Here is a 56,380-nt window from a genome sequence, read left to right on the forward strand (position 1 = left end):
CGCGATCCATCCGCCGCGCGATGACTCCCTTTGGAACTGGCGAGTTTTTTGTCATCTGCGCCCGCAGCAGTGGCAATTCCGGCACCAGTTCGGTCAACACGGTCTGAAACCGCATTTGTGCCGCAGCAAAGGCCAATTCGCGTGCGCCTTCAGGACCATCCGCCCCGACGATCAGATCAATCGGTCCATGTTGCAGATGCAACCGGCCATCGGGCAGGATATGCGACTGCGCGCTCATTCGCGGACCTTGGACCATCGGTAATTGCCATGATCCATCGGATCAACCTGATCCAGTTTGTGCTGCAACATTCGGGCATTTTCGGTGTCGATTTCATCGACCTTCCGGATTGCATCGGCATAGCCACCCAACGCAGTGTAATCTTCGACCCGCATGGTGAATTCGATCGGCGCAACCAGCGCCGGGGTCGGAACATATCCGAACGACCCCGAAGGCAGATTTTCCACATCCACCATCACCGTGATCCCGCCGCCGGGCCAGACAAAGGCTTCGGCCCCACCGCAGGATACATAGGTCAGAGAATCCTTGACCGAACGCGTCAACCGCACCGGATTTTCGGTCACCCCTGCGCGCAGACTCCCCCCCGCCCCGGCCATGAACAGCACCGAACAGACCGAAGGTTCGCAGTTTTCCGCGATCAGGTCAGCCGAGGCTTTCAATCTGTCAGGGATCGGTTGCGGTTGCGGCGTCAGGTCATCATCAAGTTCGAAATAACCGAATTGTTCGCCGGTGGTGGACACCATGAAAATCCGCAGACCGGGCTTGGCAATTTTGCGGTTGAACGGGCCCAGAATGGTCAACGGGTCTTCGATATCGGTGCCGCCCCAACCGGTACCGGGTGCGGCAACCTGAAAATAGCGGCCCGGGGTGGACCGGCGACCCAGTATCTTGATCCCGGTGGGCGGCACGTTCAGCTGTTTGCCCGCTTCGTGTTCGGACAGAACGCCGGTGATATGATCATCCACCACCACCACATCGTCGACATGGTCGATCCACTGTTTTGCAAACATGCCGATCGCGGCAGATCCACATCCGACCCGCATCAGCTTTTCCTTAACCCCGTTGATGATCGGGGCCTTTCCGGCCTGTACCACGACGGTGACTTTGTGGTCGGCTTCGCCGATTTCCATCTCGACCGGTTCACAATTGCACAGTCGCAACAGCGCATCACAGGTCACCCGGCCTTCGGCCTTGCTGCCCCCGGTCAGATGCTCAACCCCGCCTAACGACAACATCTTGGAGCCGTATTCCGAAGTCATCACATGGCCAATCGGTTCGCCCTGCACCCGCACGATATCGCATTCATGGCCAATATGCCGGTCGGTGTCGATTTTCACCTTGGCCCCACAATAAGAAAATATCCCTTCGGTCACCACGGTGACCATGTCGACGCCCGCAACGTCTTGCGCGACAATGAACGGGGCGGGTTTGTAATCGGGATAGGTCGTCCCGGCCCCAACCGCGGTAACAAAGGGGCGGTTGCCCTGAATCACATTGCCATCCCATTCACCGGGATCACCGTTCTTCATGAACGGCACCAGCTGGTGTTCGGTGTTTTCGATGATCGTCAGCGGGTCCAGCCGCACCAGTTCCCCGGCGTGATTGGCATAGCGATCACAAGCCCCTGATTTGCCATCGGCGATGTAGCACATAACCGGACAGGCATCGCAGCGAATTTTTCCTGATTGTGCTTTACCGTCAACCATTGGCTGCTTCCCGCAATTTGGCCCGCACACGCGCCGGCGTGGCGGGGAGATGGGTGATCCTGACATCTGCCGCATCTCGGATCGCATTCAACACCGCCGGGGCGGTCGGGATCAGCACGTGTTCACCCAGTCCCTTGGCCCCATAGGGACCGTGGGCGTCCGGTTCTTCGATGATCAGGGTTTCAATCGGCGGGACGTCCCCGATGGTCGGGATCAGGTAATCATGCAGGTTTTCGGTCCGTCCGGGAATGTACTCCTCCATCAAGGCCATCCCCAGACCCTGCGCGATACCCCCCTGAACTTGGCCTTCGACCAACAGTGGATTGATCGCGTGGCCCACATCATGGGCGGCGACGAATTTCACCGGGCGCACGGTGCCCAGCGCCAGATCAACCTCGACAACTGCCAGATGGGCCGCATAGCCAAACTGGGCATAAGGCACGCCCTGACCATTGGCATCCAAGGGTTTGGTCGGCGGGTCATAGCTTTCTTCGGCGCGGATCACATAGCCGTCACGATCAGCACTCAACCCGCTCAGATCAGGTGTATGGGTTTGCTGCCCGTCGCTGATGCGGATCACACCCTCTGCGATGAAAATCGCGGAATCGGGCGCGGCATTCACCAGCTTCAGCACTTGCCGCCGCAAGGTTTCGCCCGACAACCGGGCCGCATTCCCCGAAACAAAGGTCTGTCGCGAGGCAGATGTCTTTCCCGCATCCGGCGTCACATCGGTATCGCCGCCAATCCGCTGAACCGCCGAAACCGGCACGCCCAGCGCTTGGGCGAATATCTGGGTGATCACGGTATTCGCCCCCTGACCGATATCGGTCGCCCCCTGATGCAGAACCACCGTCCCATCTGGGCGTATCCCTGACTTGATCGTGGACGGGTTCGGCAACGACGTGTTGCCGCAACCATACCAGCCCGCCGCGATGCCGACACCGCGTTTGATCCCGGCATTGGCCTGATTGAAATCTTCGGCCGCCCGCCGCTCGGTCTGCCATGCCGGGCGCAGTGCGGTCAGGCATGGCTTGATGCCGACACCGGTTTCAAACACCTGTCCGCACACGGTGGGCATGCCGTTTTCCAGCGCATTGAGAATCCTGAATTCCAACCGGTCGATCCCCAGCTTGTCGGCCAATTCGTCAAACAGGCTTTCCTGGGCGACCGCAGCCTGTGGCACGCCAAATCCCCGAAATGCGCCAGACGGGGGGCAATGGGTGTGAATGCCTGAAGCTTCGGCCCGGTAATCGGCCAATTGGTACGGACCCGAAGCATGCACGGGCACCCGGTTCGCCACGGTTGGCCCCCAACTGGCATAGGCCCCGGTATTGAACAGCCCGTGAAATTGGGCCCCACGCAGCCGGCCATCGGCCATCGCCCCGATTGTCATGGTGATTTCAGCCGGATGCCGCTTTGTCGTCGACTGCATCGATTCACTGCGCGAATAGGCGATCCGCACCGGTTTGCCGGTCTTCAATGCCGCCAAAGCCAGATAGGGCTGCACCGACAGATCGATCTTTGATCCAAACCCGCCACCCACGCCGGTCGGCACCACGCGGATATCTTTGCGATCCATGCCCAGAATTTCTTCCAGTCCTTCCAGATCCATCACCGGTGCCTGGGTACAGGCATAGATTTCAAGCCGCCCGTTGCGGACAATGGCAAATCCCGCTTCGGGTTCGATATAGGCGTGTTCGACGAAGGAGGTGGTGAACTGCCCTTGTACCGTCGCATCGGCCTGTGCCAGCGCCGTTTCGGGGCTGCCACAGGTCACAAAACCGGTACACATGACATTGCCAGCGCGGTCCTGATGCAGCAAAGCTGCCTGCCCCGACATCGCATCGGCCACATTCATAACAGCGGGACGTTCCTGCCAATTGACCGGAAACTTGGTGACGTCAAAATCATCGATCGCATCGCGGTTGCCGACGATCGCGGCAACGGCTTCGCCACGGAACCGGCATTCCTGTTCGGCGAAAACAGGTTGATCGACAAAATCCGGAATGACGCCAAAACAGTTCTTGCCGCGAATATCGGCCGCAGTCAGCACCGCGTCGATCCCCGGCATGCCTGCCAGCCAGACGTCAAGATCGTCAAATTCGAATCCCGCGCGATGAAACGGCGACCGTATAACCCGTAGAACCAAGGCATCGGCGGGCGCGACATCATCGCCAAAGGCTTCGACCCCGGTGACCTTATCTCGGCCATCCAGCCGCGCAATCGCAGCCCCGGTCCACCCGTCGGATACAGGCAGCGCAGGCGGTGCCCCGGCGGCCATCACCGCCTCGATGATCTTTCGATAGCCGGTACAGCGACACAGCACACCGCCCAGCGCCTCGGACACTTCTGCCTCGCTCGGCGTATCATTCCCACGCAACAGCGCGACCGCCGCCACCATCATTCCCGGCGTGCAAATGCCGCATTGCGCCGCGCCGTGCGCTTCGAAGCTATGCGCAAGGCGCGCCGCGACCGGATCGTCTGCGATTAACCCGGTCAGGGTTTCCACCTGACGTCCCGCAACCTGTTGCACCGGCATCAGGCAGGCACAAACCGGATCGCCATCCACCAAGATAGTACAGGCTCCGCAATCCCCGGCATCGCAGCCGACTTTCACATCCCGCGCAGCCAACCGTTCGCGCAGCGCCGAAGACAACCGTTCTCCGGGTCCGGGCTGAATTTCAACATCGTGGCCGTTCAACCGGAACCCGCAAGGGGCGTTGACAGTCTGTTCAGTCATGGGGAATTGCCGCCTTGCACACTGCGCGTTTGATTTGTTCTGCCACCGCCTCAGCGCGATAGACCGCATCGGCCCGCACATCCGAAATCGGGGACAATGTTTTCAGATGCGCCGGCAGAACCACGACCTGATCCGGGCGCTGGCCAATCAAGTCCGTTTCAAGCTGCGCCAACCGCCGGGCGACCGGGGAACAGGCCCCGACTGCAATCCGGGCCAGATTGATACAACCGTGCTCATCCAGCCCGATCAACGTCGCCGTCATCGTGATCGAAATCACCAGATAACTGCGCCCACCAAGCTTTTCAAACCTGCCCACGCTATCGGGGGGAGGCGCCGGGATATGCACAGCAACAAGGATTTCGTCTGAGCCAAGCGTGGTCTGGCGCACACCGGTCAGAAAATCACTTAGCGGCACCATCCGGGTCGCCCCGGCGCACGCGATTTCCACCTCTGCCTCCAACGTCAGCAGTGGCGGTACACCATCGGCAGCCGGTGAGGCATTGCAGATATTGCCGCCGATGGTTCCGGCATTGCGAATTTGCAGACTGCCAACCTCCCGGCCAGCAGCCTGCAAACCGGCGAAACCGGGCGGTAAATCGGCAGTAACGATATCCGTCCAACAGGTTGCCGCCCCTATACGCCACGACCCATCCGCCTGCCGGTCGATCCCTGTCATGCCGTCAATCCGGGAAACATCCAACAGACTGCGCCGCATAGGGGTGGTGCCCTGTGCGGGAAAAATGTCGGTACCGCCTGCCACGACGGTCGGAAAATGCGTCTGCATCAGGACCAAAGCTTCTTCGATTTTACTGGGTGCGAAATAGACGCAAGACACCGGGAACCTCCGTGGGAAATTCATTTGTACGCTAATGGTATGGGCGAACAAAGAGTCTTGTCAACGGTTTCCTAAATCTTGATCGCGCAGCGAAGAAAATCCTCCTGTGACCGAGTAATTAGCGGGCAGCCACGCCAACGGGACAAGGACGGACAAGCAAACATTCCGGCACAGGACATCCCTCCGAACCTGCCAAAGGTCCGGTTTGCCCACTGCGGCGCCACGCACGAATTGCGCCAAAATCACAGTTTGGAGGAAATCACCCCGGTCGCGAACCCGCCCATGCGCAGTTCGCCATAAAGACGCTGATATTCGATCTTGGGGCAGCGGTTCATGATCACATCGACCCCGCGCGCCCGCGCCGTTTCCGCCGCTTGCGCATGTTCGACGCCGATTTGCATCCAGATCGTCTTGAGCTTGGGAAAGCACTCCAATGCCTCGTCGACGATGGGGGGGACGTGTTCAGATCGACGGAAGATGTCGATCATGTCAACCAGTCCTTCGATATCGCGCAAGGACGCCTGCACCGTGCTGCCGAAAAGCATCTTGCCGGAATGGCCGGGATTGACCGGCACCACGTCATAGCCCTTCAGCGACAGATAACGCGCCACGTAATAGGATGGCCGCACCGGGTTCATTGACACCCCTACGACGGCAACGCGCTTGCTGCCGCTCAGGACCCGTTTCAGGAAATCATCGGAATACTGTTCGCTCATACCCAAGCGATACCGCGAGTCACGTTTCAGGGGAAGTCCGTTCCGTTTAAAAAAGAAAAAGCGCCCAAGTAACCTTGGGCGCCAGTTACGGAACGAGGGACAGTGAATGAGGCCGCGAAGGTTCCGATTTCGCGTCTCTGTCAAATAAATAGGGTCAAAATGGAAAGATGTAAGAGCAAGTAAAGCAGCTGTGAAGTCAAAGTGGCTTTTTTACTGGCCGCAGCAACATTCCGTTAGGCTCTCTTGAATTTTAGAAATTTTGCAGATCCGTGCTACCGTAGGGCGTAAATCCGATACGGAGTATCTTATGCAACAGATATTGAAAATGGCTGTGAAAGGCCCCGCAGGTCGGTCCGGAGATCCCGACCCAATCCCGCTCAATGCCAGACAGATCGCCGCCTATGTCGGTTTGGTCGCCTTTTCCTTGCCTGTCATTCTCTACACGGCGTCCTGGCTGGACCCTTATTGCCGCCCCAGTTCGATCAGTCATTCTTATTACATCCCGTTCTGGGGCAGCTATTTTGTTGGGGCGCTTGGCTTTATTGCCGTTTTTTTATTCTGCTATCCGGGTCATACGAAATGGGATAACCGGCTGGCCTCGCTTGGTGCAGTGGGGGCGCTGTTGACGGTGATCTTTCCCACCGGCGGGGATGGCTGCGCCGAAAGCTATTTCACCGGGCGCAGCTTGATCCGCAATTTCGAAGATACAAGCCTGACACCACCCCGACGCGGTCAGGACATTCTTTATCACTATGATCTGACCACTCTTTTCGGCTATGCTATCACGTCACAGACATTGCATTTCACCGGCGCGGCGCTGGTTTTTTCTGTGCTTGCCTATTTCGCGCTTTGGGCCTTTCGCCGCGACAATGGTGAAGGTGTGCGGATGACGGCCAAGGGCGACGTAGAATTGAGCTCACGCAAAATCCGACGCAACACGGTTTATCTGATCTGCGGACTAACCATCCTGGCCTGCATGGCGGCAATCGCGTTTTGGCCTGAGAAAACCAATGACGGCACCGCCGCGCTGTTTCCACCGATTTTCACGCTGGAAAGCATCGCGCTGTTCGCGTTCGGGATTTCTTGGGTGGTGAAAGGCCGGTTGCTGAAAACCTTGCGCGAAACCGGCTGATCCCGTCTACGTCTTCAGGGCCGGGCGGCGTAAAGCGCCACGGCAGCAGCATTGGATACGTTCAAAGACCCGAAGTTGCGGGCGAAATCGATCCGTACCAGCTTGTCGCAGGTTTCCTTGGTTTTCTGCCGCAGCCCCGGCCCTTCGGCCCCAAGCACCAGGGCGATGGGTTGATCGCGATGACCTTCGACGGCGTCTTCGATTACCGTCTCGGCTTCACCGTCCAATCCCAGGATCAGATATCCCATCGATCGCAGTTCTTCCATCGCCTCGGCTAGGTTCTTGACCCGCAGATAGGGCTGACGTTCCAACGCACCGCTGGCGGTTTTGGCCAATGCGCCGGTTTCCGGCGCGCTGTGATGGCGCGGGCCGATCACCGCCGAGGCCCCAAAAACTTCGGCGGATCGCAAAATCGCGCCGACATTATGCGGATCTGTCACCCGGTCCAGAAGAACCAACCGCGGCACCAGACCGGGTTGACCGGCGCAGACCTGATTTAACCGCCCCCAATCCAATGGCTTGACCTCAAGCGCCGCGCCCTGATGAACGGATTGCGGGTCGATTGGTGGCAAAAATTTCCGCGGATCAACGATTTCGGGTTCGATCCCCGCCACTTCAATGGCCTCGGCCAATTTATCATGGGCGTTTTTGGTCACCATCAGCCGCAATTTTTCCCGGGCCGGGTTCATCAACGCATCGCGCACCGCATGCAGACCGAACAACCACACCGTTTCCGAAGCGGAGGCCCGTTTTGCCTGTTCTTTTGCGACTACCCATTTTGGCTTCTTCATGACCCGATCCTTTCCCCGGAAACGTGCCCGCGTTAATGCGCCGTGACATCGCCGCCTGCAAGGGATTTTCTGGTTGACGCCCGTTTCAGACCACAGTAATCAGCCACTCACCAGACGGCAGCGCCGTCGGAAGTGGGCGACAGGCCGCAAGGTGTGGCAGGGGACTGTAACTCCCTCGCGGAGACGCACGCCTGGTTCGATTCCAGGGTCGCCCACCACTTCATCAAAAAACCAAGTAAAAACAATGCATAGGTGTCCCGCGCCGTGTAAAATGGGCGGAAATAGAATCAATAGCTTACAAGCAGAGTGCCCCGCAAATTCATTCAGAGGACGACGAGAATCTGCCCAGTTCCCACCATATTCAAATCTCGACAACTTATCCAAGACGCCCGCAAACAGAACAGAGCAACGTTTATCGTAAACAGCCCAACACACAGGTTGTTGTGCGCCGCTAGAAAGCGAGGTGCTCCCGCGCAAGGGGAAACAGCTACGCGCTTATAGTTAACTCAACCTTTACATGCTGTGCGTAACGTGGTCTCGCCAATGACAGAGGTGCGCCATGGAAATCTCTTTGGAAACCACTCCATTTCTTGAACGTGAAGTCGCGGTTGCCTTGTGCATATCAATCGGTGAGGTGCGAGAATATTGCAAATCCGGGCTTTGTGGACACTCAGTACAGCTTTTGACCGGGTTCGGCACGGTTTTGGATCTTCCCAACTTTTTTGATGTTGTTCAGCTTGGTATCATCCATAGCTTGCGGCGTATAAATCGGGTTCTGCCTGGATTAGCCGCTGTGGGAGATGAGGTCGCAGATACTCTTGCCCTCTTCTTATTGGATACCGATGATCCAGATCCCCTTGGCCCAAGGTGTTGCCGACGATTTATTCAGTCCATGTCAGACGACGCTGAGAGTGGTTTTCTCGAAAACTATTTTTCGCTACAGGAACATGAACGAAGATTGGTGGCCCGTAGCGTTGTCAGAACCTGCTTGTGCATTAGACAGCGCATATTTTTAGTTTCGTCATCAAAGCTTGTGAAGCTCGACGAGAGGGTAAATGCGTTGATCCGCTCAGGCCAGAATGATCCTCGCGCTAGGTTTCGAGCGTTTGCCAGGCATTCACCAACTGCGGTTGTTGTGCACGAGGCTGTCGCGCAATCGATGCATTAGCACCTAGCTTTACCGTAGAACGGTGAACCAATGCGCGTCGCATGGATGCGCCGTATTAAGCTCAAATTGCATCCACTTTAATGGTATAGTGTGATCTCGGGTAACAGCGGTTTAACTGCACCGAGATAGAAAAAGCACGTCCAGGCTACACCAGATTGGACGTGAACAGAAGCCAAGTAAGCCATTTGAAGTGGCGCTTCGAATATCCAGCGGGGTGAAAAATGCTTCAGTTACTTGCCATACTTGGCATCACCCTCGTGGGCGCGATGGTTTTTGACCTCTCGTCCGATGAAGAAGGCAACGATTCGAGCGAAGATGATCCTTCCGAGGAAGATTTTGGCGATGTGCAGATCGATCCAGAGATACTCCCCATTGATGATATCTTGTTAGGAACAGAAGGGGATGATGATCTCACAACAGCCCCTGACGACGCGCAGTCGATATTCACCGCCTCAGAGTCTCTTGAGGACCATGTGAATGATGACGCGGAAACGGTATCGGCCCTTGAGGGGGATGACGAGATCGAAATCGGAAATGGTGATCAAGCTTTTGGCGGGCCGGGATCAGACATTTTTGTCGCCAATTACAGTTTCGAAAACGGTCTGGGCGCGGCGGTTGTCGAGGATTTCGAACCGGAAACAGAAACCATCGCGCTTCGCATTGGTGGCGCTCCATCCAATGCCCTACCCGACCATGAAACATTCAATCTGGAAGACGACATTGAGGTAGAAGAGAGTCAGGAAGCTGGCACCACCATCTTCGTTGAGGGGGAGGCTGCATGCGAGTTGCCCGATGTAACAGGACTGACCGTTGTATGGGCGCAAAATGAAGTCTCACCCGATCACATCATGGATTCCAATCAGACGTTTTTCAACTTGGATGGAACGCCGTTTGATGGTGTGCGCAACGATATCGATGTCGTTGTCTATCGTTTCTACAACTATTCGTCATAGTTGAAGCATGCTCTTAATGACAGCTTTCGAAATTATAAATAATTCTCATTATTTCAGCTACTTAAGTTCAGAATTATTTAATTAAACAATGGCAATCTAAGACCTGTCAACAAGGCAGGTTCCCATGGTTGTTCTGTATGCGAATTCGGTATCTTCTACGCCCTATACCCAAGATGTTTTTGGAGGCAATATTCTCGGCACTCGGGATACGCTTGGCGAAGGCAGCAGCTTTGAAACCGTCGCGGAACGGTTGAACATTACCAGTTTTCGCTATCCGGGCGGCTCGATTTCCGAGCACTATTTCGACATCACTGACCCGAACGCGACGTCCGCGACGCATACCAATGGGGAGGATACTGTAAACCTGCTGCCCCTCGGCGACTTCTTTGGGTACTTGGAGGAAAACCGCTATGCGGCGTCGATCGTTATCCCAACGCGATCCTACATATCTGAAGCAAATGATGCCCAGGGAAACCGGTTTGCCGCTGTGGACGAGGATGCGTTGCGTGGCTTTGTCAATGATGTACTTGACGGCGTGTATGGCCTGGTATCGATAGACGCGTTCGAAATTGGGAATGAATATTGGAACAGTGGCGGAATGACCTCGCTTGAATATGGCCGGGTCGCCGCTGAAATGTGCGCGATTATACATGATGCACTCATCAATCACCCTGGCTACGAAGCTCTCTTTGCAACGCCCAGAGTGTTGGTGCAGATGGGGGCCGATTATGGCTTCGCCGATCTTGGGACGCACTACGCTGATGTCGGAGATGGCGCAGCCCAACTGGCAGCCTTCAACGCCGACTATGGCTTCAGCTTCGGAGAGGAATACATCTACGGCTCTGGAAAGGTGAAGTGGTCACTTCTTGCCAACGAAATCATCATCAGGGAGTTCGAGAACAGCGCATCGTTAGACAATGTCGATGGCGTTGTCGCCCATGTCTACTCGCGTGGTGCTGAATTACCAAATAGCAGATATTTTTCTGTGAGAACCATCGATAGTTCCTGGGGAAACTACATTGATGATCTGTTTGTTCATATCACGGAGTGGAACCAGTCAGCGTCCACCAGAGCTTTGGATCATGAAGACGATTTCGGGCTTATTCAAGCGCATGAGATGCTGAATATTCTGGAAGTTTTTTCCGACTATGAGGTCGGCTGTGCTCGTGTCTGGCCGCTACAGCAGAACACTGCAAATGACTTGAGTGGAGATGTTGGTCAAACCGAACTGACGGTGCCGGGTCAAATGTTTGCGCTCATGTCGGAACATTTGATCGGTACACGCCCGATTCAGCTAAACTCTGACACACGTCAGCTAGAGGATGAGATCTCTGTGGATGGCGCAGACATCCACGCGTTCTATGCTGTGGACCGTTTGGTGTTGTTTGTCGCTTCCACGAGTGAGAGCGGTGCAGATTTGACGCTGAATCTTAGGCGGCTGATTACTGATGAGGTGGAAGTAAGTGTGGCCATCCTTGGAGTGCAGGATGGGCAAAATCCAACAGACACTTCATCGGCCGCTGAATTGGTTAATGTTGCGTCCGACAACGCCTACCGAAATCAGTATCTCTCGTTGAACCTCGATTCCTATGAAATCGCATTGGTCGAGATTCGCGATCCCACCTACACCGCTGCATTTAACAACTTGGTGGCAGACAATAATATCGATGCTGATCGTACACTGGAAGGTACTCACAGAAACGATAGCTTATATGGGGGAGATGGCCACGACACTCTGTTTGGAGGTGATGGTGATGATTTCATATTTGGCGGAGAAACAAATGCCGACGTTGCCGACGTTGCCTATGGTGGTGGCGGCAATGATAGGATCGACGGCGGGCGTGGGAATGACGAATTGCGGGGTGATGGCGGAGCCGATACCATCATCGGCGGTTTCGGCTCTGATACCCTAATCGGAGGTGCGGGAGACGACATACTTACTGGTCAAGCTTGGTCTGACCTCATCATAGGCGATGGCGGAAGTGACTTCCTGAACGGTGGTTTCGGTTACGACCGGTTGCATGGTGGTGAAGGCGGGGACTATTTCTTCCATTTGGGCGTGCGCGAGCATGGATCGGACTGGATCCAGGATTATGATGCCGCCGAAGGCGATGTGTTAATATTTGGGGGCAACGCCACCCGCGACCAGTTCCAAGTCAATTTTACCGAAACCGCGAATGCCGGTCTCTCAGGAGTGCGAGAGGCGTTCGTAATCTATAGACCAACTGGTCAAATCCTTTGGGCCTTGGTCGATGGTGGCGCACTGGACGAGATTAGTATTCTAATCGATGGAGAAGCCAACAATCTTCTTGTGTAGTCACAACCTTATCACAAGATTTCGATTCTTCTGCCCGATACTTGAGCTAACGTGTTGGGCGATCGTAGACAAACTCCATTAACCTTTTGTTAACACTTGGCCGAACATACTCCGAGTGTTCATTTACTTATTTTGTTCAGTCACGGCAGATTCACAATGAATAATATTATATTATTTATTTATTTAGTCGTTTTGCTGGCAGTTCCGGCATTGGTTGGCCTTTGGCACATCTGGCAATTATACATCTGGCCGTTTGTTGTCCCGCGCGAAGATCTTCAGATGCTTGCTCACCAAGTCCTTTTCAAATATGGCGCGAATGCGTTTGAGCAAACTCAAGAGCTGCAACGCCAGGCATGGATCAAGGGCAATATCAAGGAACAAGGTGTTTGGCGGCGAGTTGGGCGTCTCTTGTAGCCAATTTTGGTTTTTCAATCATTCGCGCAACTTGAAGCGATTGGTCGCTCTACGGTCCCTCCTGCAAGACGTCGTAAACGGCCCAGAGCTGCCTTTCACCTGCCGATCGGGATGCTGCGGTGCGGCCCGTCAAACCCGCCATTCGCTGCAGCAGCAAAACTTGAAGCAGCGAAGTCGATGCAAGATCGCTAGTGGGAAAGTCCGTCTTCCGCTTAGCCCCTCATGGGTGACCTGAGCTAGAAACTGGATTGACCACATGGGCAAGTATTTTACAAAAAAGATAAGAGCACACTGGACTCGGCGAGCTTGATGGCGGATTTTCGCGACATGTCTATCCAAAGGCCGTTCAAAGTTAGCACACACCTAAAGGACGTAATCGGGCGCGATCTGGTTACGAATGAATTCGTCGCTATTTTTGAACTCGTAAAGAACTCAGTGGACGCAGGTGCTACCCTGATCCAACTTGAGATAGATCCTGAGTCAGACGCAATTCGGATTGTTGACGATGGCAAAGGGATGGACGTTGATGACATAGCTGAGAAGTGGTTGTTTGTAGCTTATTCAGCGAAAGCTGACGGCAGCGAAGATGACGGCACCGGAGACTACCGAGATAAGATCAAGTCCGTCGGTGGCTACGCAGGCAGCAAAGGTATTGGTAGATTTTCCTGCGATACGTTGGGCTCATCACTGGAACTGTTTTCCAGATCGAAAAAGACCTCTTCTACCGCTGTCGGCCTTTCAGTTGATTGGGAAAAATTCGAACTTGATAGCAAGGACGAGTTCAAAAATGTTCTTGTAGACATAGACGAACACACTGATTTCCCCAGTTTGGGCGCAGCAACAGCGCCAAATGGCACCGGAACAGTCCTGGAGATCAGTGGACTGCGCCATCACTGGGACGAAGCCAACCTAAAGAAGTTGCGGGCCTATCTTGCCAAGCTTATCGATCCATTTGGGACCACAGATTCAATCAATGTTGTTACCTATCTCATAGGTTCAGATGAACACGACGAATTGAACGGCCCTATTGGCAACAACATTGCAGATGTCCTTCGCGGCAAGACATCACGAATTAAAGTCACCATAGAAAAAGGAAATGTTGTTACTGAGCTCGTTGATCGTGGTCGCAGAATCTACAAAATCTCAGAACCCAATCCTTATTCGGAATTGGACAGATGTGATGTTTCTGGGGAGGTTTTCTACCTGAATCGAAGCGCGAAAGCTACATTTGGACATCGCATGAAGGTCACTTCCGTCGAATTTGGAAGTATTTTTCTTTTCTTGAATGGATTTCGAATTTTCCCAATCGGTGAAGAACGAGACGACACTTTCGGCCTCAACCGAAGAAAGCAGCAGGGCACATCAAGATACCTAGGCACTAGAGATGTCTTAGGCAGGGTCGATGTTGGTGCCCCTCCGAAGATGTTTCGAGAAGCGTCGAGCCGCGATGCAGGCTTAATCGAAGATGCCAATAGCAGAGCCCTTTTCGACGCCATTCTCGAAAAAATGATCAAGCGCCTTGAGCGCTATGTTGTTGGGGTGAATTGGAAAGACAAGGCTGATCAGGGGCGAGATACTCCTGAAGGGCTTGAAGGCGATCCAGCGAAGGCCAGAATTCTTCAAATCGTCGGAGGTCTTGCCCGCACCAAAGAGTTGGAGATACTAGATTTTGATCAGGACATTCTCGATCTAGCCGATGCCAAGGAAGCCGCCACGGAGAAGGCACTGTCAGACCTCATTTCCATCGCGGAAAGAGATGGCGACACAAATCTTTTGAAGCGTATTGAGCAGACCCGCGCAAGAATTGCTGAGCTCGAAAAAGCGGAAGCAGAAGCTCGCAAAGAGGCAAATCGGGTTGCTGAGGAACGAGCACAATCAGACGCGCGGATTGTTCAGCTTGAAAAGCAATCCCGTTATCTCGCGGCTAGCCAAAACTTGGATGCCGAACGTATTCAATTACTTCTGCACCAAGTTAACATTTATTCTGGTCATGTAGCTTCAAGCACCACTCGAGGACTAAGCGGTGCTCAAGATGCGATGAAAATGCTTGCTGACGCAGATGAGATGGAACCTGACGATTTTGAAGATTTGGCTGGTGCCCTGAGAAAAATTCTGCGCACTCTAATGGATGACTTTTCCTATATCCGTCTGGAAAACAATCGTCTTCAGACCATTTCGCGCTTTGCCCCGAATATCAAAGTCGATCTTGAAACAAGCCATATTCAAGGTGACATTATTGAGTATCTCAACGAGTATTTTGCGGTAATGCTGGCGGACACCGGAAGAGCACCCAGAGTTCACTTTGAGTCCAAAGTTGATGCGTTGGAGTGCGAGTTTTCACCATTTGACCTTGCGGTCGTCGTCGACAATTTGGTCGATAATGCCAGAAAGGCGAAGGCCCAAGACATCTGGTTCATAGCTCAGCCGTCGCAAAGCAAAGGCAAGCTTGAGCTTCGGGTAAGTGATGATGGCCAGGGTTTCGATCTTGATAGAATTGATCGAGATCGGGTTTTTGAAAAACACTATACTGGTACACACAACGGGACCGGCCTTGGCCTATTTCATGTAGCGCAAGTTCTTGAAGAGATGGGTGGGGGAATTCGGTTCGATCCGAAATCTGACACCGTTCGAGCTGATTTCATTATTACAATTCCGGAGAAAGCCAAGTGAAGCTCCAGTTCGGGTTATTGTGGATCGAGGATAACTTTTCGCCACAAGAAGAAGAAGAGATACGTCGAGGCGCAGCTGATGCCGGTTTCGAGCTTGAAATTACCGTTTCAGTGGATGGCGCTGACATAGTGGAGTTAGCCAAGCGCCAGCGAAGCTATCACGCTTTTGACTTGGTACTTCTCGATCTCGGGCTTGCCGGAGGTGTCCGAGGTGATGAACTGGCCCCGGAGATACGTCGATTGTTTCGCTCGACACCAATTCTATTCTACAGCAGCGGCGATACTGAGGCGGGCCTGCGGGACCGGATGGCGAAAGACCGGATCGAAGGTGTCTTTTGTGCTAACCGGGACAACTTTACCGCTCGAGCAAGTGAGTTGATTCAGGACTACGCTCATACGCTCAACAGATTGTCGGGAATGCGTGGGTTGGCGATGGAGGTTGTTGCTGAAGTTGATGTGATTTGCAGGAAGGTTATCTTGGAGCTAGCTGTCGGGGACGCGGAGGGGATTGCGACTAGCTTCCTTGATAAAGCGGTTTGCGACCAGTCAGCGGCAAACCTTGCAAAATTCCCAGCGCAGACCAACCTATCCGAACGAATTGATCATCCAGCTACCGACAGTATGAAATCCTTCAACCTATTTAGGGAGTTGCTCCGGAAACACATTGCGAGCATGCCCGACGGAGAGGCAAAAGACGAGCTCAGAGCACTTCGGGCGGCAACAAAAAACTACCGCGATAGCGTCTTAGAAGTCCGCAACGTCTTGGGCCACGCTCTTGAAACACGTAATGACAAAGGTTGGCTAATTCTAGATCGAAACGGGAAGCCTTTCATGACCGTCGACGACTTCCCAGGCCATCGGAGCACCTTCCTTAGTCAATTGAGAGCTGTCCGGCAGATTTCTGATATCTTGATCACGAAGGACTGATGCGATGGTTTCACCAATAGCTCTTGCCAGAAGCGGCGGGACCGCATTCCCAACCTGAGTGTACCGTGGACAATCGTACTTCCTTCGGTGCCCCCCAGTTGTATACGGGCCGCAGAACTTAAACCAATCCGGAAAAGACTGTATCCGGGCGTGCTCACGAACGGTCATTGTTCTAGGCTCACTGTAGTGGACAAGATCATCTGGTAGCGTCGTGATGGTCGGAGCAGGTTGAGTAGGGTCTAACGGGGTAATCGAGCGCTTTTTGATCCTAAAACGTTCCCGATCTTCTGGGGAAATGCATTGTCCAAGAGGACAGTTTTCTAAAATGTCTTTAAATCGTTCCACTAGGCGATCAGAGTGTCTTGCCAGCCTCATATCCGACGGCTTGCCAGGCCAACCATCTCTCATCAAGCGCAGATATGCGGACTTTGTTTTTGGGGCTTTGTAGTCCAAAGCCTTAAACCCACGCGATCCAAAGTCTGGGTCATCGATTAGAACACCAGTTCGGGTCTCCAAATCAGACAACGCTTCGAAAGTAGATGTCGGTTTCAGACTAAGGCCGAGCTTCTGTAAGAAGTGTTTTCTGCCTACTTTAAGCCGCTCTACAGGGTTTACCCCCGGCAAGGACCCTTTTTCGATACCTATAAGCAGGTATCTTGGCCTTCGCTGTGGCACCCCATAGTCTGAGGCTAGAACGATTGTTTCAAAAGCATCGTAGCCAAGCTCATCCAACTTTGCCTTGGCAAAGTTTGGATAGTTACCGTGCGCTTCGTGAGGCATTGAGGCAAAACCTTGGACGTTCTCTAATAGAACAGCTCGTGGTCGCACCAAATCGACGAAAGCAAAATAGGCGTTGATCATCTGACTTCGAGGATCTGAAGGGTCTCGCCGTCCATTCATGCTGAAGCCTTGGCAAGGCGGACCGCCTGCTACGAGGTCAACTCTCCCACGAAGCTGCTTCAATTCAGCGTTCTTGCCACCTACAACATCGAGAATGTCATGCGCGCTCTGATCGAGCCATTTGGGCCATCTCTGCTGGTAGTCTTTCCCGACGACTAGGTTGCGATGATAGGTAGCATAAGCGTGGGGGTGAGCCTCGATTGCAAACAAGTGCTTAAAGCCTGCTTGCCCCAGGCCCAACGACAGCCCGCCGCATCCTGCAAAAAGATCGATGCAAGTATAGTTCATTGCAGCCTTATACAAGCTGTTTGCACTTGATGTCCAGGTTCTAGCACTTGATGTGTTCCTGAATTCTTGTCTGACAACCAAGATGTTACCTTAACGAGCATGCTCCGTGGTGCGCAGGCAATTTTGACCACGAAATGACAATGGCTTTTAAGCGACGGCCTTGCAAGCAGCGGATATCAGTTCTTACAAAACCGGTTGCACACTGACACCGCCAGTTCGTCACAAATCAACTTGAAAAGTCCGCTTAATATAGTTCCACTTTGATTTCGCACTCGCAGCGAATTCACACTTCCCGCCCATCCCCGCCCCCCCTGGGTCACTTAACGCCGCGCCGCGCCATCCGGTCGCGGATCTCATCTGCCAGCGCGGCTCCGGCCATGCCGACCGCCAGAATGGCGATGATCCACACCCAGGGCGGTGCTTCGTTATGCACCGTGACGGATTGAACCGCCTCGGCGCGCACTCCGGTTTCACCAGCGCTCTGCTCAATCGAGCGCGCCTGTGGCCGGACGATCTTCTGATCGGTGACGGCGGTCTGCCCGATCGCCTGCACATTGGTCCGGCCCCCCTGCCCGTTCGCCGCGACGTTCGGGCCGCCGCCGGTCAGCAGTTTGACCGCGGTGGACGGGCTGCAACCCGCGACCGACAGGACCAGCGAAAGCGCGATCCAGCGGATCACCTCACGCCTCGTTCACGCTGAGAACCGCGCCGGACGCGTCCAGCACCGGCAAGGGGCGCTGATAGGCGGCGGGCCATGTCGCGGGCCAGCGCCGCGCCAGAACGCGGCTGGCCGCCATCCAGCTATCGCGGATCATGTCACCCTGGTTGCCGCCCCGGATCCGGTAGCGACTGCCGTCCGCGCTGCGCCCGATGGCAAAGCCGACATGCCCACCCTTGCCCCGGCTGAACACGAAGACCGCGCCGTAAACGTCCCGGCATGCGATCCCGAACCCGGTGAAGTTTCGCGCCCAATACGGGTTTGCATCCAGCCGGTCGGGCCAAGCTTCATCCGGTAGCGCCTTTTTCAGAGCCGTGGCGGCGGCATCGCCGCACCATGGAAACTGTGCCGGATCGCCCAAAGTGGCCCCGTCAGAGCGCAGCCAGGCGCGCACGGCGGCATTGTCGCGGACCTCGTGCAGACCGATGAATTTGGAAATCTCGACCAGCCACGGCGGTTCCGGCGCGGTGTCTGGGCCGAACCGGGTCGGCATCGCCTCGACCACGGCACCCTGCAACGCGGCCAGCGTGATCGGCCCAACATAGGGCCGTTGACGGAACCCGATCCGGCGCTTGAACGCAACGATCGCGGCGTCGGTTTTCGGCCCCTTGATCCCATCGATCGGGCCGGGATTGAAGCCAAGCGTTTTTAGCGCGCGCTGCAGCCAGCGCACGTCGAATGTCTGTGACATGTCAGATCCTCAGTTGATGAAAAGCGGCAGGACCAGCAGCAGGATCAGCCCGATCGACAAGCCAATCCGCAAGGTGCGCCACATGTCCGATGCCGGATCGGTTTTTTCCCGGCGGATGTGATGGCGCATCAGTCTTCCGCCGTCGTGATGGTTTTGCCTTCGATCATCCGTTCGATGATGGTGACAGCTATCAGCCCGACGATGAATGCCGCCGCGCAGAGCGTCCCCAGGGCGGTTTCCATGCCATCCGGCAGATCGCCGATCCATGGCCGGGCCAGCATCGGGCCAAGAACGCCGACGCCGAAGGCCGTGGCCCCGCCGATAAAGCTGACCCGCAGACCTTCGCGCCATGTGGTTCGGATCGTAGCCGATCGAACCATGCCGCCCAGGACGCCGAAAAAGGTCAGTAGCGCCCCGCGCTGGTTGAAGATTTGAGCGAACAAGTTCGGGTCATCCATCGGCCCTACCCCCTCATAAAAAAACCGGCCACAGGGCCGGTGCATCTGGTGACTGGTAATGCAGCACAACGGCTCAGAGCCTGTTACAGCCGGAAATGAGATTTCGCGTAGTTGTCGAACAAATCCCGCAAATAGGTCTTATCCCACAAGTCTGCATTCCAGATTGCCAGCGACCCCACGTACCCCTTGAAAAAATTACCCCCTGTACCAGAGCTGCCCAAGGTGGCATCACCGTTCGGCGGCGTCAGGCGAGACCCGGCAATGTCGTCCTGTGCAGAGATGGCCCCCGAAATGATCGATGCAAGCGCCGCGATGGTGTCAGCCGTGACGTGGACGATTGTCGCGCTAACGGCGATGTTTGGGATATTCACAGACACGTCATTATTGTACGCGCGCATTGTATAGTTCGCATGGTAGACGTTCGGGCCGCTGTCACTGGTATCTGTCAAGATGATCTTGGACGTCCCATCATTGGACGTTTCAAAGAAGACCATCGACGCCGACCAGCGCGGGGCACCAGTGAACAGACCGACGCTTTGCATAGTGTTGGCAATACCGTCGAAATACAGCCCCGCACGTGTACCAAACGCCCCGTCGATATATGTTGGCCTGGCCGTAGTTGCTGCTGTCCAGTCGAGACCGTTTTTAACGCCAACGAGATTTGCACACCGATTAGTGTCCTCCAGCGTCATCCGGCTGGTGTCGGTGGCGTCGAAGAATTCGCGCAGTTCCGGTTGGGCAAGCATTTGCGCTTCGGCGGCGCTGCTGCTGTATTCGGTCAATGTCGGGAGATCCACACCAGCAGGCAGATCGACGTTGAATTCAAACTTAGCTCCGGTCATTTTTTAGGTTCCTTATACGTGAGTGTATTCTTGGGCGATTGCGTGATTGAAGAGATTGTTGGATGTGTACGACCCCACCTTCGGGTCTTCGTCATGGATGCAGCTTCGGGTTCCACGCAGGCGACCGGAGTAACCAGAGTCCCCGTTGTGGATCGCGTTGGACAGGCGGTTTCCCGCAACGATGTTGGCAGAGCATTGGATGGTTAGCTGCCTGTCGCCGGTTTGCGTGACCGACCCGATGGTGGTCGATGCAGCATCGACCAAATTGAAGCCAAGATTGCCGGGGTCCGCGATGGTCGTGGTGTCGTCCGAAACGATGGCCCCGACCGGGCAGGTGTAATCCAGCACGAATGTGTCGTTATCCACGGTGACATCGGTCCACTGTGTGGGCTGCCAGTCTTCCCCCTTGAATACGATCTGGTAGAGCGCCTGAGCTGTCTTTTCCCCGGCGTCACGATGACCGTTCACGTCGTAGTGGCTTTGGTATCCGCCCTCAAGAAAGGTGTGCTGGTATTGCGGCCCGATGATGAACATGTCGGTCCGGCGCTTCATCGCGGCAAGCTGCAACAGAGGCGTGGTGAACCCGTCCGGGTTGCTTTCCATATAGCGCGCGATACTGGACGTCTGGAACATTGCCAGCACCAGCTTGTCGGTTTGATCCAAAGCCGCCAACATATCGACGTTGCTGTCGTCCAACCATTGCTCCACGTCGTCATCCCAATTCAAATCGAGGGTAATCGAATCGGCTTCCCCTTGGTTTAGAATTTTTGCCAGAACGCGTGTTCCACCGGGAAGCTGTGCGGCGTAACCAAGCTGGGTGATGATCCGCTCGTATGCGCCCTCTGTTCCACCCTTCCACAGTTCTTCGATCTGCTTGCCGCCGATGGCGTGACCCAGCATCAGCAATTTCATGGCGGGGCGATAACGAAGCAGGTCTTGGGCGCAAGACGAAGCTTGGGTCTGGTAGTCTTCCTCGGCCAGAGGCACAATTTCTGGGCCAATGTCTTCGTCATAGCGCCCAATAGGGCCATTCACGAATTTGAAAGCACGTTCTTCATCGAACGGTACGGTATCGACTGCCGGATTCGCGCCGCCGTCCATGTTTGATTGCCCCTCGTGAACGAACCCCTCGAACGCGGCCTTGGTCCCATAGGCCACCTCATAGTCGCTCGGGTCTGCGATCGAGCATTCATAGCGCAGGGCCACACCACGTCGCCGGGTGGACATGAACTGCACTCGACCATGACCGACATAGCGACCATGCGCGTTGTCACCGGTCTCGGTCAGGCGCGTTTCGACATTGCCTTCCAGCGCATAAATATCCCCGGCGCGCTCGTATACCAGAGGTCCGGCTGTCTTGGCCTCAAATTCGTGATCCTTGTTGATATAGAACCACGACTTGCCGGTCGGGCCAAAAGACAACAGAGACCCCAAGCTATTGTCCCCCAGAGGACGGACTTTGCCGCCGGGGAAGTACATATCGCCGTATTTTGAGACGCCAAAAAACAGCTTTCCGGCCCGGTTCGTAATGGAATGGATCAGGCCCAGGCTGTTCGCCACGCTCACCCGCATCCTGTACGGCCCGATATATAGCGACCCATCCGGCTCAACTGCGAAGGGGACGCGACGGGTTCCCTTCGCCCCGAACGTCACCATCGCATTGAGGCTATTCGCCCCGAGGGCGTACGCCTTGGCGACAAGATCAAGAATACTGTCGCTAACCTTACCATCTGTGGAGGCATCAATTGCGGCCTGCAAATCAGCGACATCCTCGATAGCATGGCCGTGCCCCGCCGCGCTCTTGCCAGCAAGTTCGGAATTGGCCTGCCCGACCACGGCATTGACCTTGCCTTCGATCTCGGCAACGTCCAGCTCTTTTGGATCCGACCCGGTCAGGGTCAGATTGATTTCATCAATCGGCATTTGATGCTCCGCTTTATGTGATGGTCAGTGTGAAAGGACCGGCGGACCCGCTGTCGCTGCCGGTTTGAGTGACTGGCACCAGCCAGAAATCATATGACCCGGATGCCATCGGCCCCGCCGTCACATCGATCGCCGCGCCGGGCGCGAATTCCTGCAGCCCCAGAACCATGGCGGCGGCGCTCAGATCGCTGCCCACCGCGCCGCGATAGACCCGGACGCCACGGAACACGGCGCTGGCAGGCGCGGTCGCGGTGAAATTCGCCTCGCCCGCGCCAGCCGTCGCCACGACCGAGGCCAGCGTGAAGGCGTAATAGATGCCCGTCACGTCGCGCCAGTCGCTGCGCCCCGCTTCGGCCACGGTGCGCACCCGCGCCGCATGCGGCTGGGAGATGTCCGAGACAGGCAGATGGAAAAACACATCACCCACCCCGTCGATCACTTCGGCATCGACCGACCCGCCGCTTTGATAAGCATCGGTTCCGGCCTTCCATTCCCATTCATAGGCCAGCACCCCGGCGCTGCCGGACGGGTCGAAGGCAAAGCGGAACCGCGGGATGATCGCACCGCCGGTATCAAGATCGACACCCGGCCCACTGGTGACAGACAGCACCCCCGGCAACTGCACCCCGTCGCGGGTGCCGTCATAGGGCGGATCAACGATCGGTTCCTCATCCGTTGCCGGATCCCAGGCGAACACCTCCTGCGACGTCTCAATCAGAACCACAGGACAGCGCAGCGCGTATCCGTCGGACCCCACCGGGTCAGCGGCGGGATGTGCCTCGGCAACTTCGTAAGTCCCGTTCATATGCGTCCCGTAAGGGTCAGGCAGGCCCAGCGGCACGATCGACCCTGTCATTGCCTCGATATTGCGCGGCGGCGCGACCAGCGTGGCGGATTTCTGCAGCCGGTTCTGCTTGCCCAGGATGTTGCGCACCCGCTGCGCCTGAGTGCCGCTGCGACATAATCCGAGGTCAATCGTCTTGATCTTCGGATTGCCACCGTCCGCCGCCGCTGCGCCCGGAATATCCCACGGCCTCAACTCGCCCGCCTCGCCCCCACGGGTCAGCGGTGAATAGGTCACGCGCAACTGCGTCCACAGGTCGTCGCTTTTGCGCAGGCTCTTGAAGCTCAGCCCGTCAAGGCTTTGTTCGATCGCGGGCAGCGGTGTACGCCATGCGCCGGGAATGACCCCCAACCTGCCCCCGACAAAGCTTAACCGGGCTGCACCTGTCATCGCCATCGGCGTCAGCAGATCCTCGATTTCACTGCCGTCGAAGACCACAACGCCGCTAATCGTGTAGCGCGGTTCGGACCCGCCCGATTGCAGCGGCATGACGTCATCCGAACTATCCGCCCAGCCTTCGAACTGATCCCGCATCACGAAGGTCAGGTCATAGGGCCGAAACGGGTTCATCCGCGCCGCGTCGAGAGTGCAAAGCGACAGGTTCTCGCGCCATTCCCATGTGGCCGGATCGTCTGGATCCTGCGCCGGGTCGCGCATGTCCCAGACCTTGGTAAACTTGCCTTCCAGATCCAGTTGCGGCGTGGAGGCAGGCCAGCGTTCGGACCGCTGCCCGGCACGGCCCGCCTTCAGCCGGGCAAAGACCAGCGTCGTGCCCTTCCCCGCATCGCTGGCCTTCCACAGCAAATCGTCGCCGCCTTCGATCCAGCCCGCTTCGGTCAGGAAAACTTGCGGCGGCTGGGTCTGATCACCGCGACCGATCCAGATCGTGACGTGATCCAGGAACGGATCGTTGGTGGCGACAGCCCCCGCGCCGGTCATGTCGTAAGGATCACCCGACAGCTCAACCAATCGGTTGTCGAGATAGACCGAAAATTCGCCGTGACTTTCGCGGCTGCTGACCAGCCAGCAGGCATAAGCATACTCGCCTACAACCGGCCAAGGCAGCACCGTGCCCGGCGCGCGCCACAGGCCATAAGGGAACCGCACTTCGGGCAACGACGTCGGAAAGCGCAGATCGCGCTTGGTGTCTTCCTGACTGCGCCCGGCCAGCCTGTTGGCGACATGATTGATTGCCATGCTGGCAGCAAGACGGATAACCGCCGCGCCGACCGCGCCATAGGTGGCGGTCAGCGCCGCCCCCATCGTCACACCGTTCTGGATCAGCGCCCAAACCGTGGTCAGCCCCATTCCGGCATCCCCCAACAGATCGCGTCAGCGCGCATGACGATCAATTCCCCATCCCCATGCACCGCGAATTCCCCATCCCCAAGGCACAGGCCAAGCGCCCAGGTCCAGCAATCGCCGGGCACACTCAACAAGCCAAGAACACCCGGCAGCGATGCGGAGATCACCAGCCCGGCATCTTCCATGTGACGCCCGATGCAGGCCCGCGCACCGCCATTGCGCCGCACGTAAAGCGCCGCGCTCAAAGCGCTGTCATAGCTTGGAACGGCGCGCATCGGATTGACCGACCACAACTGACAGAAAGCCGCGCAGGCGGCATGGCAGCAATCCGAGCGACCCCAGACAAAGCCCCCGGACATGCAAGACAGGGCCGCATCCAGCGCGGCCTGCCGTGACACCGATCTGACCCCTGTCATGGGGCGGGCCATTGCGGCGGGTTTGTCCGCCATTTCGCGGCATGCGCCACCCGGCGAAACAGCGTGTCGCCGGGATACGCTGCCTGCTGCGCCTCATCAGAATGCACGATCCGGGCGGATGACCGCGCCGAAGGGCCGGATTTCACCTGCAGCGACAACCGCGCCGCCGTGCGATCTGGCGACAGTTCGAAGTTGTTTTCGTCAATCGCGCCCGCGAACGCTTCGAACGGATCGCCGATCAGCACGTTGCCGCCCGCCTTGGTCGTGCAGCCGACCCAGATTTGCACCAGCCGCCCGCGCGCCTGTTGTTCAGCCACATCGCCCAGCACCTCGGCAATCGGGCCGACCAGCTGCAACACTGCCTCGCCCGGAACCAGGCCGATATCCTCGCCCGGCACGGACACCTTGCCGATCTTTCCAAGCCCTTTGTACAGATCGCCGCCCCATGTCAGGTTGCCGCGACCCGAATGCACCCGCAGCGGCGTGACCGGCCAATCCACATGCAACAGGGCAATGGGATGAAACATCGGCTTCGATAGCTCAGCCAGCAGGACAGGATCGACAACGCGCTTCAAGTCCATGGAACATCGACCTCAGTGAACCCGTCGGGGTATTCGTCTTCAAATATTTCGGTCAGTTGGAAATCATAGCTGTATCCACCCGAAAGCGGCTGCGAGGCGCTTGGGAATTCCTCGATATAGAACGCGATGCTTTCTTCGCGCCCGATCACCACCGACCCGGACGGCAGCGCCGCATCCAGATAGATCCGCGCCGCGCCGGTCGCATCCGACTGGTAGCGGCCAATGCAGCGCGCCGTATGACCATCAACGCTGACGGCCTCGGATGGCAGCGCCACCAGAGTGTTCGGCGCGAACCCTGTGCAATCGAGATAATCGAACCCGTTAATCCCGGCTGTTCCGATGATTTCATCACCGGCCACCAGGTTGACCGTGATTGCGCCATCCTTCAGCAAAGCATCGACTGGTCCGGCAACAAAATTGACCTGTTGTTGACCGCGCACCCCCAGGCGATGCCCCAGCCGCCACCAATGGCGTGGCTTCGGTTTCATCCGCACGAACGGCTCCTTACCGTCAAGGATCGCTTTCAGAGCTTCGATATAACCGCCGCTTTCCCCACGAAATGCCACACCGGAAACCATCGCTGACACCTGCCTGCGGGTTGGCTCTGACTGGCTGAACACCGGCGTTCCTTTCAGATCGCGGACCATCTGCACCGGACGGCTGATCGTATGCGCATGGCCGATCAGCCCGACCGGCGGCCATGAATAGACGTTTGGCATTACATTCCCCAGCCGGACTTTGTCTTGGACATGCGGTCCAGCGCCAGCTCAGCGCCGCGCTGTGAGATCGGCGCGGACGCCTCTGCAACTACGTTGCCAGCCACGTCACGCATAACGGCTACGAAACTGTTCACACTCTTGTCGAACCCAATCGACATGGCGAACCGCTGTGCATTGGAAGCGCCGCCTACGACCCCGCCGGTCATCCGTTTGGAAATGTCGCTTGGAACGATCCGGCTGTCATTTAGCATGTCCAGAACTCCCCCCATTCGAGACAGCGGCATGATCTGTTTGGACCCCGCCTTGCTAATCAAGCCCGTAATGCTTTGAGACTTCGACAGCAGACCACCCCCGGGAAACAGACTGTCAAACAGGTTGCTGGCCCCAATCTGCGCCCACTTTGCGAACATATCGGCCAACGCCTGTTTTAAAGATTTTGCGCCGGTCACCAGCTCGACAAATGCCGACTTTCCCGCACTGCGCATTCCCTTCAATCCATCGGCCACCTTAGACGCACTGTCCTTGACTTTTTTCAGGGCACCAGATCCGCTACTTCCGGTATTTTGCAGACTGTTTCCAAGATCATCAGAGGCGGTTTTAGTATCCCCCAACGCACTCTCTGCCTCCGCCGCCGCTTCGGTGACCTGCTGGCGCAGAGCCTCGATCGAAGAAAGGGGCGAAGCTGCCAAATCCCGAAGGCTTTCCGCAATTCCGCGATAGGTATTGGCCAGACCTCTTTCGCTAGCGGCACTCCCCCGCAAACCCGTTGAAGGCGGGTCGAAATAGCGCTGATTGAACGCCTCGGAAAATGCCTCACCAGCCGCCGCGCCCGCATCTGCCGCCTCGCCCGCAAACTTGTTCGGCAGGCCCTCAAAACTGACCTCATCCAGAAGCCCGACCTTGGCCTGTCCACCTGCCCAATCAGGTAGTTTTGCCAAGATCGTGTTGATTTTCTCAAGAAATGAGTTGATCCGCGTAACCACCCCGTTCAGCAGGCTTTCCACACCGCCAACAACCGAGTTCGCCGCCTGGATCACCAGATCCCCAATCGCAGCCGGAAGCTTTGACCAGGCAGTCTTGATCCCCTTATAGGCCCCGACAAAGGCCCCAATGGCACGGTTGCCAAAGGTCACGGTGCCATCAATTGCCCCATCCAACGCCTCAAGGATCGCCGCCTTAATATCACCCCAGCGGGCGGCGACGGCATACGCCATCGACTGCGCCCCGAGCTTCATACGGTCCCATACCTCTGCCGCGACCGGTTTCAGCGCCGTAAGCGCTTCGCCAAACCCGCCAGTTGTCTCAATCAGGTCAGCAAAAAAACCGATCCCTTTGCCGACCCCCTGAAAGAGGGTCTGAAAGATGCTCACAACCGATCCAGCAAGGCCAAGAAAACCTGCAACAGCGCCCTCGCCTTCCGACAAGCTTTGCACCCAACCGACAAATTCGCTCGCTGCAGCGCCCGCAATACGGATCAGATCAAATGCAACAGAGGTAACCGAAGAAATTTGCTGACCAATCGCTGCCAGCCCTAGGTTCAAAGCCCCGCCGCCCCGCAGCAGCTCCGCAAACCCCTGAGAAACTTCTTTCAGGAACGGTGCCAAGCTGACGGCCAGCCGATTTCCGAGCGCCGAGGTGGTCAACCCGATCTTGGAAATGGCATCATTGGCTTCCTCCACCTTCGCAGCATCGGTTTCCGAAAGGGCAAAACCAAAGGCCTCCATCTCGGCCTTGGCCTGACGTAGTGCGGCCCCATCGAGACGGCTAAAAATCACCCCCGCACGTGCGCCAAACAGGTCTGAGGCCACAGCCGCGCGCTGCGCTGCTGGTACGTATTTTTCCATTGCCTCCTGGATCGCGATCAAACGCTCATCCAGCGGCAATTGCTGAAGACCTTCGGCGTTGAGTTTCAGCATCGCCAGCGCCTTGACGGCAGGCCCCGATCCTTGGGCGGCCTGAGATAGCCGCTTGGTCAGGGCGATTGTCCCCTGTTCCACCTGCCCCATAGAGACGCCCGTCAAATCTGCAGCACGTTCCAGCACCTGCATCGAGCTGACAGAGGTTCCAAGCGAGCGCGCCAGCTTGGCTTGCGCGTCGATATTGGCCATAGCACCCCGCACGGCGTTAACCGACAGGGCAGCCCCCATCGCAACCGCCAGCGGGCCAATCATACCGCGCACGGCACCGACAAAGCCGCGAACGCTGCCCTTGGCGTCCCCCAATCCGCGCTTGAACGGGCCGTTATCCAACCCAAGCACAGCCTTCAACCGGCCCGCAAAGCTCATGTATCTTTCCTTTGTGCTAGATATTCAGGCCAACTGACCACCGCCATGCCCGTGCTGGCCGAGGTCAGAACGCTACCCAAGGCCTCAGGCGGTTGAGTAAGATCCTCACCCCGCAAGGCCGCGCAATAGCGATCAAGGTCTTTGCGTTCGACGTGAAACCCGACCCACGCGGCCTCAGCCGTGTCTGCGATCCGCTCTGCCCGGCGCTTTTGTGCGCCGCGCATGACGATCAGATAACGCCGCGGGGTCAGCGTCCAGAAAGTTTCCTCTGCAAACCCCGCTTCGCAATAAAGGGAATACAGGGATGCGATGGATTGCACCGCATCCCCGGTCAGTTTCCCGAACCGCCCTCATCTTCCCCCAGATCCGATGCGGTTGGAGACGCTGCCATCATGGCTTGCAACACCGCATCGGGATGGTCCGAAAGCAACCGCCCGGCATCTGCCAGATCCACCTCAGGGTGACTTTGTTTCAGCCCGCAATAGAACAGTTGACGCATGCGCGTGGCGCTGATCGTCTCACCCTGTTCCAGCCGCTCCACAAAATCCAGAGCACTTTCCTCGCCAGAAACCTCTTCAAAGTCGCATAGCGTGTTAAAGTTCATGACCACGGTCCAGGTCATATCGCCATCAGGGATACGAACCTCCCCTTTCAGGTTCCCGCCGCTCATGTGACCAACGGATCCACTTTGGCCATGACCGCAAGGCTCACCTCAGCCATCATCTTGTCTTTGGACTTGATGCCGGTGGGCCGGTAGCTGTTCACATAGGCGACAAATTGTTTCGCCACCGCCGCCCCGACGACGTTGATTTCAAGGATTATATGTTCCTTGGTCTCGGCCAGATCGGCAAGAAGGGTTTCAGTGTCGCCACCAGGTACATGGTGAACATTGATCTTCCAACTCGATGCCTTGTTCATGCCCGGCATGACCTCTTCGGTATCACCGGGGCTTTCCAGATGAGTGACGTCAATGTCATCCGGGGTCTGATCGGGAAAGTCGAACTCTTCCACCCCGACCAGCTTTGTCCAAGCCGGGGTCTCGCCCCGACCGATACGGATAAACGAACCGTGACCGCGCACGGCACCGCTACTTACAGGCATAGCATGCCCTCCTGATTAGGCCGCGATCGCAGCCGGTTGATTTATGAAAGTGTCAGGCCCACCCGGGCGGTGAAGGTGATCACCAGCGTTCCAACACGGGTTTCCCCCGCGCCATCCACGGCGGTCGAGATTTCGGTAGTTTCCAACTCGCCGTTCGCCCCCATCTGGGCGATCAGCAGATCTTCAATGACGTTGCCTATCTCATCCAGCTCATCCTCAATATCCGCGCCGCCCTTTTTCTTGACGACGACGATCAGATCAATCTGGGCCTCCTGACTGTCCAGACCGTCGCCATGGCGGCGCTCTCGCGGTGTTCCCACCGCGACGACAGGCAAGTCCTTGTCCGAAATTGACTTTGGAAAATGCGCCTTGCAGGTATAGCCCTGTAGTTCAGGAAGCCCGGAAACCAGCGTCAGGGCCTGTTTGCGAATATCGGTGCGATAATGGGGCATTAAAATTCCCCCTCTTCCCGAAGAAGTTCGCAATAGAGGAACCCATCGTCAGCAGGCGATGCACTCGGCACGATATTGCCCACCCGATACCGCGCGCCCGGCAGGACCGAAGGCTCCACCAGATCATCGGTATTCAATCCATCGGCCTGATCCCGCCGCACCTTGAGCGAGGATGCCAGCATCAAGGTGGCCTCTCCTTCTGAGGTGGCGACCTCTATCGGTTCCCTGCGAAAAATCCCCAGAAGAACGTATTCCTCGCCTGCCTGAGGAATGATTGTGACCGGGGCACCCAATGCTTTGTTAAGCACCCCAGCCATACCCTTAAACACCCGCGCCATCAGATTAGACGCGGATCACGCCATCCAGAAGCACACGCGCCGTGGCCGCGTTTTCTGCTGCCGGTTCCGGCGCGGTGCCGACCAGTACGTTGTCGGTGCCATCGGTGGAAAAGGCTTCAGCCGTAGCATCCCAGTAAACCGGATCGCCAAGCCCCCAGGTCTCAGCGGCAACCTTGGGCATGTCACTGAACATTCCCCGGCGCACCAGCACGGTATTGGTGCCGGAAGCGGCATCATTGGAGACCACGCCGAACAAGGAGCCAACCAGCAGCGGCTGACCGGCAACAACATTAGCGGGGGCGGCGATTGTCAGGTTGGTTCCCGCATTCACATAGTTTTTCATCGCGTTTTCCTTTCAGGTTTCGCGGATCAGAAAAGAAAACCGGCGCGACAGCCTCACCTGTCGCGCCGGTCTAATTTGCACAGCGGCGTTTACGCGCCGTGGCGATAAGCACCTTTGGGTTCATCCAGCGCACCGCCGAAGATATGGCGGGCATCCATGACCACCGCATCGGGGTTCAGCCCTTCTTTGGTGGTTACGGTCGGGGCCTCGTAGCCTTGCAGATAGGCATGCACCATCGGCGGCAAGTCCGAGCTGAACAGATACCAGCGGGTATCAGACCCACCCGCCGCCGCGCCCAGGCGCGCTTCGGTAACCGGCGTCAGGGTCCGGCGGAAGGGGTTGGCGTCATCCAGCTTGGTGGGCACCGCTTCGGCTACGAACTGCAGCGCCGAGGTTTCCAACTCCGGCGGCACGTAAAGCAGATCCGGCTCGATCTCCAGGAAGTCGTCCTTGTCCTTGGATCCGAACGGGCGCTGTTCCCACATCGCCTTGCGCCCCTTGCCGACATTGGCAACCGTGATGCCACCGGCACCCCCGAGGTTGCCATGATCGGCATGGAAGAACGCAGTACCGTTGATCGTCGCGTTGGAGCGGATCAGTTCCCACATGATTTTGCTTTCCAGCGTCGAAGCTTTGCGGGCAAATTCGCGGGGCAGTTGCTCAAACACGCCAAGATCGTCGTTCACCACCGCTTCAAAAGTCAGGGTGATGGTGCGGCCATAGCGCTGAACCTTCAACGAGGTGGCAGCATCATTCAAAACTGCGCTTTCATATTCGCCGGTTTCGGCAACCTTTTTGAATTCCAGATCACCGCCAAAGGACACCGAATGCAGGGCGCGAAAATCCGAGGCACTGCGTTGGCGCGACAGTTTGCGCCATGTCTGCGGGCGGGTCTTATAGGCGGCCCGCAAGGTGCGGTTCATCACTTCTGTGGTGATATAGGCAAAGTCGCTGACCCCATGGGCACCGCCCGTCATGGCGGTGGACCGCATGCCCCGATGGATGGCGTCCAGTTCGTTGAAACCAGCCTGCCGACCAGCCAGATGCATTGCCATGTTTTTCAGGCGCAAACCGCGATAATCTTCGGCAGGACCTTCCAGATTGAACATGTTCGGATTGGCCTGGTGCATCAGCGCACCGATCATGCCTTCTACTTGCGTCTGACCAGCGTCACGATTGATTTCCACGCGGCTGGTGCGAGGCTGATTTGCAGCTACTGCATTCATCACCACGGCGCGCGCCTCTTCCATGCTCTTGCCCTCATCAATCAAACCATCGACCAGACCAGGGGCGAGCATGCTGGCGAAGGGGGCGGACATTTCACGGATCGCGCGGCCACGGGCACGATCCGCCTCGACCTCCTGCATGACGGTTTGGGGCTGCACTCCGTTTGCCTGCATTGCCAGGGCCGGTTGCGTGGTCTCGGGCTGAGTGGCCGGGGCAGTCGAAGCCACCGGCGCATTCTGCACGGTAGCATCCGGGGCCGCATTCGACATAGACGGGATCGTGACACCTGCCGGGGGCGGCGCGGTGGTCGTTGCATTGGGTTTGCTCATCTTGGGTTCTCCATTGACTTGGGGAACATGATCCCCGGTTACGGCACCATCGGTGCCATCTGTGTTCGAAGCCGCCTTTTGGGCGGCCTCAAATTTCATCTTCGCGGCTTGGGCGATCCCGGCGGCGCGCATCATCGCCGCGTAGGCCCGGCTTTGCATTTCAGCGGGCATCAGTTCGACACCGCTATTCCCATCCCCGGCGATCCTGTCGGCGAACCCCTCTTCCAACGCTTGGGTGGCCGAAAAGGTGATGCCCTTTTGCATGATCGCGCGCGCCTCTTCCTTTGATTTGCCGCTACGCGCGGCGTAGACAGAGGCGTAGGTATCCGCCATGGCGGTCAGATCATCGGTCGCGGCCTGCAATTCTGCCGGATTGCCCCAGACACCCGTAGACGGATCGTGGATCAGCATCACCGACCCGGCGGACATCTCGATTTCATCCGCGCTCATGATCATCAGGGACGCTGCCGAATGCGCCGCCCCCTGCACCTTGACCATGACTTTGCCGGGATGGTTTTCAAAAGCGGCGCGGATCGCCTCCCCTTCAAAGGGGCTGCCACCATCGCAATTGACGCGAACCGTCACATCGCCCTGAAACTGCGCCAGCGCCTCGATCACCATCAACGAGCTAAACAACCCGGTATCTTCGGGCCAGATCCAACCGTCCTGCACCACGGTGCCAAACAGCAGGATCTCTCCATTACTGATCAGGTTTTGTCCCTTCATCCCCATCTCCTTTTGGCTGGGTGGTTTTGGTACGAGCAAGCACGCGCGCCGCGCGCTCAGCGTCGCGCACCTCGTCTTCCTCGATTTCGCGGTCGATAACGTCGGGATCCTGCCCCATGCCTCGGATTGAACGCTGGCGGCTGGTCAAACCCCTTTCGATTTTTTGGACCTCGGGCTTTATTTCCTTTGCCGGGTCGATCATCGGGCGCTTTGGGGCTGTCCAGTTGATAGAGATCCCGCGCATAGCCGCGCGCGTAAGCCGATAGGCATCAAGCGCCCATTTGGCGATCCCCTCGCAGAATTGGCCGATCATCATATGGGTCTGCCAGGCGGCAACATTGGCATCCATTTCGATCCGCCCGACCTTGGAGCTGGCAAAATTGACCCGGCTGAGATCCCCCGCCAGACTTTCGTAAGTGATCCCCAAGCCCATCGAGATGGCCAGCAGCCCCAGACGCATAACAACGTCATATTCGCCAACACTGGGCGGATCGGACCATTCCATTTTCTGGCCGTCTTCCAGATAGGTGATGCCCCCTGGCGACATGGAACCCAACCCGGCTTTCTTCTGCGCCTCAGTCAAAGGCGTCCCCTGAGTTGAGGTCACCACACCGACCAAAAGAGACGAGATTTTCTGTTTAAGGATCTGCGCTTCCTGATAGTCGCGCAGCTCGCCCAAGGTGACCATCACCGGGGCCAGCCAAGGAACACCACGCGTTTGCCCTGGACGATCCAGGCGGCGAATATGCAGCACCCGTTCCGCTGGCCAGCGATGGCTTTTCAGACTGATCTTGCGCGAAGCAGACCCGGGATGTTGCTCATAGATATGGAAGGCAACAACATTGCCCTCGGCGTCATATTCCAGCCCGTCGATCACCTCATTCCCGGTCGGGCCGGTCATGACGGTCGGGTCAAGCTGGTCGATCTCAACAATCTCTGTTTGGAACGGCAGATCGAGACCCGCCGCCGCCGGTCGATCGTGGCGAAGAACCAGAACTTCGCCGCTTTCGAACACGGAATTCTGAACAAGCGCCTGCTGCGAAAACAGATCATGTTCGCCGTATTTGTCCAGCCGCTTGGATTTCAAATGCCCTAGAATGACCTTCTCGGCAGCAGCCTTGGCCCGCTTGTTTCCCGCGACAATCGACGGCTTGATGCCCGTGGCCACAACATTGTTTGTCACCACGGCACGGGCGCGCACCGCAAATGGTGAATTGCGATGCATGTCCCGGCTTAACTGCCGAAGACGCGCGCGGCCTTGCAGGCTTGCCGCGTCAGCATCGGTGCCGGGGGCCTTCCAGCCTTTCAAACGGCGGCCACGGCTGGCCCCATCGTAATTCATCAAGATCCGGGCGCGGGTTTTCGCCTCAATCCGGTCCAGGCCGCGACGGGGTGACACAGCGAGGATGGCGCGATCCAGTACATTGGCCGTCTGAAAATGCGTCATGATCAAAGTCCCCGGCTTGTCTGGGGAAACTGCATCGGGGACGCTGCAGATTGCCCCCCTTGCAGATCTGCCAGGATCTCGCGCTTGATCAGAAGCAGATCCGCCAAATCACGATACTGAACGCTTTCACCGTTGATCGTGACGGCCTTTGCCGGATTGACGATGGCCTCATTGATCGCCGCCAGATCCTCTTGCGTGTAGCTCGCCATAAAAATCACTCCAAATAGCCGATCCGTGTCACAACAGGCTGTTCGACGCGCTCGGGTCTTTCTGCTTCCGGGACTGGTGTTCCGTCTGTTTCCAGCGGAACCGCATTGCTGTTTGCCAGACCGGACAAGGCCCAGTCTGGCAGCGCGGCTTGCGAGGTCAGGCGCTTCAAACCCTTGTGCTCAGCCAGCGCCTGGGCATAGCTCGATAGGTCGATGGCCTCGTTTCGCGGCATATTTTTGCGCTTTTCGTAGCCGGTCGGTTTGCGATGTTCGGCGGTGAACTCTTTCAGGTGGTCATCCCCCATCCATTCGGGCACCCGCTGTGACCCCGGCCCGCCCTCGACCCGCGACAGCGCCGCAAACAGCGTGTCTTTCAACTTGTCGGTGGCAATGTTCAGCAGCCAGATAGACCTGGCCTTTTCACCCGAATTGGCGCGGGTCGGTTGTTTATACCAAATCCGGCCATCCACCTTGAAACCGCCATGCCCCCGGATAAAGAACCACTTATCGCGCTCACCATCCGCAACCCGCGCATCCCAGAATTGGTTTGCCTTGTCAGAAACGCCAGGCTGCCCGTGGAAATCGCAAGCGACAGCCAAGGGGGTCAGGCCATGATCCGCCCCCTCAACCGGATAGGCCGAGGTCAGCAGCGGGCGCAGGACTTCCCAATCCTCAATGTATTTTTCCGGCTCCAACATCCGATCTGACGCGCGCGGCGCAGTTGGCGGCGGGGTGTGTAAATCGAAACGATCAATCGGCACCCGCTGACCATCCAGCCCATAGGCCATGACCTGAACGACAAAGCGGCCCTTCTGCACATCCACGCTCACCACCAGGAAGCGCGTCCAGGACGGCGCAACCTTTTGCGGGATCTTCAAGCGATCCGCTTTCAGATCAGCAATCGTCAGCGCCGCCTCAACCTTCAACGCCATCGGCAGGTAAGGCATGCCCTGATCGGTGTTGATCGTGACCTTGAGCGGTTCCTCATCGCCCGTTGCTTTCAGGGCGCGGCGCGCGGTTTCGTATTTTGACACCAACCGCGCCCAGGATGCGAAGGACGCCGCCGCGCCGTTCATCATCCAACTGATCCGCTCGGATTTCAGCACCTCGCCGCTATCAATCCGGGCCAGCCCACCCTCTGCCGTTTCATGCAGCCAATAGCCGGACCGGTTCAGCGTCACCTTCTGACCGGCTTCAATCACCCCGCCGCAACCCTCATGCGGGCAAACCATATAAGCCTGCGCGCCCGCCTCTGCTGGCAACAGGGTTTCGTCATACTCCAACAGCTCAAACAACGGCTGGAACGGCTCGCCACAACATGGGCAATCCCAATACCACCGCCCGCGCGTTCCCCCGTTGTAAAGATCGACAATCCCGGCAGCCGGGGGCGCTTCATGTGGCGTTGATGGCACCCATTCAGGGTCAGTAATCGGATGACCTGGCGAACTTTCCGCAGCCGTCATCCCGCGCGATCCAAGCGTTTCGTTTCGCTTTGCCCCCATCGTAAACGGGGTGCCCTCTTTACCAACCGTCAAAGGCATCCGGTCCAGATCGGTGAAAAGAACCGTTCGGATCGTTCGGCCTGACAAGTTGGCCTTGGTTGGCGGGCCGATGGTAACCTTGGTTCCGCCGACAAACTTCTTTGAAAGGATGTTGCGATCAGAACGCCCCGTTCCTTGGCGCTTGGCCAATTCCGGACTGTTCTCGATCATCGGCAACAGCTCCTCATCCACCCATTTTTCAGCCGTCCCTTCGGTCATATGGGTGATATGCACCACACCAGGATCGCAGGTGATTGCGTGGGCGGTGCCCTTGAGCAGCATGACGGTCTTACCGGTACGAGCCGGACCAACAAAAACCCATTCCCGGTAGAAGCGCGAAGCCAGCATATTGGCAGGCTCAACCATCATTGGCGTGACGTCGGGATCAAACGCCACCCAACGGCCATTGGCGTTGACCTTCATGTGCTTGATCGCCGCCTCCACCACGCTCATCCGAGTGGCAGGCAGGAGCGACGGCAGGCAGCGGCGCAGGACATCGCGCGCCGAAGCAAACGGCGGCAGCGGCGGTAATTCCGGCAGCTTTCCCGCCGGTCGATCAGGCATCTGCATCAGATCAACCGCTGATCCTCAGGATCGATAACCCCATCACGATCCCCAAGACGTTCAGCCTGCAACCGATCGTGGATCTCCTGCATCACCGCATCGCAATACCTGATCCCCCGTTCGACCTGTTCAGGCGAAAGGCCAAATTCCCTTTCCATCCAATCCGGCAGACCATCCAGCCCCGCGCGAAACTCCCCAAGGATCGTGTCCACCAGCTCCACCATCTCTTCAACATGCACCAGCGAGCGGCGTTTCTGACTGGCCTGCATATGCAGCAGCTCAGCTTGCGCCAATTCTTTTTGTTGAGCTGGCGACATTGCAGCGCGATGCTGACCGGACCCCACATTCAGAAACCTTGCCCGCTCTTGCTGAACGAACAGATCCGCAGCCGCTTGGCTTTCGCGCTCAGTCGCCAATTCTCGATCGCGCCACGCCTTGCAGTCCGACAGATAAAACCCGTAGGCAACTCCGTTGCCCCCTTGAGTAGCAACCGGCATCCCTTTCCTGATCCATTTGTCGATAGTGTTTTCCGAGACATCGAAGCAAAGCGCGATCTGGCCACGGTTCAATTCGGGTTCAGATCGAACCGAACCACCGTCTACAGCCACATTTTCGCGCGCATCTGCGCCCGGCTCCACCTCGTTCAAACCAGTTCCTTTCTTGAACGAACCTGACCCGCCAGGGATGGCAACAACAACACCAACCTTAATCTGTAGCGATCAAGAATTTGAAACATATCAATAACATGGGGTGCGAATTACCCGCATGCGGAAGATCCTCCAGGAAGGACCCAAATACCTATCGGGCGGTAGCCATCGCCTTTTCAAAGGCCCGGCGAAAATTCGGTGCGATCATGCGCTCAAACACCTGTTCCGCCCCGTCATAGAACCCGAGCCGCTCATGATAGCGCGGCATCGTATCGGTGAAGTGGGCAATCTTTTCGACGCGCTCGCGCTTGCCTTTACCCTTGCGCCGCCAGATCCCCGGCGACAGGCCCGAGCCTTTCTGTGGAACAAAGTAAGCAGCCCGCCGTCCCTTCGACCTCGCCTTGGATTTAGCCGTGGCGTTGGCGGTGTACCCCGTTTCGCCGAACGCCTTGATCGCAGATACAGCCTGATTGCGCTCGCCCGGCGTCCAGTTTCCGAATGCGTTCAACCGTGCCGCACTGGTCGGAATGATCGCGGCCAGCACCCCGTCATAGGCGAGGTTGTGCATGACCATGCGCTCAAGCCCGGTTTGCTTTCGCACACCGCCACGCTCTTGCCGTTTCAGGTAGTGGCGCGATCCGACCGATGGGCGCTCGCGCACCTCGGCAACCAGGGTGGATTTCTTGGCCCGCCACACCATGAAGGCGTTCTTTGTGAACCGGGTCGGGCGATCAAACACCACCTCCATGCGGCGCTGGATATGTTCAAGCACATCATCCGCCGTATCGTTCAACGCCCAAGCTGTTGCGATGGGCAGTTGCTTTCGCTCGATAGCCGAGGTGACCCGCATGAAGTCTTTCGGGTCAATGTGTAGGGACAGCGCATCAGTCATACCCCCAGACAAAACAAAAGCCCGGTCGTTTCCGCCGGGCCTGTCAGTCATTGCAGTAGCACTGTCATTCGCGGTGCGGCTCTTGCCTGGCGCGAATGCGAGGGTCCACGGTGTTGCCCTTCCAAGGCCGGAGCCTTGTGTTACCTCATTGGCAGGGACCGCTTTGGATCGTCCTACTTTCGCCTCTAGCACCCGAAAATGTGGCGCGTCAATATATTTTTACAACATACTGTTGCGCGCCATATGCTCATTTCTCTGCCCGCTTGAGCAGGCCGGACTGCACCAGCCATTCGGTTTCGCGGCCAAAAAGCCGGACCATGATCCGCGCCTGTGCCCCTTCGATCCCGACCACCCGCAGCGGGCACCCTTCCATCGATCCATCGGCAAAGCTGACCACGTCATCCACTTCGAATTCGCGGTGCGACCGCATATAGCGATGATGATCCGGGGCCTGTTTGCCGCCGCCCCAATCGCGCATCACCCGGACCATCTGCTTTTCGGAAATCCGGGCGGGCCGTCCGCCGGTTCCCAGAACCCCGGCCACCACGTCCAGGGCGCAGAGTTCGTGCCAGCGCGCCGCATCCCGGGGCCAACCGACGAAGATCCAGTCGGCCAGCAGCGGGAATGCCACCAGCTTCTTTTCCGGGGCAAAGCGATTGACCCGACGCCATTTCATATCCTTGGGCATGAACACGCTGAACCCGGCGCGGCGCAGGATCAGTTCGGGCACATAGACCCGGGCCCCGGTGCCCTTGCGCGGGCGAACGCAGATCCGCCCGCCGCGATCCCGGTAGGTTTCTTTTTCGGCCCCGATCAGCGCCGTGCGCCGGTTCGGGTTGCGGGGCCGCATCACCCGCACCGCGTACCATTGAAGACCTGCCCCCATGACAGGCTGATCCTGATTTCCCATCTCGATTGCCACCATTTGCACTGCACTGCCCCCAAATTTCTCAGATTTCGCCGCCGTGACGCCCGGCCTTTGACCGTCACGCCAGCGTCACGCTTTTGCGTTACGCATAACCCTTTGTTATTATTTATCTTTATTTCAAAAAGAGATATATAAGACAGTGTGACAGTGTTTCTCTAAGTAGCTTTCACGCGCGCGCATTACGCGTGTATGCCGGTTTCAGCGTAACACCGTCACAACAAAGGGTTTTTCCAGTATTTCCCTTACATTTTCATGCACTTACCCCCGTGACATAATGCGTGACGCTGGCGTGACGCTTCCCCCGCAAACGTCACAGCTCCACCCCGTCATCCGGGTCGCTTTGGGGGGCCTCTTTCCATCCCGGAAGGAAACGCGCGGGCACGATCAGGCCGCGCACGGAACGCCCCGCAACACGCACGGTCCGGGGCGAAGGGCGAACGTCGGAAATCGTTTCCAACGCGGCCCGGTGCCCACCTTTGCGCCAGCGCGAACCGGCAAAGGATTTGTCCAGCAGCGGGTTCTGACCGTGGGCGATGAACATATCGCGCCCGGATTTAGGGCCGTCGAGAATGCGCAGGCCAAGACGGCCCAGCAGCTTGTTGTCGAATTGCCCCTGATCGCCTTCACCGTTGTTGATCCGTTCGATCAGTTCCGCCACCGTGATGACCCCGCCGTGATCCTTCTGGATCAGGCCAGAGAACAGGGTGCGCAGGCAACGTTCGCCTTCGCCTTCTTCTTCGGCTTCGGCAGACATATCGATCAGGGGCTGGGCGATGATCTTGGCGCGTTCAAGCCGCTCCATGTCGGCCCCGTCGCCGGTCGCATCGAATACCGGGGTGTCGAACAGCATCAGATCCCACCCGGCCAGAACGGCCCCGATCGTATCGCCGGACCGCGCGCGCGCGCCAAGCCCCTGCACCAGGACATTGTAGATCCGAAACGTCCGGTCCCAGCGGTCCGGGGCCAGATCCAGCATCCGCCGCCAGACCTGCGGGCCAAGGGCGCGGGCATCTTCCTGCAGATCATCGAGCCGCAAAGCCTGTTCCGTGACGTTGTCGTCTTCGTCGCGTTCGGCAATCGTCAGGATCACGAAACGCGACCTGTCGGCGGGCGTCATCGCTACGGGGATCACCGAAGACAGGAACCCCGCCCCGTAAAGCTGAAAGGTTATGCCCTGATGATCCGAAGTCCCCCGTTCGACCTGCGCCCCTTCGGCATCCGACATCAGACGGAACAGCGCGATCACGTCGCGGTTCGCATCGGCTTCGTCGGCCTCTGCTTCGTCAAATACCCTTGCAATCGCCTGCCGGTTGGTGGTCTGCCGGATCGCGGCGGCGCTGGTGGAATTCTTGACCCCGGTAGACATGCCGCCCAGCAGTGAAGACACGATTTTTGTCAGGGTTGTCTTGCCCGATCCGTGCTTGCCCTTGATATAGGTATGGGTGCGCCAACTGGGATATTGACCAAGCGCCGCCTGCCCGACGCAGCCGATCAGAACGTCGGCATCATGATCGGACGCCCAGTTCCACATATCCTGAATACGATCGCGCACCCATGCGATTTCATCCGCCTTGGCCGCGCTGTCAGAAGGGCCGGACCGGGACGGCACCGCCGGGAAAAGCGCGCGACCGATCATCCGGCCCCGGCGCTTTTCGTCCTTGCTGGCAAGCAGTGTTTCGCCAAGGTGAACCACCGGCGTATCGGTAGACCCCCGCCATGTCCCGAAATGGCGCACCGGCGTGGTCGGATCGTAAAGCGGCAAGGCGCAGCAGGCTTCCATCAGCGTATCCGCCGCGATTGCGGTGTTGAACCCGTTGTCCCGGCGGTTCTGCACCGGCCCGATAGTTGCCAGATGACCGATTGGATCATCGACGCCAGCCACCAGCGCCACAAGGTTCGCCCGGCTGTTCATGGCATGGGCGGAAAGTTCCGCCATTTCACCGCGCGACGTCAGGAAATGAAACTTGCCAGCGGCCATACCCAGCGGCTGAACCGGGAAGCCGCGCGGCAACAGGTGACTGCCCCCGTCATCGCCTTCGATCAGTTCCGGGCCGGTATCCATGGTTTCCTCGTGGTAGAACGGCGCGTCCGCTGCCGGATCCCCGCCGCCCATGGTACCGCTGTCGATATCCTCGGGACTTTCCAGCGCCCGCCGGACCCGATCTACCCCATTGCTCATGATCCGCCTCCCCAATTTTTCTTTTCGAATTAGCGACCTACAGGCCGTCTTTGTTTTCGCCGCTGGGATCGCCCAGCAGCATGTCATTCAGGTCAAGCCCGTCTTCGGCATGGACGATCTGGATCGTCTCGCAGCCGGGCATTTGCGCTTTCGCCCGACGCAGGCCGGACAGCAGCTTGGCGCGCGTGGTTTTCGGTTCGCTGTCACCGTCCTTGATGAACACCAGGCGGCGCACCCATGGCGGCGGCAGGAAGGCGCGATCATCCGTCAGGTCAGGAACGCCCGCGAATTTCATGCCCTTGCCTTTCAGGATCCGCCTGCCCGCCATGTTGCCCAGACTGATCCCGGCCCAGTATGCCGCCGACCCATCCCCGGCCCGCAGGCCGGTCAGGGTGGTTTCGATCCCCTCGCCCATGATCAGCGTGTCGGCCTTAGCCGGGGTGAACAGCCGGATTGCGCAGCCCTTCACAGGCCCCCAGCTTTTCTTTGCTTGCAGGCCCTCGCCATTGTGTTCGATCGCGGCCTTGCCATTGGGCCGGTCAAGATCGATCCATGTCCGGTGAACAGCGCTGAACTTGTTGTCGGGGCGCTGAACCACCGCCAGCATGGCCGGGCCGCAATGGACCACTTGCCATTCCCGCGATCCCCTGACCGGCACCATGTAACGCAAGGCCGGATGGAACCGCAGCCGGACAGCGATCCCGGGATAGTCTTCCGGCCGGAAACCACGGATCGCCAGGTAGTCCTGAACCGGGCTTCCCAGCGAAGGCAGGGCGTCCATCCAGATCCTATGCGCCTGCCGACGGGCCTTTTCACGGGCCGCATTCGCGGCTGCTTCGTCCTTCTGCCTCTGCTTTTCACGGTCCCGCCTGCGCCGGTCGCGTTCTTCCTCCGAAAGCTCTAGGTGTTTTTCCCCGACCAGATGACTGAGAGCGCTTGGAAAATCGCAGCCCAGCACCATGCGCACCAGCGCAATGCCATCGCCGCCGCCACAGGCGCGGCAGTTATAGACGCCCAAATCTGGATTGATTGAAAACCGATCGGTGCCGCCGCATCCGGGGCGCGGGCACGGCCCGACCCATTCATGACCGGCGCGCGCCAGATCCTCGATTTTCAATTGCGCGGCAATATCCATGATCGGGATGGATTGCGCTTCACTCAACCTGTCGTCGTCAGCGGCGGACATATCAGCCCTCCATCACGACCGGCGACCACGCCGCGTAAAGCGCCCCGACCCGCTGCACGAAATACCGCCGCAAGGCGGTGTTCAGCCGGGTCAGCGCGGCATCCTGGGCGCGCCCGTCTTCGGATTGGCTCAGGTCCCGGGCGGCAGTCCAAACCGGTCCCAGATCAGCGGGGCCATGGGCCGCATCCGGCAAGCATTCGCGCAATATATCGACGTGGACCTGATAATTTTCATCCCGAACGGAATGCATGCAAAGCGCTGCCGAAGCGGCAATCATCAACTGGCAGGCGCAGATATGCTGATCTTTCATACCATCCCCCTGATACCCTGCCACGGGAACTGCATCTGGTCTTCGCCTTCGAAGTCGGACAAGACCTGTTCAGCCCGGTACGGATCGACCTCTGGCACGAGTTCAAGGATCGCATCCTGCAAGGCGGTGCCCGCCGCAACCGGGGCGGCGCGATGATTGGCGACGAATTCCAGAACCGCCGAATGGGCTGCGACGTTACCCGGCATATGCGCCAAAACCGACGCAGACAGGGCGCAGATATCGCCTTTGGTCAGGTGCCCGGTCTTGGCTTTCAGCGCGACCGTGGTCGCAAGCAACCCGAAAGCGACAACCGGGATCCTGTCATCCGCCCGCGTCATGGCCCGACCCCTGCCCGTTCGCGCATCCAGGCTGATTGCGCCATGGTGACGTATCGGCGGGCGGCGCGGACAAGATCGGCTTGCGCTGTGCCGGGGGCCGCGTATTTGTATTGCCGATGCAGCAGCAACGGCCAGGCCATGCGACGGCCCCAGCGCTGCATTTCCGCCACCACCTGACGTTCGCAGGCCGGGCAGCAATACATGCCCCAGTCCCGCGACGGGTCGAACGGCTTAGCGCAAAGCGGGTTGTAGCAAATCCCGTCTTGCCACGGCTGGAACGCCGCCAGTTCGGGATAGGCGTAATCCTTGAAACTTTCGATCCTGATATGGCTTGTGAAGCCATTCGCGGGCGACGGGTCCAGCAGGGTCATGCCTAGCACCCCGCTATAACGGCGCTCTGGGCGGCGCTTTGATGCGATCGCTTTCCTGCCCCGGAAAAGCAGGCGCGGGATTGAAACCCGCGCCCGAAGTTCAACAGGGAGGGAATTGCGGACAAGACCGCCATCAGGTGTTGGAAAGCACCCGATTTATGAAATCCGAAAAAGGCGCGGACCGGGAATTGGGTAAACAATCCGAGCCGCGCCAGTGCGTCACCCCGGATCCCCGACAGGGTGACAGTCAGGCCGGGCTTGCGCCCGGTTCTTGTTGCGGCCCGCCCAAGGGAGGAGGAGACGGGCAGACCGCACCGGCGCGGCGGGAGGGTGCTTTGCCGGAGCTGCAGTTTCGAATGACCCCGAAATGCTACGAATACTGTCAAGGAAATATTCGATGTCATATCTACACATGAAATCGTGGTAATCGTGTTTGCGGTAACGGGAAAAAATACCCTTATTTTAAAGGCGTTTAACCGATTCTTTTCCAGATTAGCAAAGTCAATAACCGGAAATAGTTTTGACCATGTTATCTCGGGTGATATTTCTTGAAGCCCGGGACGGCGAGCGATTCGCAACACCGCCCCGGTAGAGGTAACCGCGCCCTCTTTGACAGCGCGGCACATCGCGGAAACCGGCAAACTCTCACCCTTGCCGATAACCGCCACAAGCCATAAGGAGTAGAAACCATGGCTTATCACGACAGGGCTCTTGGCCCTGATGAATGTCACCCTATCACGGGTGTCCAGCTTAACCCGAGAAAGGTCGAGCGCAAGGCCCTGAACTTCGAAGAGGCTGTTACAGCCCATATTCTTCGTCTTCAAGGCAAAACCTTCACCCAAATAGTCCATTACCTGGGCACGAACGCTAACCGCGTGGGTGAGGTTTTTCGTGGCGAGGCTCATCCTGACGCAGGGAAAGAGGCTCTGCGGTTGATGACCCAATAAATCGCCGTGAAAAAGCAGGGAGGAGGAAGGGCGCAACGCCAGCGGCGCGGCGTCCTTTGCCTGCCCACCCGATGGATATGTGGCGCGGGCAAAACCACAGCATATGGACAAATTTGGCAAACCCACACAATATAGGCGGCATGCCGTGGCCTGAACCCCCACGACATGCCAATCCACACGTCCCCACTTGGAGAAGAACGCATGGATACTCAGATTGGAAAGGGGCTCGACGGCCTCGCTAACGTCGTTGCGAAGAAGTGGTACGCTGCCATGGGACTGCTTGGAATGATCCTGTTTGTGTCCGCCCTGGTGGTGGACATCCCGACCGATAGAATCGCAGTCATTTGCGTTGGCCTGATCATGATGGGGTTTGGCTTTGGCAACACCGAATGCCGAACCTTTCGAACAGGCATCGGGCATGGCTTTACGATCACCGGCCCGGCGTGGAAATGGACCTTCACCGGCGCGATGATGTTCCTGATCGGGACTGGCGCAGCGATATATCTCGGCTACCATCTGATAACGAGTGGAGCGGCGTAACACTCCGTGAGGATGTGCAGCGCGGGCGATCATCTGACCGCTCCACGCATCTTGAAAAGCTTTAAGGGGCATGGTGTGCCCTTCTCTCTGCTTAGTTCAAGACAAACTCGATACCAGCTACCTGGAAAACGTCCGGCGTTAATACTGTTGCCAATAGCTTGAGTGCTGACCTTTAGACGTGCCCGCAGCTCGGCACGCCCAACAGCCTCGACAAATTCAGAGGCTGAAATTTCTTCCTGATTTTCTGCACTGGCGGTATTCATGACCTTTCGGTATTACACAATTTGTGTATATGCAAGACTACATATTTTAGAAAGTCGTACATTTTTCGTGTATGTGATAGACAGAGAACATGAATACAGACGACAAAAACAAGCTTGCGCTTGCCGGACGATCAGACAACGCTGCAGTCGCCATACGCGCGAAAGCCGCAAGGCTTTTCGCCGAATTAAGTCAAGAAGATTTGGCAAACGCCCTTGATCGGCGAGTATCCAATATCAGCAACATTGAACGTGGAAGAAGCCTGCCAAACTGGAAAATGATGCTGTATTTCTACCATCAACATCGAGTTGATCTAAACTTTATCGTTGCCGGGTCCTACGCCCAGCTTCCGGGGGATGTTCAGACGGGCCTTTTTCACGAACTGGAAAAAATAGTTGCGACCACAGATCTGCTATCGAATTCAGATCGACCCCAGCTTTCGCGGCAAGCTTCAGCAACATAAAAACGATCCAATCCACCACAAACCTCTACATTCCAAATTTCAAACTTTTTATTGACCCGCCCCTGCAGGGTCAACTATAGCGAGTACGTGTTATATATTTAAAACACGGTGGCTTGAATGGACGCTCAAATAGTTTTGCGCTGGGAACATCTAGTCAAGCAATCAGGACGCAGTGCCCGAGCGGTCAGCACGGCAATCGGATGCAATCCGACATATCTCGGGCAGCAATTCGCCAAGGCAAAAAACGCACCTCAAACCCTATCCGACCCAAGCGTAACCGTCGCTCTTGCGCTCGCAAGAGAACTGGATCGATCCGTTGAAGATCTTATGGGCGTCCTTCCAGACGTAGAAGCTACCCCAGCCAATGGCTACAGAGATGAACTGCACCGTCAGTCCGGTAAAGTCATTTCCGATCTAATGAACACTGTAAATCGAAGGATGGAGGCCTACAGCAACCGTCCAACCCTTGAGGACGTAATAGGTTGGTGGCGCAGCACCAGCGGCAAGTTGGTAGGAGCCTCCAAAATCGAAGAAGCCTTTGACCTCATCAATGTTCCATCCTTCGAGAGCGAGACCGTGATCCCTGAACGAGTTGGAGCAATGAGCCTGGCAGCAGAAACCCTTCACGGCCCCTCAGTTGACCGCCTCACCAAGCTGGTGCAATCCCTTCCGAAATCCGACCAGAGCAACCTTGCCTCCACCTACCGTAAAGCTGCCCTGTCTAGAAATCCTGTTTTCTCCGAACCGCTTCAAATTGATATTTTTTCTCCGCAGAACGAATATGAGCAAACCGTCGAATACATCAGACTACTACTTCCGATTGAAGCTTCTGCGGGCACCCGTTTTATTCTGAACTACTGTTTTCGGATCAACGATTTTTACGCCTAGGGAGTACTCCCGGATTTCGAAGGTAGAACTCAGCTAACTCGCAAAGTTCATCATTTCGAACTGCAACAAGACATTCTTGCTCCGTCCTTCGCTCAATATCCTGTAGCCACATGTGTGCGCCAAGGTATTGCCGTGAAAACCCGTATTCTGACGCCCTACTTATGCCCCCGATCCGCATGAACGCGTAAATCCAATCAGGACGCCACTTCAATGCGGTCAACGCATGAGCATAGAGCATCACCAACGGTACGTTGATTTTCCCACCCCGCCAATCTGGATGCGCGAACAACTCGCCCTGATACACCACGCGACCGCTTATCTCGCGGGCGCCTGACGTTCGAGACACGATCGGCGCGTCTCCATTATTATTGTAAAGCCTGGCATAAGAACGCCTCCAGTGGCACTCTAAGTTATCTTGACCCAATGCGACCATCCTAGCCGACATGCCAGCCACAACAGAGCCGTCTCTTGCCTTAATATAAAGGCCAAAAACATCATCTGAGGCAAAGTCGTGGAACCGTGTAGATATCATCGGGTGACTGTCAGGCTTGCCAATATCTCGCATCTGCGCCTCAAATCCAGACAAGTCACTTGTTGCGCACAATTCAAAGCCATCCGCACCCAACCCAGAAAGGCAAAGCCCCCCTAGTTTTAAGAGATTTTCTTCACGCATTTTTTCGTGCCCTTAATGATTTTCCAAAGCATACAGGACCAATACACGCCTTATCCATTACACATTTTATGTACTTAAGTCTTGATCAATTACATTATTTATGTATTTCCTTGGTCAACACAGTTGATGGAGGCCGGAAATGAACATTGCCCACACGCATGACGAAGACGCCGCGCTGTTACTCGCCCCGGATCACGCACCGTTGCTGGTCCTTCAGGCGGCATGGGATCGCCTGAAACACGCGCGCGGCCAGACCGTGGACTGGGACCGCATTGGCGAACCCCGGCACATCATGGACAAACCCTTTGCCCCGGTCACGCTGGACGCTTTCCTTGATCATGGCCGCGCAAGCCGCCTTGAACGGATCCGCCACCGCGCCGCCCAGATCGGCCATACGGTAAGGGGGCGCTAAGCGATGCTGTCCCCCTTTCACGAAATCAACGAAGACATCATGCGCCAGGACCGCAAGGTTGAACGGATGGGCATCGCCGTAAGGCTGATCGCCGGGGCCTTTGCTGTACTGATCCTCATCGCCCTGAAATATGCGGTCGATCTTTATCTGGCACTGCAGGTCTTCCTGCCGGGACTGGCAGGACAATGATGCAGCACCGCGCGGCGCATAAGCTTGCCACCCGGTCGTTGGCGGCGCTCGACCGTGGGATCAGCACTGAAAACGTGGCCGCACGTATCAAGTTTACGGCCCCCGCCGATCTGCACCACGACCCCGAGGGGTATTCCCTGCGCTGCTACGGGCTGGAAACCCCGCCTATGCGGGACCGGGGTCAGGCCATCACCACATGGGCGCACATGGCGCTTGAACAGACGGAAGGACCCGCATGATGGTCATTCAGACTGATATCGCGATCGCGATCGACATGCGCCGAACCCAGATCGCCTTGGATCTGCTGAACATGTGCCGCCCCGACGCGCGCCTGTTGCAGTTGAAAAATCTGGTGCTGAACAATGGCGGCACATGGCCCGTACCCGACGCGCCCCACGACGCGCCGGTCCTGTACGAAGTCGGCCTTTTCGGCGTGTCGGCCATGGCCGACCGGCCCGAGGATCTGGCGCGCAACTGGATGCGCGCGGCGGAAAATATCCTTGAAGGCCATCCAGAGGGGGCGGCGGGATGAAGAAGGTCCTTGCAATTGGAACCGCTGCCGTCCTGCTGTCGGTCTACAACTCGGAAAAGGCGTTTGGAGCCACTTTCAAGGAAGCGATCACCGAAGCGACAGCCCTGCCCACCTTCATGGGCAGCCCGGAAAGCTGATTTCTCTTTCTGGTCCGCCAAGCGCGGGCCAGCGATGGAAACCAGAGAGACAACCGATGACCAAGCACATGCCACAGATCGCTTTCGCGCCGCGCCTCATGCAGGCCGCCCAGGCCGCGCAGTATCTGGGCGTTTCGCAAAGCACCCTTCGGACCCTGCCGATTCCGCGCAAGGAACGGGGCGGAAACCGACTCTATGACCGCTTCGACCTTGACGCCTACGCCGACGGCCTGCCCTATGAAGAGAAAGCGCCGGTAGCCGCAGACCACGGGACTGGCATCACCACGGCGAAGGCAAAACCGAAACAATGGGCAAGGCGGTAACACCATGCGCGTGAAGATGGCCGGTCTGCTGAAGGAAAAGAACCGCAACGGATCAATCCGTTGGCGGGTGCGCGTCGAGGGTGACAAGACCCGCAAGATCACCATTCCGGTCGGCCCAGATCACTACGACTTCCTGAACCACTACCATGCCGCCCGCGCCGGTGAAATCTGGACAACCACCGAAACGCCGAAGGTGGAACGATCCCTCGACTGGCTCTGCGACAGATACCTTGAATTCCTCGACCGCATGGTGACGTCGCAGCAGATGTCCGACGCCACCCTGCGCCAGCGCCGCAGCGTCCTGACCCGTCTTTGTGACTACCGCGACACGGACGGTAATCGCTACGGCGATTTCGACATTGAAGCCCCGACCGGCGCATTCGTGGAAATCCGCGACGCTTGGGCCGATCGGCCCGGTGCCGCAGACAACCTGATCAAGACCATACGCGCGGTTTACGCCTGGTCGATGGAACGCGGCGAAATCAGCTACAACCCAGCCGTCGGAATCGGAATCATCAACCGCAAGCCCAAGGGCGGCGCAGTGCCGTGGTCGATCGATGACCTGAAGACCTTCCGGGAAAAGCACCCTAAAGGCACGACCGCACACTTATGGCTTACCATCCAAGCCTTCACGGCCTGCCGGATTGGCGATTCGATCTGGCTTGGGCGCAGCAACGAAAAGATGGTGAACGGGCAGGTCTGGCTGGAATGGCAACCGCGCAAGAAGGGATCCGCCTTCGTGTCGATCCCAATGCTACCGCCACTTTTCGAGGCGACCAGAGCCACCAACGTGATCGGCCCGGCCTACATCCTGTCGAAGAAAGGACGCCCCTTTGCCAGCGCAGAAAGCCTGCGCAACCAAGTGCGCAAATGGTGCGATCAAGCTGGACTGCCAGACAAGACTTCGCACGGGATCCGAAAGGCCATGGCAGAACTGATGGCTGAAAGCGGGGCCTCACAGCATCAGATAATGGCTGTGATGGCGCACACCGAGGCGCGGACTTCAGAGATTTACACCAAGGGCGTTGAACGTCGCGCCTTGGCCGCCGAAGGCGTCCAGGCGCTGAACCTTCTGAATTGGTAAAGTGTACCGCACCACTAAATTGAGGTACACTTCTGTCAATAAAGCAAGGCTGAAACGCACCCCATAAGATGCCAGGGTCGCCCACCACTTCCTCTTTAAAAATATGGACGTTCTCAGTTAGCCACGACTGGTGGCCTCGGGTCAGCGCCCGTTCCCCGAGCCGGCCTCGCTCAACCGCGCCTTCAATGTTTAATTCATCCGCTTGTAGCCAGGCTCGATTGCATCCAATTCGGCGTAGGACACGAAAAGACCAGAAAACACCTCTGTGTGATGCAAACGGGTGCAACCGGGGTTGATCGGTTCCAGATCAAACCGATGTTCGCCCCTGAATAGTCCTGCCGGTCCTCCGTCCCAGACTAGGCTGCGGTGTTCTTCGACTTCCAACACGCGGGGACGTATGGTCAGCGACTTTCCATTGGGTTTGACAATATCAACCGTCAGTTTCCGGCCCCGTTGTAACACCCTGTCGACACGCACGTGATAGGGATTCCACTGCGGATACGATTCAATATCCGCCAGCACCAGCCAAACCGCATCAATCGATGCGGGCAAATCAATTGCGGTATTGATTTCGATCCGGGTGGCTTTTTTGACCGTATCGGCCCGGACTCCCGCGACCCCAACTATAATAACCGTAGAAAGAATTGCCATTTTCAACATGTCTATCTCCTGTGTTTGACAACAGCAGAGTGACCTATTTAGCAATCACTTTATTGAAATTTCGCGCCAGATTACGCTGCATTCGGCGCCTAATCGCGGGCCCCGTAAAAGAGAGCCATAATCCACTAAAGAACTGATTCAGCTTTATGAAATATCGCTGGAAATGCCACGAAACACCCGCGGGGTCATGTTCGTCACGCGCAGGAAATCACGCTGGAAATGCGCCTGGTCGGCATATCCGCAGCAATAGCCGATTTCGGCCAACGGTGCGCTGCTGCGGGTCAACAGATCGGTCGCCGCCCGCATCCGCGCCCGCCGCAGGATCGAAGAAAAGCTGCGCCCTTCCCCGCTCAAACGACGCTGCAACGATCGTTCCGAAAAGGCCAAATCGCGCGCCGCATCGCACAGTTTCCAGCTACGTCCGATATCACTGGCAAGAAGATCGGTCAGCCTGTCGTTGACAGGAACATCGGCAGGGCTAGCCATTTCACAGAATCCCTGCCCTGCCCGATCCGCGCACCAAGTAATCACAAAGGTTTCCAGTCTTTCGACTGGCGGCAGTGAAACGCATTGCAGGGTCTTTGGATCAAACGCGCGCGCACCGATCCACAACCGCACCCCTTTGACGCCGATTGCCTGCAACAACCCCAATAGCAGCCCCGCGATCAGACAATTTTCCCCCAAGGTCGCCGCTGAATCGTCTTTTACCCGAATTGGTGGCGGCTATTTTGGCAAAAAGCTGATGCCCTATGGCATCAGCACCGACTTGCGGTCAAATGTGGCCGAATCGGTTGTCATGTCATCATAAAAAATTTCGACATAGACCTGCTGCACCGATTTGGGCGGCAATCCCATGATCGGCATCCCTTCTTCCGCAACCAAGGCATTGGGGGATGCGGTATCGTCATGACAAGGTGGCAGATCATATAGCTGCAACGGGCCGCCATTGATCGAATAGCGGATCGCATTCAATCCACAACGCCAGCTAAGCAATTGGGTAAAATAGACAATGTCATGCCCGTCATATTCGCGCACCGCGATCCAACTGGCTTTTGTCATGCCAAGGATCGGGCGGACTTCTTGCGCAGTGGTGAATTTAGCGCTGGGCGCTTCGACTGGCTGTGGTTGAACCTGAATTTGGGCCTGGGTCTGAACTTGCGCCTGAGCCTGAGGCGCAGTTTCGACGCCAATGCTTTCGGTCGTCTGTGTGGTCTGGATTACGGCCTGACCGGTGGACTTCGTGCCGTCTTCGCCGCCGCCCTGAGCTGCCATCGCAATCATCATCAAGAAAAACTTCAGCATTAATCGTCTCCTGTTGCAAAATACGCAGCGGCCCCTTCTTTCGCGGCTGCCTTGCCCCTATAGTGATACAAAACGAGGTCAGGGCAGCCCGAGTATGACCAAAGCGGAACCAAAAATCCAACCTTTCAACATCGTCATCATTGGCCAGTCAAACCGGCTGCAATACGAGGCGCTGTTGTTTGCCGCCTCGTTCGTTGCGACAAATCCGGATTTTCTCGGCCGTTTCTTTGTCGCCATGCCGCAACCGGGCCCATTGTGGCCGGACGATCCAAGCATCAAAAGCGCCTATGTGATTGAACTTATTAAGGAATTCGGGGCGGAAATTTTACCCTTCGAAAGTCGGCATTTCGGCCAATCCTACCCCTACGGCAACAAGATTGAAGCGCTGGCGGCGCTGCCCGAAGGCGAACCCTTTGTCTTTTTCGACACCGATACGCTGATCCTCGACGACCTGACCGAAGTGCCGTTTGATTTCGACCGGCCCGCGGCTTCGATGCGGGTCGAAGGCACCTGGCCGAAACTGGAACTCTACGGTCCGGGCTATTCCGAGATATGGAAATCACTTTATGACCGCTTCGGACTGGATTTCGAAAGCTCGCTCGATCTTTCCCAGCCAGATGAATATTGGCGCAGGTATCTCTATTTTAACGCCGGGTTCTTTTATTACAAATGTCCCAAGATTTTTGGTGACCTGTTTGCCGAATACGCGATGTCGATCAAAACGGATCCGCCTGAACCGCTGATCTGTCAGTCGCTAAATCCCTGGCTCGATCAGGTGGCACTGCCTTTGGTCATCCATAAACTTGGCGGCGGTCGTGATGCCCTGCCAGACGGGTATCTGGACGGGAATTACAGTTGCCATTACCGTTTATTGCCAATGCTTTACGCACGCGAAAGCGACAAGGCGGTTACATTACTAGAAGATATTTCCGCGCCCAACCGGATCAAAAAAGTGCTCAAGCAATATGAGCCGATCAAACGCTTCGTGTATCAGGGCAAGGGCGAAAGGGCGCGCAACATGTTCGACCGCGAAGACCTGCCGCGCCGGGAACAGATGATCCGGCAACGGCTGAAGAAAAACGGGCTTTGGCTGCGCTGAGACAACCCGTGTCGGTGTCAAATTGCAGAACGGAACGCCGTCGGATGCAACACCGGTCGGTAGCCCGCTGCCAAAGTCCGCACGATTGTGGCCGGTGTCAGGACGGTTACGATCCCGCTTGGTCGAATGCGCTTCGCCCCATAACCACTCGTGCTAAATGAAATAATTACATCCCCCAACACCAATGCCGGTTCCGGTGCCAGAACAAAGCAACCATCGGGCAGCGTTTCGGCGCGAGCCTTGAAGCGGGTTTGTTTTCGGTTACGGCAGACGCGGGCAGGATGCAGCGCGATGTCGATATCGGCAAGCCGTGCGACCGGGCCCTGCGCCGCCTCCCAGGCGCTGCGAAATCGCAGCGCATCGGCGCGGCGGCATTCGTGGCAGGGCCGGTGCCCGGCGGCCAATGCCACCGCTTCATCAAGGAAGAAAAGCGCCGTCCAACCGCGTTCGGGCATTGGCCCGTGATAGCGATCCTTGAACCGCAAGGCGCAGCAAAGCCAGTGTTTGTGCCGCCAGCGCGGCCGCCCAAGCGACCCATCGGGCCGATGCAAAATTCCGCGATTGCCGGTGAACAAGCCGCGCGCCGGATCGGCCACGATTTCCCCCGTCGGCAAAACGCGGTTTTGCAGTGTCACACCATCATTTCTTTCGTAGCAGACAAGGTTATATCCGGATAATCGCGTTCAACCCGGTCGATATCCCATTGTAAACGCGTCAGATAAACGATGTCGCCATCATGATCACGAGCGATATGCTGCTTGTTGGCTTCGACGAACTTATCGACCGGCAACTTGTCACCATGCACCCATCTGGCCGAGGTGAATTGCGATTGTTCGAACCGCACCGGCAGACCGTATTCCAGTTCGATCCGGCTGGCCAGAACTTCGAATTGCAGCGCCCCGACGACGCCGACAATGAAGCCCGATCCGAAATTCGGTTTGAACACCTTGGCCGCCCCTTCTTCGGCGAATTGCATCAGCGCCTTTTCCAGATGCTTGGCCTTCATCGGATCGCCGGCGCGGCAGTTTTGCAGCAGTTCCGGTGCGAAGCTGGGGATGCCAGTGACGCGGATCGCTTCGCCTTCGGTCAAGGTGTCACCGATGCGCAGCTGGCCGTGGTTGGGGATGCCGATGATATCGCCGGCCCAGGCTTCTTCGGCCAGTTCACGGTCTGAGGCGAGGAACAGTACCGGGTTGGTGACGGCCATCGGTTTCTTGGTCCGCACATGGGTCAGTTTCATGCCGCGCTTGAAATGACCCGACGCCATGCGGATAAAGGCAACGCGGTCGCGGTGCTTTGGGTCCATGTTGGCCTGCACCTTGAAGACAAAGCCGGAAACCTTTGTTTCTTCTGGGGAAATCTGTCTTGGCTCTGCCTTCTGAATTTGCGGTTCGGGGCCGTAATCGCCGATCCCGTCCATCAGTTCCTTGACCCCGAACGAATTGATCGCAGACCCGAACCAGATCGGTGTCATATGACCTTCGAGCACCGCTTGCGGGTCGAGTTTCGGCAGCAGTTCCTTTGCCATCTCGACCTCTTCACGCAGCTTTTCGATCAGGTCGGCGGGCACGTTTTCGGCCAGTTTAGGATCATCCAAACCTTTGATTTCAATGGTTTCCGCCACCTTGTTGCGGTCAGCGCGGTCCATCAGTTCCAGCCGGTCGTTCAACATGTCATAGCAGCCGATGAAATCGCGGCCTTGACCGATCGGCCACGACGCCGGGGTCACGTCGATCGCCAGATTTTCCTGTATTTCATCAATGATATCAAAGGTGTCCCGGCTTTCCCGATCCATCTTGTTACAAAAGGTCAGGATCGGCAGGTCACGCAGCCGACAGACTTCGAACAATTTCTGGGTCTGGCTTTCTACGCCCTTTGCACCGTCGATCACCATCACCGCCGCATCCACCGCCGTCAGGGTGCGATAGGTGTCTTCGGAAAAGTCAGAGTGCCCGGGAGTATCCACAAGATTAAATCGGAAGCCATTGTAATCAAACGACATTGCAGAGGCGGACACGGAAATACCCCGGTCCTTTTCCATCTGCATGAAGTCCGACCTTGTGCGCCGGGCTTCGCCCTTGGCGCGGACCTGACCGGCCATCTGGATCGCACCGCCATAGAGCAAGAACTTTTCCGTCAGCGTGGTTTTGCCGGCGTCGGGATGCGAAATGATCGCAAAAGTCCGGCGGCGGGCAATTTCGGGCGGCAGTTCGGGGCGATTTGAGGCGGTGTCTAACATGATCGGGCATATATTGATGCGCGCATCACTTGGCAAGCTTGGCGCGGGGCCCGACGCTGCAAAGCTTTGAGGATATTTGTGGCATTTGTAGCGCGAAACGGTACAGATCGCCCGCCCGCCGCGTTTTCACCTGTGCGGCGGGGGGGGAGGCACTGAGCAGAGGCGCCTAGGTGCCCTGTTGCCGGACAATCAGAACATCGCAGGGCGGGTTGCGCATCATGTCGCTTGCCACGCTGCCGAGAAAGGCGCGGTGTTGACCGACGCGGCCATGTGCCCCGACGACGATGAGATGGGCATCTTCACGCCGCGCCACGTCGGCCAAGGCGCTGGCTGCGCCGCCTTCGATGATCACGGTGTCGGCGAGCGTATCGGGCAAATCCGTGCTGTCGCGCCATTGCCTGTCGTTCTGGATCGGTTCCTTGCTGAAACTGCGCAGCAATTCATCGGCATTGCCCGATTGCGCGAGCATGCCGCGATAGGGCACTTGAATCGTGTGGACCGGCAGGATGCGTGCGCCGGGTGCAAGCTGTGCCGCCAAACCGGCACCGGCCGTTGCGTTCGGCGAAAAATCCGCGCCAAGCACGATGGTTTCATAGGGACGTTCATCACGATCCGCGGCCATCAGCACCGGCACTTTGGCCAAGCGGGTAATCCGTTGCGCCGTGGTTTCGCGCACGAGATCGAAAAAGCTTCGATCCCGATGCGGCCCCATGACCAGAAGGTCGGCCCCTTCCCGTTCGACACTGGCAACGATATCGCCGGTGGGATCACCGCGTTCGACCCGGATTTCGTATTTCACGCCGTCCCCAAGGGTCTGCGCGAAAGCGCCAAGCGATTTCTGTGCGTTTTGGGTGATGTCGGCGATGATCGGCAACGGCAGGGCGTCATCTACGATGCTGAGCACGATCAGCCGGGCCTTGAGCGCCCGCGCAACGGCAAAGCCGCGGCGTACCGCCAAGTCCCCACGATGTGAAAGATCGGTTGCCGCGATAATGGTATTGATCATACTTCCCCCCGTAATTCGTCAAATCAACAAATTTTCAATTTGTTAGATATGTTTGATTTCGGGGATATCAAGCCAGCTTTCGCATCGCCGGGCGCGCCTTTCGACCCGCGAAGGGGCGACGCAATCCACACGCCGATCAA

The 56,380-nt window shown here is 57.4% G+C and carries 60 protein-coding genes and 1 tRNA gene (1 of these 61 cut by a window edge); 18 read left to right on the forward strand and 43 right to left on the reverse strand.

What is annotated here, in order from left to right; all coding sequences use genetic code 11:
- The 5 genes from TG4357_RS13090 to TG4357_RS13110 form a co-directional block, all read right to left on the reverse strand.
- A protein-coding gene (locus TG4357_RS13090) for a UPF0280 family protein (protein ID WP_058263343.1) crosses the window boundary here: on the reverse strand, positions 1-238 show its start. It extends 644 nt beyond the left edge of the window; the window shows 238 of its 882 coding nt (coding positions 1-238); it begins with the start codon at positions 236-238; its stop codon lies beyond the left edge, outside the window.
- Positions 235-1,725, reverse strand: a complete 1,491-nt coding sequence (locus tag TG4357_RS13095; protein WP_058263344.1) for a hypothetical protein — start codon at positions 1,723-1,725, stop codon at positions 235-237. The genes TG4357_RS13090 and TG4357_RS13095 overlap by 4 nt, the downstream gene beginning before the upstream one ends.
- Positions 1,718-4,465, reverse strand: coding sequence for a molybdopterin-dependent oxidoreductase (locus tag TG4357_RS13100; protein ID WP_058263345.1), 2,748 nt, complete (start codon positions 4,463-4,465; stop codon positions 1,718-1,720). The genes TG4357_RS13095 and TG4357_RS13100 overlap by 8 nt, the downstream gene beginning before the upstream one ends.
- Positions 4,458-5,300, reverse strand: coding sequence for an FAD binding domain-containing protein (locus TG4357_RS13105; RefSeq protein ID WP_233487501.1), 843 nt, complete (start codon positions 5,298-5,300; stop codon positions 4,458-4,460). Before TG4357_RS13105 ends, TG4357_RS13100 begins: the two co-directional genes overlap by 8 nt.
- 242 nt (positions 5,301-5,542) lie before the next feature.
- The gene (locus tag TG4357_RS13110; protein WP_058263347.1) at positions 5,543-6,016 is read right to left on the reverse strand and encodes a CoA-binding protein; all 474 of its coding nucleotides are present in this window, start codon (positions 6,014-6,016) and stop codon (positions 5,543-5,545) included.
- A 325-nt stretch (positions 6,017-6,341) separates the two neighbouring features.
- Here TG4357_RS13110 and TG4357_RS13115 point away from each other — a divergent pair, with 325 nt between their 5' ends.
- A complete protein-coding gene (locus tag TG4357_RS13115; protein WP_158509077.1) occupies positions 6,342-7,148 on the forward strand; it encodes a hypothetical protein in 807 nt (268 codons plus the stop codon).
- Between the two features lie 14 nt (positions 7,149-7,162).
- Here TG4357_RS13115 and rlmB read toward each other — a convergent pair whose 3' ends face one another.
- The gene (gene rlmB / locus TG4357_RS13120; RefSeq protein ID WP_058263349.1) at positions 7,163-7,939 is read right to left on the reverse strand and encodes a 23S rRNA (guanosine(2251)-2'-O)-methyltransferase RlmB; all 777 of its coding nucleotides are present in this window, start codon (positions 7,937-7,939) and stop codon (positions 7,163-7,165) included.
- 134 nt (positions 7,940-8,073) lie between these two features.
- Here rlmB and TG4357_RS19530 point away from each other — a divergent pair.
- The 6 genes from TG4357_RS19530 (at position 8,074) to TG4357_RS19330 (ending at position 16,387) form a co-directional block, all read left to right on the forward strand.
- A tRNA-Tyr gene (locus tag TG4357_RS19530) sits at positions 8,074-8,157 on the forward strand.
- Positions 8,158-9,328: 1,171 nt separating this feature from the next.
- Positions 9,329-10,060, forward strand: coding sequence for a hypothetical protein (locus TG4357_RS13125; protein ID WP_058263350.1), 732 nt, complete (start codon positions 9,329-9,331; stop codon positions 10,058-10,060).
- 124 nt (positions 10,061-10,184) lie between these two features.
- Positions 10,185-12,377, forward strand: coding sequence for a calcium-binding protein (locus TG4357_RS13130; protein WP_058263351.1), 2,193 nt, complete (start codon positions 10,185-10,187; stop codon positions 12,375-12,377).
- A 156-nt stretch (positions 12,378-12,533) separates the two neighbouring features.
- Positions 12,534-12,791 (forward strand): hypothetical protein, encoded by a 258-nt coding sequence (locus TG4357_RS13135; RefSeq protein ID WP_058263352.1) that lies wholly within the window; start codon positions 12,534-12,536, stop codon positions 12,789-12,791.
- Positions 12,792-13,100: 309 nt separating this feature from the next.
- Positions 13,101-15,461: an ATP-binding protein gene (locus TG4357_RS13140; RefSeq protein WP_199484654.1), complete on the forward strand. Its 2,361-nt coding sequence runs from the start codon at positions 13,101-13,103 to the stop codon at positions 15,459-15,461.
- On the forward strand, positions 15,458-16,387 hold the full coding sequence (locus TG4357_RS19330; RefSeq protein WP_058263353.1) for a response regulator transcription factor: 930 nt from the start codon (positions 15,458-15,460) through the stop codon (positions 16,385-16,387). The genes TG4357_RS13140 and TG4357_RS19330 overlap by 4 nt, the downstream gene beginning before the upstream one ends.
- Here the strand turns inward: TG4357_RS19330 and TG4357_RS20075 are convergent.
- From TG4357_RS20075 to TG4357_RS19535, 30 genes are all read right to left on the reverse strand, one after another.
- Entirely contained in the window at positions 16,268-17,575 is a 1,308-nt protein-coding gene (locus TG4357_RS20075) for a DNA cytosine methyltransferase (protein WP_074646889.1), read from the reverse strand. The genes TG4357_RS19330 and TG4357_RS20075 overlap by 120 nt on opposite strands.
- 316 nt (positions 17,576-17,891) lie before the next feature.
- Positions 17,892-18,254 carry a bacteriophage spanin2 family protein gene (locus TG4357_RS13150; protein WP_058263354.1) on the reverse strand — a complete coding sequence of 121 codons (363 nt, stop codon included), beginning with the start codon at positions 18,252-18,254 and terminating at the stop codon, positions 17,892-17,894.
- Position 18,255: 1 nt separating this feature from the next.
- Positions 18,256-18,984, reverse strand: coding sequence for an NlpC/P60 family protein (locus TG4357_RS13155; RefSeq protein ID WP_058263355.1), 729 nt, complete (start codon positions 18,982-18,984; stop codon positions 18,256-18,258).
- A gap of 128 nt (positions 18,985-19,112) precedes the next feature.
- Positions 19,113-19,442: a hypothetical protein gene (locus tag TG4357_RS13160; protein WP_058263356.1), complete on the reverse strand. Its 330-nt coding sequence runs from the start codon at positions 19,440-19,442 to the stop codon at positions 19,113-19,115.
- Positions 19,443-19,525: 83 nt separating this feature from the next.
- On the reverse strand, positions 19,526-20,284 hold the full coding sequence (locus TG4357_RS13165) for a hypothetical protein (protein WP_058263357.1): 759 nt from the start codon (positions 20,282-20,284) through the stop codon (positions 19,526-19,528).
- A 12-nt stretch (positions 20,285-20,296) separates the two neighbouring features.
- Complete coding sequence (locus TG4357_RS13170) at positions 20,297-22,207, reverse strand: sialate O-acetylesterase (RefSeq protein ID WP_058263358.1); 1,911 nt, start codon at positions 22,205-22,207, stop codon at positions 20,297-20,299.
- Positions 22,208-22,220: 13 nt separating this feature from the next.
- The gene (locus tag TG4357_RS13175) at positions 22,221-24,359 is read right to left on the reverse strand and encodes a phage tail protein (protein ID WP_058263359.1); all 2,139 of its coding nucleotides are present in this window, start codon (positions 24,357-24,359) and stop codon (positions 22,221-22,223) included.
- Complete coding sequence (locus tag TG4357_RS13180; RefSeq protein ID WP_139193609.1) at positions 24,350-24,772, reverse strand: DUF6950 family protein; 423 nt, start codon at positions 24,770-24,772, stop codon at positions 24,350-24,352. Before TG4357_RS13180 ends, TG4357_RS13175 begins: the two co-directional genes overlap by 10 nt.
- Positions 24,769-25,353, reverse strand: coding sequence for a hypothetical protein (locus TG4357_RS13185; RefSeq protein WP_058263361.1), 585 nt, complete (start codon positions 25,351-25,353; stop codon positions 24,769-24,771). The genes TG4357_RS13180 and TG4357_RS13185 overlap by 4 nt, the downstream gene beginning before the upstream one ends.
- On the reverse strand, positions 25,344-26,072 hold the full coding sequence (locus tag TG4357_RS13190; RefSeq protein ID WP_058263362.1) for a hypothetical protein: 729 nt from the start codon (positions 26,070-26,072) through the stop codon (positions 25,344-25,346). Before TG4357_RS13190 ends, TG4357_RS13185 begins: the two co-directional genes overlap by 10 nt.
- Positions 26,072-28,357, reverse strand: coding sequence for a phage tail tape measure protein (locus TG4357_RS13195; protein ID WP_058263363.1), 2,286 nt, complete (start codon positions 28,355-28,357; stop codon positions 26,072-26,074). Before TG4357_RS13195 ends, TG4357_RS13190 begins: the two co-directional genes overlap by 1 nt.
- Positions 28,354-28,677: a hypothetical protein gene (locus TG4357_RS13200; protein WP_058263364.1), complete on the reverse strand. Its 324-nt coding sequence runs from the start codon at positions 28,675-28,677 to the stop codon at positions 28,354-28,356. Before TG4357_RS13200 ends, TG4357_RS13195 begins: the two co-directional genes overlap by 4 nt.
- 11 nt (positions 28,678-28,688) lie before the next feature.
- Complete coding sequence (locus TG4357_RS13205; RefSeq protein ID WP_058263365.1) at positions 28,689-29,027, reverse strand: hypothetical protein; 339 nt, start codon at positions 29,025-29,027, stop codon at positions 28,689-28,691.
- Positions 29,024-29,458: a phage tail tube protein gene (locus tag TG4357_RS13210; protein WP_058263366.1), complete on the reverse strand. Its 435-nt coding sequence runs from the start codon at positions 29,456-29,458 to the stop codon at positions 29,024-29,026. The genes TG4357_RS13205 and TG4357_RS13210 overlap by 4 nt, the downstream gene beginning before the upstream one ends.
- A 41-nt stretch (positions 29,459-29,499) precedes the next feature.
- Complete coding sequence (locus tag TG4357_RS13215) at positions 29,500-29,910, reverse strand: hypothetical protein (protein ID WP_058263367.1); 411 nt, start codon at positions 29,908-29,910, stop codon at positions 29,500-29,502.
- Positions 29,910-30,248, reverse strand: a complete 339-nt coding sequence (locus TG4357_RS13220; protein WP_058263368.1) for a head-tail joining protein — start codon at positions 30,246-30,248, stop codon at positions 29,910-29,912. Before TG4357_RS13220 ends, TG4357_RS13215 begins: the two co-directional genes overlap by 1 nt.
- Before the next feature lie 4 nt (positions 30,249-30,252).
- Complete coding sequence (locus TG4357_RS13225; protein WP_058263369.1) at positions 30,253-30,591, reverse strand: DUF2190 family protein; 339 nt, start codon at positions 30,589-30,591, stop codon at positions 30,253-30,255.
- An 89-nt stretch (positions 30,592-30,680) separates the two neighbouring features.
- Complete coding sequence (locus TG4357_RS13230) at positions 30,681-32,873, reverse strand: head maturation protease, ClpP-related (protein ID WP_058263370.1); 2,193 nt, start codon at positions 32,871-32,873, stop codon at positions 30,681-30,683.
- Positions 32,848-34,320 (reverse strand): phage portal protein, encoded by a 1,473-nt coding sequence (locus tag TG4357_RS13235; RefSeq protein WP_058263371.1) that lies wholly within the window; start codon positions 34,318-34,320, stop codon positions 32,848-32,850. Before TG4357_RS13235 ends, TG4357_RS13230 begins: the two co-directional genes overlap by 26 nt.
- 2 nt (positions 34,321-34,322) lie before the next feature.
- A complete protein-coding gene (locus TG4357_RS13240) occupies positions 34,323-34,529 on the reverse strand; it encodes a hypothetical protein (protein WP_058263372.1) in 207 nt (68 codons plus the stop codon).
- Positions 34,530-34,534: 5 nt separating this feature from the next.
- The gene (locus TG4357_RS13245; protein ID WP_058263373.1) at positions 34,535-36,640 is read right to left on the reverse strand and encodes a phage terminase large subunit family protein; all 2,106 of its coding nucleotides are present in this window, start codon (positions 36,638-36,640) and stop codon (positions 34,535-34,537) included.
- Positions 36,640-37,272, reverse strand: a complete 633-nt coding sequence (locus TG4357_RS13250) for a DUF1441 family protein (protein ID WP_233487506.1) — start codon at positions 37,270-37,272, stop codon at positions 36,640-36,642. The genes TG4357_RS13245 and TG4357_RS13250 overlap by 1 nt, the downstream gene beginning before the upstream one ends.
- 160 nt (positions 37,273-37,432) lie before the next feature.
- Positions 37,433-38,173: a hypothetical protein gene (locus TG4357_RS13255; RefSeq protein WP_139193611.1), complete on the reverse strand. Its 741-nt coding sequence runs from the start codon at positions 38,171-38,173 to the stop codon at positions 37,433-37,435.
- 247 nt (positions 38,174-38,420) lie between these two features.
- On the reverse strand, positions 38,421-39,059 hold the full coding sequence (gene nusG / locus TG4357_RS13260; RefSeq protein WP_144433925.1) for a transcription termination/antitermination protein NusG: 639 nt from the start codon (positions 39,057-39,059) through the stop codon (positions 38,421-38,423).
- 352 nt (positions 39,060-39,411) lie between these two features.
- Positions 39,412-41,280 (reverse strand): hypothetical protein, encoded by a 1,869-nt coding sequence (locus TG4357_RS13265; RefSeq protein ID WP_058263376.1) that lies wholly within the window; start codon positions 41,278-41,280, stop codon positions 39,412-39,414.
- Between the two features lie 37 nt (positions 41,281-41,317).
- Entirely contained in the window at positions 41,318-42,466 is a 1,149-nt protein-coding gene (locus TG4357_RS13270) for a DUF7146 domain-containing protein (RefSeq protein WP_058263377.1), read from the reverse strand.
- Between the two features lies 1 nt (position 42,467).
- Positions 42,468-42,776 (reverse strand): hypothetical protein, encoded by a 309-nt coding sequence (locus tag TG4357_RS13275; protein WP_058263378.1) that lies wholly within the window; start codon positions 42,774-42,776, stop codon positions 42,468-42,470.
- Positions 42,773-43,114, reverse strand: a complete 342-nt coding sequence (locus TG4357_RS13280; protein ID WP_058263379.1) for a hypothetical protein — start codon at positions 43,112-43,114, stop codon at positions 42,773-42,775. Before TG4357_RS13280 ends, TG4357_RS13275 begins: the two co-directional genes overlap by 4 nt.
- Positions 43,111-43,485, reverse strand: coding sequence for a hypothetical protein (locus TG4357_RS13285; protein WP_058263380.1), 375 nt, complete (start codon positions 43,483-43,485; stop codon positions 43,111-43,113). The genes TG4357_RS13280 and TG4357_RS13285 overlap by 4 nt, the downstream gene beginning before the upstream one ends.
- A gap of 2 nt (positions 43,486-43,487) precedes the next feature.
- Positions 43,488-44,609: a hypothetical protein gene (locus TG4357_RS19535; protein WP_158509078.1), complete on the reverse strand. Its 1,122-nt coding sequence runs from the start codon at positions 44,607-44,609 to the stop codon at positions 43,488-43,490.
- Between the two features lie 24 nt (positions 44,610-44,633).
- Here TG4357_RS19535 and TG4357_RS13295 point away from each other — a divergent pair, with 24 nt between their 5' ends.
- The 3 genes from TG4357_RS13295 to TG4357_RS13305 all read left to right on the forward strand — a co-directional run bounded on the left by TG4357_RS13295 (position 44,634) and on the right by TG4357_RS13305 (position 46,584).
- On the forward strand, positions 44,634-44,972 hold the full coding sequence (locus TG4357_RS13295) for a hypothetical protein (RefSeq protein WP_058263382.1): 339 nt from the start codon (positions 44,634-44,636) through the stop codon (positions 44,970-44,972).
- Positions 44,973-45,324: 352 nt separating this feature from the next.
- A complete protein-coding gene (locus tag TG4357_RS13300; RefSeq protein WP_058263383.1) occupies positions 45,325-45,696 on the forward strand; it encodes a helix-turn-helix domain-containing protein in 372 nt (123 codons plus the stop codon).
- A gap of 117 nt (positions 45,697-45,813) precedes the next feature.
- The gene (locus TG4357_RS13305) at positions 45,814-46,584 is read left to right on the forward strand and encodes a hypothetical protein (protein ID WP_139193613.1); all 771 of its coding nucleotides are present in this window, start codon (positions 45,814-45,816) and stop codon (positions 46,582-46,584) included.
- Here TG4357_RS13305 and TG4357_RS13310 read toward each other — a convergent pair.
- Positions 46,565-47,257: a hypothetical protein gene (locus TG4357_RS13310; RefSeq protein ID WP_058263385.1), complete on the reverse strand. Its 693-nt coding sequence runs from the start codon at positions 47,255-47,257 to the stop codon at positions 46,565-46,567. The two genes, TG4357_RS13305 and TG4357_RS13310, sit on opposite strands and share 20 nt — an antisense overlap.
- Positions 47,258-47,396: 139 nt before the next feature.
- Between TG4357_RS13310 and TG4357_RS19340 the strand changes: the two genes are divergently transcribed.
- The 7 genes from TG4357_RS19340 to TG4357_RS13340 are packed head-to-tail and all read left to right on the forward strand — an operon-like array spanning position 47,397 to position 49,934.
- A complete protein-coding gene (locus TG4357_RS19340; protein ID WP_139193614.1) occupies positions 47,397-47,669 on the forward strand; it encodes a hypothetical protein in 273 nt (90 codons plus the stop codon).
- Positions 47,670-47,672: 3 nt separating this feature from the next.
- Positions 47,673-47,858: a hypothetical protein gene (locus TG4357_RS13320; protein WP_058263387.1), complete on the forward strand. Its 186-nt coding sequence runs from the start codon at positions 47,673-47,675 to the stop codon at positions 47,856-47,858.
- A complete protein-coding gene (locus TG4357_RS13325; RefSeq protein ID WP_139193615.1) occupies positions 47,855-48,097 on the forward strand; it encodes a hypothetical protein in 243 nt (80 codons plus the stop codon). The genes TG4357_RS13320 and TG4357_RS13325 overlap by 4 nt, the downstream gene beginning before the upstream one ends.
- Entirely contained in the window at positions 48,094-48,390 is a 297-nt protein-coding gene (locus tag TG4357_RS13330; protein WP_058263389.1) for a hypothetical protein, read from the forward strand. Before TG4357_RS13325 ends, TG4357_RS13330 begins: the two co-directional genes overlap by 4 nt.
- A complete protein-coding gene (locus TG4357_RS19540; RefSeq protein ID WP_158509079.1) occupies positions 48,387-48,527 on the forward strand; it encodes a hypothetical protein in 141 nt (46 codons plus the stop codon). The genes TG4357_RS13330 and TG4357_RS19540 overlap by 4 nt, the downstream gene beginning before the upstream one ends.
- 56 nt (positions 48,528-48,583) lie before the next feature.
- Positions 48,584-48,850 (forward strand): helix-turn-helix domain-containing protein, encoded by a 267-nt coding sequence (locus tag TG4357_RS13335; RefSeq protein WP_058263390.1) that lies wholly within the window; start codon positions 48,584-48,586, stop codon positions 48,848-48,850.
- A 4-nt stretch (positions 48,851-48,854) separates the two neighbouring features.
- Positions 48,855-49,934, forward strand: a complete 1,080-nt coding sequence (locus TG4357_RS13340; protein ID WP_082644148.1) for a tyrosine-type recombinase/integrase — start codon at positions 48,855-48,857, stop codon at positions 49,932-49,934.
- 189 nt (positions 49,935-50,123) lie between these two features.
- Here the strand turns inward: TG4357_RS13340 and TG4357_RS13345 are convergent, their stop codons facing one another.
- From TG4357_RS13345 to TG4357_RS13355, 3 genes are all read right to left on the reverse strand, one after another.
- Entirely contained in the window at positions 50,124-50,594 is a 471-nt protein-coding gene (locus tag TG4357_RS13345) for an SRPBCC domain-containing protein (protein WP_082644149.1), read from the reverse strand.
- Positions 50,595-50,738: 144 nt separating this feature from the next.
- The gene (locus tag TG4357_RS19545; protein ID WP_058263391.1) at positions 50,739-51,278 is read right to left on the reverse strand and encodes a helix-turn-helix transcriptional regulator; all 540 of its coding nucleotides are present in this window, start codon (positions 51,276-51,278) and stop codon (positions 50,739-50,741) included.
- Between the two features lie 63 nt (positions 51,279-51,341).
- The gene (locus TG4357_RS13355) at positions 51,342-51,896 is read right to left on the reverse strand and encodes a hypothetical protein (RefSeq protein ID WP_058263392.1); all 555 of its coding nucleotides are present in this window, start codon (positions 51,894-51,896) and stop codon (positions 51,342-51,344) included.
- A gap of 94 nt (positions 51,897-51,990) precedes the next feature.
- On the opposite strand from TG4357_RS13355, the gene TG4357_RS13360 reads away from it, so the two are divergent.
- Entirely contained in the window at positions 51,991-52,995 is a 1,005-nt protein-coding gene (locus tag TG4357_RS13360; protein WP_058263393.1) for a GT-B fold glycosyltransferase domain-containing protein, read from the forward strand.
- 17 nt (positions 52,996-53,012) lie between these two features.
- Here TG4357_RS13360 and TG4357_RS13365 read toward each other — a convergent pair whose 3' ends face one another.
- From TG4357_RS13365 to TG4357_RS13375, 3 genes are all read right to left on the reverse strand, one after another.
- The gene (locus TG4357_RS13365; RefSeq protein WP_058263394.1) at positions 53,013-53,630 is read right to left on the reverse strand and encodes a hypothetical protein; all 618 of its coding nucleotides are present in this window, start codon (positions 53,628-53,630) and stop codon (positions 53,013-53,015) included.
- Positions 53,627-55,234 carry a peptide chain release factor 3 gene (locus tag TG4357_RS13370; protein ID WP_058263395.1) on the reverse strand — a complete coding sequence of 536 codons (1,608 nt, stop codon included), beginning with the start codon at positions 55,232-55,234 and terminating at the stop codon, positions 53,627-53,629. The genes TG4357_RS13365 and TG4357_RS13370 overlap by 4 nt, the downstream gene beginning before the upstream one ends.
- Positions 55,235-55,400: 166 nt before the next feature.
- The gene (locus TG4357_RS13375) at positions 55,401-56,240 is read right to left on the reverse strand and encodes a universal stress protein (RefSeq protein ID WP_058263396.1); all 840 of its coding nucleotides are present in this window, start codon (positions 56,238-56,240) and stop codon (positions 55,401-55,403) included.
- Positions 56,241-56,380 lie beyond the last annotated feature (140 nt).

Origin of the sequence: Thalassovita gelatinovora (assembly GCF_001458355.1) — a bacterium.
Classification (GTDB): domain Bacteria; phylum Pseudomonadota; class Alphaproteobacteria; order Rhodobacterales; family Rhodobacteraceae; genus Thalassobius; species Thalassobius gelatinovorus.

Bases quoted from the DNA above. Each gene is read 5' to 3' on its own strand.
- TG4357_RS13095 (WP_058263344.1), bottom strand. From the start codon at position 1,725: ATGGTTGACGGTAAAGCACAATCAGGAAAAATTCGCTGCGATGCCTGT.
- TG4357_RS13100 (WP_058263345.1), bottom strand. From the start codon at position 4,465: ATGACTGAACAGACTGTCAACGCCCCTTGCGGGTTCCGGTTGAACGGC.
- TG4357_RS13110 (WP_058263347.1), bottom strand. From the start codon at position 6,016: ATGAGCGAACAGTATTCCGATGATTTCCTGAAACGGGTCCTGAGCGGC.
- TG4357_RS13115 (WP_158509077.1), top strand. From the start codon at position 6,342: ATGGCTGTGAAAGGCCCCGCAGGTCGGTCCGGAGATCCCGACCCAATC.
- rlmB (WP_058263349.1), bottom strand. From the start codon at position 7,939: ATGAAGAAGCCAAAATGGGTAGTCGCAAAAGAACAGGCAAAACGGGCC.
- TG4357_RS13125 (WP_058263350.1), top strand. From the start codon at position 9,329: ATGCTTCAGTTACTTGCCATACTTGGCATCACCCTCGTGGGCGCGATG.
- TG4357_RS13130 (WP_058263351.1), top strand. From the start codon at position 10,185: ATGGTTGTTCTGTATGCGAATTCGGTATCTTCTACGCCCTATACCCAA.
- TG4357_RS13135 (WP_058263352.1), top strand. From the start codon at position 12,534: ATGAATAATATTATATTATTTATTTATTTAGTCGTTTTGCTGGCAGTT.
- TG4357_RS13140 (WP_199484654.1), top strand. From the start codon at position 13,101: ATGGCGGATTTTCGCGACATGTCTATCCAAAGGCCGTTCAAAGTTAGC.
- TG4357_RS20075 (WP_074646889.1), bottom strand. From the start codon at position 17,575: ATGAACTATACTTGCATCGATCTTTTTGCAGGATGCGGCGGGCTGTCG.
- TG4357_RS13155 (WP_058263355.1), bottom strand. From the start codon at position 18,984: ATGTCACAGACATTCGACGTGCGCTGGCTGCAGCGCGCGCTAAAAACG.
- TG4357_RS13160 (WP_058263356.1), bottom strand. From the start codon at position 19,442: ATGGATGACCCGAACTTGTTCGCTCAAATCTTCAACCAGCGCGGGGCG.
- TG4357_RS13165 (WP_058263357.1), bottom strand. From the start codon at position 20,284: ATGACCGGAGCTAAGTTTGAATTCAACGTCGATCTGCCTGCTGGTGTG.
- TG4357_RS13170 (WP_058263358.1), bottom strand. From the start codon at position 22,207: ATGCCGATTGATGAAATCAATCTGACCCTGACCGGGTCGGATCCAAAA.
- TG4357_RS13175 (WP_058263359.1), bottom strand. From the start codon at position 24,359: ATGGGGCTGACCACGGTTTGGGCGCTGATCCAGAACGGTGTGACGATG.
- TG4357_RS13180 (WP_139193609.1), bottom strand. From the start codon at position 24,772: ATGACAGGGGTCAGATCGGTGTCACGGCAGGCCGCGCTGGATGCGGCC.
- TG4357_RS13185 (WP_058263361.1), bottom strand. From the start codon at position 25,353: ATGGACTTGAAGCGCGTTGTCGATCCTGTCCTGCTGGCTGAGCTATCG.
- TG4357_RS13190 (WP_058263362.1), bottom strand. From the start codon at position 26,072: ATGCCAAACGTCTATTCATGGCCGCCGGTCGGGCTGATCGGCCATGCG.
- TG4357_RS13195 (WP_058263363.1), bottom strand. From the start codon at position 28,357: ATGAGCTTTGCGGGCCGGTTGAAGGCTGTGCTTGGGTTGGATAACGGC.
- TG4357_RS13205 (WP_058263365.1), bottom strand. From the start codon at position 29,027: ATGAGCGGCGGGAACCTGAAAGGGGAGGTTCGTATCCCTGATGGCGAT.
- TG4357_RS13210 (WP_058263366.1), bottom strand. From the start codon at position 29,458: ATGCCTGTAAGTAGCGGTGCCGTGCGCGGTCACGGTTCGTTTATCCGT.
- TG4357_RS13215 (WP_058263367.1), bottom strand. From the start codon at position 29,910: ATGCCCCATTATCGCACCGATATTCGCAAACAGGCCCTGACGCTGGTT.
- TG4357_RS13220 (WP_058263368.1), bottom strand. From the start codon at position 30,248: ATGGCGCGGGTGTTTAAGGGTATGGCTGGGGTGCTTAACAAAGCATTG.
- TG4357_RS13225 (WP_058263369.1), bottom strand. From the start codon at position 30,591: ATGAAAAACTATGTGAATGCGGGAACCAACCTGACAATCGCCGCCCCC.
- TG4357_RS13230 (WP_058263370.1), bottom strand. From the start codon at position 32,873: ATGAAGGGACAAAACCTGATCAGTAATGGAGAGATCCTGCTGTTTGGC.
- TG4357_RS13235 (WP_058263371.1), bottom strand. From the start codon at position 34,320: ATGACGCATTTTCAGACGGCCAATGTACTGGATCGCGCCATCCTCGCT.
- TG4357_RS13240 (WP_058263372.1), bottom strand. From the start codon at position 34,529: ATGGCGAGCTACACGCAAGAGGATCTGGCGGCGATCAATGAGGCCATC.
- TG4357_RS13245 (WP_058263373.1), bottom strand. From the start codon at position 36,640: ATGCAGATGCCTGATCGACCGGCGGGAAAGCTGCCGGAATTACCGCCG.
- TG4357_RS13255 (WP_139193611.1), bottom strand. From the start codon at position 38,173: ATGACTGATGCGCTGTCCCTACACATTGACCCGAAAGACTTCATGCGG.
- nusG (WP_144433925.1), bottom strand. From the start codon at position 39,059: ATGGGGGCAGGTCTTCAATGGTACGCGGTGCGGGTGATGCGGCCCCGC.
- TG4357_RS13265 (WP_058263376.1), bottom strand. From the start codon at position 41,280: ATGAGCAATGGGGTAGATCGGGTCCGGCGGGCGCTGGAAAGTCCCGAG.
- TG4357_RS13270 (WP_058263377.1), bottom strand. From the start codon at position 42,466: ATGTCCGCCGCTGACGACGACAGGTTGAGTGAAGCGCAATCCATCCCG.
- TG4357_RS13275 (WP_058263378.1), bottom strand. From the start codon at position 42,776: ATGAAAGATCAGCATATCTGCGCCTGCCAGTTGATGATTGCCGCTTCG.
- TG4357_RS13280 (WP_058263379.1), bottom strand. From the start codon at position 43,114: ATGACGCGGGCGGATGACAGGATCCCGGTTGTCGCTTTCGGGTTGCTT.
- TG4357_RS13285 (WP_058263380.1), bottom strand. From the start codon at position 43,485: ATGACCCTGCTGGACCCGTCGCCCGCGAATGGCTTCACAAGCCATATC.
- TG4357_RS13295 (WP_058263382.1), top strand. From the start codon at position 44,634: ATGGATACTCAGATTGGAAAGGGGCTCGACGGCCTCGCTAACGTCGTT.
- TG4357_RS13300 (WP_058263383.1), top strand. From the start codon at position 45,325: ATGAATACAGACGACAAAAACAAGCTTGCGCTTGCCGGACGATCAGAC.
- TG4357_RS13305 (WP_139193613.1), top strand. From the start codon at position 45,814: ATGGACGCTCAAATAGTTTTGCGCTGGGAACATCTAGTCAAGCAATCA.
- TG4357_RS13310 (WP_058263385.1), bottom strand. From the start codon at position 47,257: ATGCGTGAAGAAAATCTCTTAAAACTAGGGGGGCTTTGCCTTTCTGGG.
- TG4357_RS19340 (WP_139193614.1), top strand. From the start codon at position 47,397: ATGAACATTGCCCACACGCATGACGAAGACGCCGCGCTGTTACTCGCC.
- TG4357_RS13320 (WP_058263387.1), top strand. From the start codon at position 47,673: ATGCTGTCCCCCTTTCACGAAATCAACGAAGACATCATGCGCCAGGAC.
- TG4357_RS13325 (WP_139193615.1), top strand. From the start codon at position 47,855: ATGATGCAGCACCGCGCGGCGCATAAGCTTGCCACCCGGTCGTTGGCG.
- TG4357_RS13330 (WP_058263389.1), top strand. From the start codon at position 48,094: ATGATGGTCATTCAGACTGATATCGCGATCGCGATCGACATGCGCCGA.
- TG4357_RS19540 (WP_158509079.1), top strand. From the start codon at position 48,387: ATGAAGAAGGTCCTTGCAATTGGAACCGCTGCCGTCCTGCTGTCGGTC.
- TG4357_RS13335 (WP_058263390.1), top strand. From the start codon at position 48,584: ATGACCAAGCACATGCCACAGATCGCTTTCGCGCCGCGCCTCATGCAG.
- TG4357_RS13340 (WP_082644148.1), top strand. From the start codon at position 48,855: ATGCGCGTGAAGATGGCCGGTCTGCTGAAGGAAAAGAACCGCAACGGA.
- TG4357_RS13345 (WP_082644149.1), bottom strand. From the start codon at position 50,594: ATGTTGAAAATGGCAATTCTTTCTACGGTTATTATAGTTGGGGTCGCG.
- TG4357_RS13355 (WP_058263392.1), bottom strand. From the start codon at position 51,896: ATGCTGAAGTTTTTCTTGATGATGATTGCGATGGCAGCTCAGGGCGGC.
- TG4357_RS13360 (WP_058263393.1), top strand. From the start codon at position 51,991: ATGACCAAAGCGGAACCAAAAATCCAACCTTTCAACATCGTCATCATT.
- TG4357_RS13370 (WP_058263395.1), bottom strand. From the start codon at position 55,234: ATGTTAGACACCGCCTCAAATCGCCCCGAACTGCCGCCCGAAATTGCC.
- TG4357_RS13375 (WP_058263396.1), bottom strand. From the start codon at position 56,240: ATGATCAATACCATTATCGCGGCAACCGATCTTTCACATCGTGGGGAC.